55 protein-coding genes and 1 pseudogene are annotated in these 54,944 nt (G+C 70.5%); 35 read left to right on the forward strand and 21 right to left on the reverse strand.

The window, feature by feature from the left end; genetic code table 11:
- The 3 genes and pseudogenes from AAFN86_RS14220 to rfbD form a co-directional block, all read left to right on the forward strand.
- Positions 1-196: pseudogene (locus AAFN86_RS14220) on the forward strand (glucose-1-phosphate thymidylyltransferase); the annotation flags it as partial.
- Positions 193-753, forward strand: a complete 561-nt coding sequence (gene rfbC / locus AAFN86_RS14225) for a dTDP-4-dehydrorhamnose 3,5-epimerase (RefSeq protein ID WP_347544011.1) — start codon at positions 193-195, stop codon at positions 751-753. The pseudogene AAFN86_RS14220 and the gene rfbC, both read left to right, overlap by 4 nt.
- Complete coding sequence (rfbD, locus tag AAFN86_RS14230; RefSeq protein ID WP_347544012.1) at positions 753-1,625, forward strand: dTDP-4-dehydrorhamnose reductase; 873 nt, start codon at positions 753-755, stop codon at positions 1,623-1,625. Before rfbC ends, rfbD begins: the two co-directional genes overlap by 1 nt.
- Positions 1,626-2,285: 660 nt before the next feature.
- Here the strand turns inward: rfbD and gshB are convergent.
- The gene (gene gshB / locus AAFN86_RS14235; RefSeq protein ID WP_347544013.1) at positions 2,286-3,233 is read right to left on the reverse strand and encodes a glutathione synthase; all 948 of its coding nucleotides are present in this window, start codon (positions 3,231-3,233) and stop codon (positions 2,286-2,288) included.
- A 275-nt stretch (positions 3,234-3,508) separates the two neighbouring features.
- On the opposite strand from gshB, the gene AAFN86_RS14240 reads away from it, so the two are divergent.
- Positions 3,509-4,000, forward strand: a complete 492-nt coding sequence (locus tag AAFN86_RS14240) for a hypothetical protein (protein WP_347544014.1) — start codon at positions 3,509-3,511, stop codon at positions 3,998-4,000.
- Positions 4,001-4,217: 217 nt separating this feature from the next.
- Here AAFN86_RS14240 and AAFN86_RS14245 read toward each other — a convergent pair whose 3' ends face one another.
- Positions 4,218-5,210 carry an FUSC family protein gene (locus AAFN86_RS14245; RefSeq protein ID WP_347544015.1) on the reverse strand — a complete coding sequence of 331 codons (993 nt, stop codon included), beginning with the start codon at positions 5,208-5,210 and terminating at the stop codon, positions 4,218-4,220.
- 4 nt (positions 5,211-5,214) lie between these two features.
- Positions 5,215-6,201, reverse strand: a complete 987-nt coding sequence (locus tag AAFN86_RS14250) for an HlyD family efflux transporter periplasmic adaptor subunit (RefSeq protein ID WP_347544016.1) — start codon at positions 6,199-6,201, stop codon at positions 5,215-5,217.
- A gap of 215 nt (positions 6,202-6,416) precedes the next feature.
- On the opposite strand from AAFN86_RS14250, the gene AAFN86_RS14255 reads away from it, so the two are divergent.
- On the forward strand, positions 6,417-7,085 hold the full coding sequence (locus tag AAFN86_RS14255; RefSeq protein WP_347544017.1) for an SDR family NAD(P)-dependent oxidoreductase: 669 nt from the start codon (positions 6,417-6,419) through the stop codon (positions 7,083-7,085).
- Here the strand turns inward: AAFN86_RS14255 and AAFN86_RS14260 are convergent, their stop codons facing one another.
- On the reverse strand, positions 7,086-8,471 hold the full coding sequence (locus AAFN86_RS14260; RefSeq protein ID WP_347544018.1) for a vWA domain-containing protein: 1,386 nt from the start codon (positions 8,469-8,471) through the stop codon (positions 7,086-7,088).
- A gap of 158 nt (positions 8,472-8,629) precedes the next feature.
- Here AAFN86_RS14260 and AAFN86_RS14265 point away from each other — a divergent pair, with 158 nt between their 5' ends.
- Together AAFN86_RS14265 and AAFN86_RS14270 are read left to right on the forward strand one after the other, a co-directional pair.
- Positions 8,630-10,003: an MBOAT family protein gene (locus AAFN86_RS14265; protein WP_347544019.1), complete on the forward strand. Its 1,374-nt coding sequence runs from the start codon at positions 8,630-8,632 to the stop codon at positions 10,001-10,003.
- The gene (locus AAFN86_RS14270; protein WP_347544020.1) at positions 9,978-11,090 is read left to right on the forward strand and encodes a hypothetical protein; all 1,113 of its coding nucleotides are present in this window, start codon (positions 9,978-9,980) and stop codon (positions 11,088-11,090) included. The genes AAFN86_RS14265 and AAFN86_RS14270 overlap by 26 nt, the downstream gene beginning before the upstream one ends.
- Here AAFN86_RS14270 and AAFN86_RS14275 read toward each other — a convergent pair.
- The 4 genes from AAFN86_RS14275 to aceA all read right to left on the reverse strand — a co-directional run bounded on the left by AAFN86_RS14275 (position 11,080) and on the right by aceA (position 13,677).
- A complete protein-coding gene (locus AAFN86_RS14275; RefSeq protein WP_347544021.1) occupies positions 11,080-11,637 on the reverse strand; it encodes a cytochrome b/b6 domain-containing protein in 558 nt (185 codons plus the stop codon). The genes AAFN86_RS14270 and AAFN86_RS14275 overlap by 11 nt on opposite strands.
- Before the next feature lie 89 nt (positions 11,638-11,726).
- Positions 11,727-11,954 (reverse strand): hypothetical protein, encoded by a 228-nt coding sequence (locus AAFN86_RS14280; protein ID WP_347544022.1) that lies wholly within the window; start codon positions 11,952-11,954, stop codon positions 11,727-11,729.
- A gap of 177 nt (positions 11,955-12,131) precedes the next feature.
- Complete coding sequence (locus tag AAFN86_RS14285) at positions 12,132-12,308, reverse strand: hypothetical protein (RefSeq protein ID WP_347544023.1); 177 nt, start codon at positions 12,306-12,308, stop codon at positions 12,132-12,134.
- A gap of 25 nt (positions 12,309-12,333) precedes the next feature.
- Positions 12,334-13,677, reverse strand: coding sequence for an isocitrate lyase (gene aceA / locus AAFN86_RS14290; protein ID WP_347544024.1), 1,344 nt, complete (start codon positions 13,675-13,677; stop codon positions 12,334-12,336).
- 155 nt (positions 13,678-13,832) lie between these two features.
- Here aceA and AAFN86_RS14295 point away from each other — a divergent pair, with 155 nt between their 5' ends.
- Complete coding sequence (locus AAFN86_RS14295) at positions 13,833-15,287, forward strand: short-chain fatty acyl-CoA regulator family protein (RefSeq protein ID WP_347544025.1); 1,455 nt, start codon at positions 13,833-13,835, stop codon at positions 15,285-15,287.
- Positions 15,288-15,575: 288 nt separating this feature from the next.
- Here the strand turns inward: AAFN86_RS14295 and AAFN86_RS14300 are convergent, their stop codons facing one another.
- Positions 15,576-15,902: a YnfA family protein gene (locus AAFN86_RS14300; RefSeq protein WP_347544244.1), complete on the reverse strand. Its 327-nt coding sequence runs from the start codon at positions 15,900-15,902 to the stop codon at positions 15,576-15,578.
- 7 nt (positions 15,903-15,909) lie between these two features.
- Entirely contained in the window at positions 15,910-17,040 is a 1,131-nt protein-coding gene (locus AAFN86_RS14305; RefSeq protein ID WP_347544026.1) for a M20 family metallopeptidase, read from the reverse strand.
- 117 nt (positions 17,041-17,157) lie between these two features.
- On the opposite strand from AAFN86_RS14305, the gene AAFN86_RS14310 reads away from it, so the two are divergent.
- The 10 genes from AAFN86_RS14310 (at position 17,158) to AAFN86_RS14355 (ending at position 28,084) form a co-directional block, all read left to right on the forward strand.
- Positions 17,158-17,601, forward strand: coding sequence for a MaoC family dehydratase (locus tag AAFN86_RS14310; protein WP_347544027.1), 444 nt, complete (start codon positions 17,158-17,160; stop codon positions 17,599-17,601).
- A gap of 4 nt (positions 17,602-17,605) precedes the next feature.
- Positions 17,606-18,187 (forward strand): TIGR00730 family Rossman fold protein, encoded by a 582-nt coding sequence (locus AAFN86_RS14315; protein WP_347544028.1) that lies wholly within the window; start codon positions 17,606-17,608, stop codon positions 18,185-18,187.
- Positions 18,188-18,192: 5 nt separating this feature from the next.
- Positions 18,193-19,116 (forward strand): bifunctional riboflavin kinase/FAD synthetase, encoded by a 924-nt coding sequence (locus tag AAFN86_RS14320; protein WP_347544029.1) that lies wholly within the window; start codon positions 18,193-18,195, stop codon positions 19,114-19,116.
- A gap of 86 nt (positions 19,117-19,202) precedes the next feature.
- Positions 19,203-19,895: a hypothetical protein gene (locus tag AAFN86_RS14325; RefSeq protein WP_347544030.1), complete on the forward strand. Its 693-nt coding sequence runs from the start codon at positions 19,203-19,205 to the stop codon at positions 19,893-19,895.
- Between the two features lie 661 nt (positions 19,896-20,556).
- Complete coding sequence (gene ileS, locus AAFN86_RS14330; protein ID WP_347544032.1) at positions 20,557-23,439, forward strand: isoleucine--tRNA ligase; 2,883 nt, start codon at positions 20,557-20,559, stop codon at positions 23,437-23,439.
- The gene (locus AAFN86_RS14335; protein WP_347544033.1) at positions 23,436-23,921 is read left to right on the forward strand and encodes a signal peptidase II; all 486 of its coding nucleotides are present in this window, start codon (positions 23,436-23,438) and stop codon (positions 23,919-23,921) included. The genes ileS and AAFN86_RS14335 overlap by 4 nt, the downstream gene beginning before the upstream one ends.
- Positions 23,918-24,415 (forward strand): signal peptidase II, encoded by a 498-nt coding sequence (gene lspA, locus AAFN86_RS14340; RefSeq protein ID WP_347544034.1) that lies wholly within the window; start codon positions 23,918-23,920, stop codon positions 24,413-24,415. Before AAFN86_RS14335 ends, lspA begins: the two co-directional genes overlap by 4 nt.
- On the forward strand, positions 24,412-24,987 hold the full coding sequence (locus AAFN86_RS14345; protein ID WP_347544035.1) for a DUF3035 domain-containing protein: 576 nt from the start codon (positions 24,412-24,414) through the stop codon (positions 24,985-24,987). The genes lspA and AAFN86_RS14345 overlap by 4 nt, the downstream gene beginning before the upstream one ends.
- A gap of 405 nt (positions 24,988-25,392) precedes the next feature.
- Entirely contained in the window at positions 25,393-26,826 is a 1,434-nt protein-coding gene (locus AAFN86_RS14350) for a pitrilysin family protein (protein ID WP_347544036.1), read from the forward strand.
- Between the two features lie 4 nt (positions 26,827-26,830).
- Entirely contained in the window at positions 26,831-28,084 is a 1,254-nt protein-coding gene (locus AAFN86_RS14355; RefSeq protein WP_347544037.1) for a pitrilysin family protein, read from the forward strand.
- 274 nt (positions 28,085-28,358) lie between these two features.
- On the opposite strand, the gene AAFN86_RS14360 is transcribed toward AAFN86_RS14355, so the two are convergent.
- Positions 28,359-29,171, reverse strand: a complete 813-nt coding sequence (locus AAFN86_RS14360; RefSeq protein WP_347544038.1) for a hypothetical protein — start codon at positions 29,169-29,171, stop codon at positions 28,359-28,361.
- 331 nt (positions 29,172-29,502) lie between these two features.
- Between AAFN86_RS14360 and pgi the strand changes: the two genes are divergently transcribed.
- Together pgi and AAFN86_RS14370 are read left to right on the forward strand one after the other, a co-directional pair.
- Entirely contained in the window at positions 29,503-31,140 is a 1,638-nt protein-coding gene (gene pgi, locus AAFN86_RS14365; RefSeq protein ID WP_347544039.1) for a glucose-6-phosphate isomerase, read from the forward strand.
- Positions 31,141-31,456: 316 nt separating this feature from the next.
- Positions 31,457-32,707: a glycosyl hydrolase 108 family protein gene (locus AAFN86_RS14370; RefSeq protein ID WP_347544040.1), complete on the forward strand. Its 1,251-nt coding sequence runs from the start codon at positions 31,457-31,459 to the stop codon at positions 32,705-32,707.
- Here AAFN86_RS14370 and AAFN86_RS14375 read toward each other — a convergent pair.
- From AAFN86_RS14375 to AAFN86_RS14385, 3 genes are read right to left on the reverse strand one after another with little or no spacing between them, the layout of a single operon-like run.
- Positions 32,702-33,436, reverse strand: coding sequence for a lysophospholipid acyltransferase family protein (locus tag AAFN86_RS14375; RefSeq protein ID WP_347544041.1), 735 nt, complete (start codon positions 33,434-33,436; stop codon positions 32,702-32,704). The genes AAFN86_RS14370 and AAFN86_RS14375 overlap by 6 nt on opposite strands.
- Positions 33,436-34,413 carry a phosphatidate cytidylyltransferase gene (locus AAFN86_RS14380; protein WP_347544042.1) on the reverse strand — a complete coding sequence of 326 codons (978 nt, stop codon included), beginning with the start codon at positions 34,411-34,413 and terminating at the stop codon, positions 33,436-33,438. Before AAFN86_RS14380 ends, AAFN86_RS14375 begins: the two co-directional genes overlap by 1 nt.
- Positions 34,410-35,051 (reverse strand): CDP-alcohol phosphatidyltransferase family protein, encoded by a 642-nt coding sequence (locus AAFN86_RS14385; protein ID WP_347544043.1) that lies wholly within the window; start codon positions 35,049-35,051, stop codon positions 34,410-34,412. The genes AAFN86_RS14380 and AAFN86_RS14385 overlap by 4 nt, the downstream gene beginning before the upstream one ends.
- A 90-nt stretch (positions 35,052-35,141) precedes the next feature.
- Between AAFN86_RS14385 and mutL the strand changes: the two genes are divergently transcribed.
- Complete coding sequence (mutL, locus tag AAFN86_RS14390) at positions 35,142-36,971, forward strand: DNA mismatch repair endonuclease MutL (protein ID WP_347544044.1); 1,830 nt, start codon at positions 35,142-35,144, stop codon at positions 36,969-36,971.
- A 391-nt stretch (positions 36,972-37,362) separates the two neighbouring features.
- On the opposite strand, the gene rsmD is transcribed toward mutL, so the two are convergent.
- From rsmD to AAFN86_RS14415, 5 genes are all read right to left on the reverse strand, one after another.
- The gene (rsmD, locus tag AAFN86_RS14395; RefSeq protein WP_347544045.1) at positions 37,363-37,929 is read right to left on the reverse strand and encodes a 16S rRNA (guanine(966)-N(2))-methyltransferase RsmD; all 567 of its coding nucleotides are present in this window, start codon (positions 37,927-37,929) and stop codon (positions 37,363-37,365) included.
- Positions 37,926-38,525: a TetR/AcrR family transcriptional regulator gene (locus AAFN86_RS14400; RefSeq protein WP_347544046.1), complete on the reverse strand. Its 600-nt coding sequence runs from the start codon at positions 38,523-38,525 to the stop codon at positions 37,926-37,928. The genes rsmD and AAFN86_RS14400 overlap by 4 nt, the downstream gene beginning before the upstream one ends.
- A 7-nt stretch (positions 38,526-38,532) precedes the next feature.
- Positions 38,533-39,531 carry an aldo/keto reductase gene (locus AAFN86_RS14405; RefSeq protein ID WP_347544047.1) on the reverse strand — a complete coding sequence of 333 codons (999 nt, stop codon included), beginning with the start codon at positions 39,529-39,531 and terminating at the stop codon, positions 38,533-38,535.
- Positions 39,532-39,615: 84 nt separating this feature from the next.
- On the reverse strand, positions 39,616-40,506 hold the full coding sequence (locus tag AAFN86_RS14410) for a pseudouridine synthase (RefSeq protein ID WP_347544048.1): 891 nt from the start codon (positions 40,504-40,506) through the stop codon (positions 39,616-39,618).
- Complete coding sequence (locus AAFN86_RS14415) at positions 40,503-41,213, reverse strand: gamma-glutamyl-gamma-aminobutyrate hydrolase family protein (protein ID WP_347544245.1); 711 nt, start codon at positions 41,211-41,213, stop codon at positions 40,503-40,505. Before AAFN86_RS14415 ends, AAFN86_RS14410 begins: the two co-directional genes overlap by 4 nt.
- Positions 41,214-41,494: 281 nt before the next feature.
- On the opposite strand from AAFN86_RS14415, the gene AAFN86_RS14420 reads away from it, so the two are divergent.
- The 5 genes from AAFN86_RS14420 to AAFN86_RS14440 all read left to right on the forward strand — a co-directional run bounded on the left by AAFN86_RS14420 (position 41,495) and on the right by AAFN86_RS14440 (position 44,703).
- On the forward strand, positions 41,495-42,124 hold the full coding sequence (locus tag AAFN86_RS14420) for a TetR/AcrR family transcriptional regulator (RefSeq protein WP_347544049.1): 630 nt from the start codon (positions 41,495-41,497) through the stop codon (positions 42,122-42,124).
- A gap of 104 nt (positions 42,125-42,228) precedes the next feature.
- Positions 42,229-42,729, forward strand: coding sequence for a DUF2852 domain-containing protein (locus AAFN86_RS14425; protein ID WP_347544050.1), 501 nt, complete (start codon positions 42,229-42,231; stop codon positions 42,727-42,729).
- Positions 42,730-42,791: 62 nt separating this feature from the next.
- Entirely contained in the window at positions 42,792-43,232 is a 441-nt protein-coding gene (locus tag AAFN86_RS14430; protein ID WP_347544051.1) for a nucleoside deaminase, read from the forward strand.
- A 55-nt stretch (positions 43,233-43,287) separates the two neighbouring features.
- The gene (locus AAFN86_RS14435; RefSeq protein ID WP_347544052.1) at positions 43,288-43,734 is read left to right on the forward strand and encodes a DUF4214 domain-containing protein; all 447 of its coding nucleotides are present in this window, start codon (positions 43,288-43,290) and stop codon (positions 43,732-43,734) included.
- A 750-nt stretch (positions 43,735-44,484) separates the two neighbouring features.
- Complete coding sequence (locus AAFN86_RS14440; RefSeq protein WP_347544053.1) at positions 44,485-44,703, forward strand: DUF3126 family protein; 219 nt, start codon at positions 44,485-44,487, stop codon at positions 44,701-44,703.
- A gap of 43 nt (positions 44,704-44,746) precedes the next feature.
- On the opposite strand, the gene AAFN86_RS14445 is transcribed toward AAFN86_RS14440, so the two are convergent.
- A complete protein-coding gene (locus AAFN86_RS14445; RefSeq protein ID WP_347544054.1) occupies positions 44,747-45,196 on the reverse strand; it encodes a DUF3592 domain-containing protein in 450 nt (149 codons plus the stop codon).
- 138 nt (positions 45,197-45,334) lie between these two features.
- Entirely contained in the window at positions 45,335-45,787 is a 453-nt protein-coding gene (locus AAFN86_RS14450; RefSeq protein ID WP_347544055.1) for a GatB/YqeY domain-containing protein, read from the reverse strand.
- A 212-nt stretch (positions 45,788-45,999) separates the two neighbouring features.
- On the opposite strand from AAFN86_RS14450, the gene carA reads away from it, so the two are divergent.
- The 9 genes from carA (at position 46,000) to AAFN86_RS14495 (ending at position 54,887) form a co-directional block, all read left to right on the forward strand.
- Positions 46,000-47,385, forward strand: a complete 1,386-nt coding sequence (carA, locus tag AAFN86_RS14455) for a glutamine-hydrolyzing carbamoyl-phosphate synthase small subunit (RefSeq protein ID WP_347544246.1) — start codon at positions 46,000-46,002, stop codon at positions 47,383-47,385.
- Positions 47,386-47,506: 121 nt separating this feature from the next.
- Positions 47,507-48,265 (forward strand): SDR family oxidoreductase, encoded by a 759-nt coding sequence (locus tag AAFN86_RS14460; protein ID WP_347544056.1) that lies wholly within the window; start codon positions 47,507-47,509, stop codon positions 48,263-48,265.
- The gene (locus tag AAFN86_RS14465; RefSeq protein ID WP_347544057.1) at positions 48,265-48,897 is read left to right on the forward strand and encodes a LysE family translocator; all 633 of its coding nucleotides are present in this window, start codon (positions 48,265-48,267) and stop codon (positions 48,895-48,897) included. Before AAFN86_RS14460 ends, AAFN86_RS14465 begins: the two co-directional genes overlap by 1 nt.
- Positions 48,897-49,196 (forward strand): hypothetical protein, encoded by a 300-nt coding sequence (locus AAFN86_RS14470; RefSeq protein WP_347544058.1) that lies wholly within the window; start codon positions 48,897-48,899, stop codon positions 49,194-49,196. Before AAFN86_RS14465 ends, AAFN86_RS14470 begins: the two co-directional genes overlap by 1 nt.
- Positions 49,197-49,199: 3 nt before the next feature.
- Positions 49,200-49,394, forward strand: a complete 195-nt coding sequence (locus tag AAFN86_RS14475; RefSeq protein ID WP_347544059.1) for a hypothetical protein — start codon at positions 49,200-49,202, stop codon at positions 49,392-49,394.
- Positions 49,394-49,711 (forward strand): hypothetical protein, encoded by a 318-nt coding sequence (locus AAFN86_RS14480; protein ID WP_347544060.1) that lies wholly within the window; start codon positions 49,394-49,396, stop codon positions 49,709-49,711. The genes AAFN86_RS14475 and AAFN86_RS14480 overlap by 1 nt, the downstream gene beginning before the upstream one ends.
- A gap of 4 nt (positions 49,712-49,715) precedes the next feature.
- Positions 49,716-52,961, forward strand: a complete 3,246-nt coding sequence (carB, locus tag AAFN86_RS14485) for a carbamoyl-phosphate synthase large subunit (protein WP_347544061.1) — start codon at positions 49,716-49,718, stop codon at positions 52,959-52,961.
- Positions 52,962-53,077: 116 nt separating this feature from the next.
- On the forward strand, positions 53,078-53,551 hold the full coding sequence (gene greA, locus AAFN86_RS14490; RefSeq protein ID WP_347544062.1) for a transcription elongation factor GreA: 474 nt from the start codon (positions 53,078-53,080) through the stop codon (positions 53,549-53,551).
- Positions 53,552-53,639: 88 nt separating this feature from the next.
- Entirely contained in the window at positions 53,640-54,887 is a 1,248-nt protein-coding gene (locus AAFN86_RS14495) for a threonine ammonia-lyase (protein WP_347544063.1), read from the forward strand.
- Positions 54,888-54,944: the final 57 nt, after the last annotated feature.

Raw genomic sequence — 54,944 nt, forward strand, 5'->3', positions numbered from 1 at the left:
GGGGTCGCTGCTGCAGGCGGCACTGTTCGTCCAGACCGTGCAGGAACGACAGGGCCTGCAGGTCGGCTGCCCCGAGGAAATCGCATTCCGCATGGGCTTCATCAACGCCGAAGCCCTGGCGCGACAGGCCGCAGCGCTCGGTAAGACGGCTTATGGCGTCTATCTGCGCGATTTGGCGGCGGGAGAACTCGCATGAATGTCCTGACGTACCAAATCGCCGACGTGTTGATGATCGAACCGGCGCGACATGGCGACGCCCGCGGCTTCTTCAGCGAGGTCTGGTCGTCGCGCGGCCTGGCCAATAAAGGCATCGACATCCACTTCGTGCAGGACAACCACGCCTTCTCGGCCATGCCGGGGGTCTTGCGCGGCCTGCACTTCCAGCGCCCGCCCTCGGCCCAGGGCAAGCTGATCCGCGTCGCGCGGGGCGCCATCCTCGATGTCGCGGTCGATATCCGGCGCGGCTCACCAACCTATGGCCGGTATGTCTCGGAAGTGCTGAGTGCAGCCAACTGGCGTCAGCTGTGGGTGCCGCGCGGTTTCGCGCATGGATATGTGACGCTCGAACCCGATACCGAGGTGCTCTACAAGACCGATGCCTACTACGATCGGGACGCCGATGGCGGGATCGCCTGGGATGATCCCGACCTTGGAATCGACTGGTCGATCGGCGCGCCCATCCTGTCCGACAAGGATCGATCGGCACCGCGCCTCGCCGACATTGCGCCGCCCTTCCCGGCCGGGTCCTGGTGATGCGTCGGGTCCTTGTCACCGGGCGCGGTGGTCAACTGGCGACAGGTCTCGAAGCCGCGCTTCCGGCACAGGGCTTCGAGGCGATCCTTGTCGGTCAGCCGGAATTCGAGTTCGACGCGCCCGCGACGATCGCCGCTGCCTTTGATGCCGCCGCACCGGATGTTGTCGTCAACTGCGCCGCCTGGACCGCCGTTGACGCGGCGGAGGACAATGAGGCGGCTGCCTTCAGGGCCAATGCGCTGGGGCCCGCGATGGTGGCGGCGCAGTGCGCGGCCCGTGATATTCCGCTGCTTCAGATCTCCACCGACTACGTCTTCGACGGGCGCAAGGGTGCGCCCTATCTCGAGACGGATGCGCCCAATCCGCTCGGCGTCTATGGGCGATCCAAGCTGGCGGGGGAATGGGCGGCGCTGGCGCTTCATCAGAAAGCGATGGTACTGCGCACCGCCTGGGTTTTCGCGCCAATGGGCGGCAATTTCCTGCGCACCATGCTGCGGCTCGGTGCCGAAAGGCCGGAGCTCAGCATCGTCGCCGACCAGCAGGGCAGCCCCACTGCGGCACCCGACCTGGCGGATGCGATCGCCGCCGTCCTCCTTCGCATCCGCGATGATGGCTGGCAGGACCGCTATCGTGGTGTCTTCCACGCGACCGGTACCGGCTTCACGACCTGGCACGGCTTCGCCGAGGCGATATTCGCCGCGGCCACTGGCCCCCGCCCGGTGCTGCGTGCCATCGCGACGGCCGACTATCCGACCAAGGCTGTGCGCCCCGCGGATGCGAGACTCGACTGCACCAGATTGGAGAGAACCTTCGGCGTCCGCTTGCCGGCGTGGCAGGAGGGCCTGGCGCGCGTCATGCGGGCCATAGCCTAGAACCGCTCCGGATCGCCTTGGCTCACGGCAGCGGCTCCAGCCTTTGTGGTTCGAGCACCTTTACCCGATCAGGTGATTCCACCCGGTCGGGATCTGCTCCGGCGTCGGAGCGGGAGTTCGTGCCTGACGTACTCTGGGAAGCGGCCTGAACCATCTGCGTGCAGCCATCGGCGCACCATCTGAGGACGGCCATGGCGACCGGCTGTTGCTGGTCGCCGTACCGCCCGCGCCATGTCGCTGGCCTGACCAGTCCTGGCGAACACTACAGCGTCCATCCAATCATCGAGCAGTTCAGCCACGTCGCACATGATCGCCGCCTCCAGGCCGGCAGCAGGCCAATCCGCCCCGCCGAGGCGGAACATGGCCGGGCGTTCAACAATGCATCTTGGCCCTTGAGGGCGGCCATGGCGCCGGCAGGTCCACCGCCTGCCGCACTCACCGCGGCGAATGGTTCTCGACGCTGGCTGGTGGAGATTGCCGCGATGGTGGCGGCCGACAGGTCGGAAGCCGCGGCACTGAAGGCATTCGCTCCGATGCCCGGATCCGGCCCCCATGCCCAAGGCATGTCGGCCTTTGGCGGGGAAGGTCCGGAGGGTGCAAAGCCCTCTCCGGTCCTGCCCTATCCCCCCGCCCCACGAAGGCAGGGCGTCGCCCTCATCCTCAGCGCTTCGCCTCGATGGCGTCCCAGATCGCCTTTTCCAGATACACCCCGTCGAAGCGCCCGATTTCCTGGAGCCCGGTCGGTGAGGTCACGTTGATCTCGGTGAGGAAGCCGCCGATCACGTCGATGCCGACGAAGATCATGCCGCGCTTCTTCAGTTCCGGCCCGATGGCGGCGCAGATCTCCTTCTCGCGCTCGGTGAGTTTCGTCGGTTCCGGGCGGCCGCCGACATGCATGTTGGACCGCGCCTCGCCGGCGGCGGGAACGCGGTTGATCGCCCCCATCGCGACACCGTCCACCAGGATGATGCGCTTGTCGCCCTGGCGCACGGCCGGGACGTATTTCTGGATCATCAGCGGTTCGCGGGAGCGTTCGGTGAACATCTCGACCAGCGAGTTCATGTTGGGGTCGTCGGGACGCAGGTGGAACACGCCGGCGCCGCCATTGCCGAACAGCGGCTTGATGATGATGTCGCCGTGCTCCTCGCGGAAGGCGGCGATGCGGCGCCGGTCGGCGGTCACCAGCGTGATCGGCATCAGCTCGGGGAAATGCGTGACGAACAGCTTTTCCGGCGCATTGCGAACCTCGGCCGGGTCGTTCACCACCAGCGTCTTCGGATGGATGTGCTCAAGGATGTGGGTGGCCGTGATGTAGCCCATGTCGAAGGGCGGATCCTGGCGCATCAGCACCACATCGGCGTCGCGGCCGAGGTCGAGTTCGACCTCCGCGCCGAAGGTGAAGTGGTTGGCCTTCTCGCGCCGCACCTCGACGGGTCGCGCCCAGGCGGTGACACGCCCGCCGCGCAAGGCGAGGTCGCGCACATGATAGTGCCACAGCGCATGGCCGCGGGCCTGCGCTTCCAGCATCAGGGCGAAGGTCGAATCGGCTTCGATGTTGATGGTCTCGATCGGGTCCATCTGGACCGCGACGCGAAGGCTGCGGGTCATGGGCGCGCTTCCTGATCATGGTCCCGGTGGGACCCTTCGAGGGATTGGTCCGGGACGGACCACTTGGTCCTGTCGTGCCACCCCCGGGCGAAATCCGCCAGAGGCCGTGACAATGCGCCGAAACACAACTTCAGGTTGTTTTAAGTTAATGCCACACGATTGTGGGTTAAGTCCTGCCGCGTCTGTGGCATAGATTGATGCATCGTTAAGGCCGGCACTGCCCGGGCCCCAAACGCGGCAGGAGGCCGCAACCACCCCTCGGTCCGAGTTGTCTCATGCCCCTCCTGCCTCCGTCCGACCTGTTCATCCTGCTGGAAGACCCCTCCTTCGCCACGCCGGAGGATATCCTGGTGATCGGCCCCGTGCCGGCTGCGGCGCCGGCGCCCGACGCCGTGCCGCCCGCGCCGGCGCAGCCCCAGGATGCCCCGGCCGTCGCCATCGTCACCGCGGAGGCCGAGACCCCGGCCTCCGCGCCCGTTTTCGACCTGCCGGCCGAGGACGCCTTCCCGACCCTGGCCGAACTCGACGCCATCCTTGCCGCCCATGCAGGCACGCCCGATGGCGCGGATGCCGCGGAACGCGCCGAAGCCGCCGCGCTGCTCGGCCTCGACCCCGCGATCGCCGCCGATCCCGACCTCTACGCCGCGGCGCTTGCCGCGTTGCAGGACCCGGATGGCGACCAGGTGCTCACGCAGTGGCTCAGCGACGAAGTCGGCGCGCCGCCCTCTGAATGGCCGGAAGCGGCCGGGGATTGGCAGGTCGGCTGACCCGCCCGGCTGAAGGCGTCTCCGTTCGCCCCGGCCCATGGCGACGCCTCCACCCGAATGTTTTCGCGGGCATCGTCACCCGGTCAGCTATCGTCAGCCGATCGGGATCCGCTCCAACGCCGATTACATCCGGCCGGCCTCACGCGCGCCGCCCCCATCCTTTGATTGAACGCGGATCTCCACGCGCCCGACCGCTGCCGATCAGATGCGATCCGCTCTACGGCGCCGCGACCGCGCGGCCGGATCCGGCCCGCATCCGCAGCACCAGCATCGCCACCAGCGTCAGCACCACGACCCCGAGCGTCGCGCCGGCAAGCCGCTCCGCCACAGGCAGGATCGACGCCGGCGGTGCCCGGCCCGAGACGAGGGTGATGATCACCGCCAGCCCGCCTTGCGTGCCGACATAGGCCGATGGCCCACCGCCATGGTGCAGCACCGAGAACAGGAACAGCCCCAGCCCCAGCACGCCGAGCCACAACAGCAGCGACGCACCCCCCAGCGTCATCGCGACCAACCCGAAGCCGCCGCCCAGCACGCAACCCAGCACGCGCTGCCGCCCACGATGGCGCAGCGAGCCGAGGTCGCGATCGAGCACCACCAGCGCCGAGATGGCCATCTGCATCGGCTGCGGCAGGTCGAAGCGCTGCCACAGCAAAAGAACCGCCACCAGCACCAGGCCACCGGACAGCGTCACCACCGCGAGTTCGTCCGGGCTGGGCGCGACCGGCGCAGCGGCCGGCGGGGCGCTGGCCGCCGGCATGATCAGCAGCGCGACCAACGTGGCGCAGAGCACCCCGGTGACGATTTCCGCCGTGCGGTTCGCCGCGAATTCGAACAGCCCGGACGGCGAGACCGCCGCCTGCACCAGCACCATCGTCGCGGTCACGGCGCCAAGCACCCAGGCATAGGGCGTCGGCGCCACCTGGCGGGCCCACGACCCCGTCGCACCGACGCAGAACAGTGCCAGCAGCAACAGCGCCGGCTGTCCGTTCGACGCCGCCGCCAGCACCAGGCCCGTGGCCAGGCCGACCAGCGTCGCCAGCACCCGCTGCGTCGCCTTGGCCAGCAGCTGGTGCCGGTCCGGCGCCGCGACCACCCAGGCCGAGATCGCCGACCACCACGGGTCCTGCAGCCCCAGCAGCAGCGAAGCCAGCACCGCCACCACCACGCCCGTCGCGGTGGTCAGGCCCTGCCGCGCGCTCCAGCCCATCGGGTCAGAACCACACCAGCACGCGCGCCGTCGCGCCATGGAACAGCACGACATCGGGCGGCAGGTCGGGCAGCGTGATCTCCACCGGGAAATGCTGCGGCAGGCGGATCCAGTCGGTGTCCGGCGGCACCACCGGCACCACGGCGTCCGACGCATTGGCCGGCGCGCTCAACACCGCCGGGGCGATGCTGCGCACCCGACCACGATGCAGCCGCCACGGGTCGCTGCCCAGCAGCACCCAGGCCACCTGCCCCGGACGCAGCCGGCCCAGATGCCGTTCCCCCACATTGGCGACCAGCCGCCAATCGGCATCGGTGACCAGCGTCAGCACCGCCTGGCCCACCGCGACCTGGTCGCCGGGCCGCGCCTCGAAGGGTGCCAGCCGCCCGGCGGCCGGCGCGGGGATGCGCGTGCGCGACAGGTCATAAGCGGCGCGGTCGAATGCGGCGGACGCCGCCGCCAGTTCGGCCTGGCGCACCTCGACCAGGCGGCGGGCCACGCTGGCCGCTGCCTCGGCACGGCGGATCTCGGCCTGCGCCACCGCCGCGTCGCGTTCCGCATCCTGCACGCGTTCCTGCGGCATGTAGCCGCTGCGCCCCAGCGCCTGGTCGCGCGCCAGCACCTGCTGCGCATCGGTCAGACGCGCCCGTGCCTGGTCCAACGACGCATCGGCCTCGGCCACCGCCTGTTCCGCCAGGCCGCGCTGGCGGTCGGCCACGTCGCGCGCGGCGGTGGCGCTTTCGACCGCGAGGGCGAAGGGGCGCGGCTCGATGGCCAGCAGGGGCTGGCCGGCCTCCACCCGCTGGTCCGGGCGCACCGGCAATTCGGCGACGGGGCCGGCAACCTGCGGCGCGATCGCCACCAGCGCGGCCGTCACCCGTACATCGCCGGCATAGGCGACGACCAGGCCGGTCAGCTCATAGGCCAGCCACAGAAACAGCGCGCCGCCCAGCACGACGCGCAGCACATGGTCCTCGATCCATTTCAGCATGAGGTCATTGCATCTCCGGAGACAGCCTATCGGGCGGCGCAGGGGGCGAGAAGGGCGGCGGCGACGCAGGGGCCTCGCCCCTCCCGGACTACCCCGCCAGGGGCCAGGGGGTCCCTGGACCGCGGATTCCCGGCGCCCGGCCGGGGAAGCGTCATGCCATGGTGCACCCTGGCGGAACGCACCCAATATCCTGTTCGAAGCAGAAGGATCGGCATATGGCCAAGGCACTGATCATCGGCGCTGGAGATGGGCTTTCCGCGTCCCTGGCGCGGCTGTTGGCGCGGGAAGGCTATGCGATCGCCCTCGCGGCACGCGACACGGCCAAGCTCGATGCGCTGGTCGCCGAGACCGGCGCCGTGGCCCATGCCTGCGACGCCGCGTCAGAAGCCGATGTCGCCGCCCTGTTCGCGCAGGAGGGCGATGCGGACGTCGTCGTCTACAACCCATCCTTCCGCACCCGAGGGCCGTTCATCGACCTGGTGCCGGCCGATGTGCAGCGCACGCTCCAGGTCTGCGCCTTCGGCGCCTTCCTGGCCGCCCAGCAGGCGGCGCGGCGGATGCTCGCCCGCGGGTCCGGCACCATCCTGTTGACCGGCGCCTCGGCCGGGGTGAAGGGCTATGCGCAATCCGCCCCCTTCGCGATGGGCAAGTTCGCGCTGCGCGGGCTGGCGCAATCCATGGCGCGCGAGTTGCACCCGCAGGGCGTCCACGTCGCCCACATCGTCATCGATGGCGGCATCCGCAGCGCGAAGCGCCCGGAAGCAGGGAAGGATTCGCTGCTCGACCCCGACGCGATCGCCGAATCCTACCTGCACCTGATCCGCCAGCCGCGCTCGTCGTGGTCCTGGGAGATCGAGGTCAGGCCCTGGGTCGAACGCTTCTGATCACGGTGCCAGCGTCAGGGTTGCGGTGCTGCCCGCCGCGATCTCGACCTCGCTCGCCTGTTCCTGCCCATCGTGCTCGACCGTGATGCGATACGCGCCGGGGGCGAGCGCGACCTCGGCCGGCGCGCCGTCCAGCCGGGCCTCGAAGACCGGGGGGCCGCCGGCCAGCGCGGTGACCACCACGCGCAGGCCCGCATCGCCGAAGCGCTCCGGCCGCAGCGCCAGCGTGCCGAGCCGCACCGGCACGGGCCGCAGCACGACGTCTCCGGCGGTGACCGCGACTTCGGCCGCGCCCTCGGCGCCGCCGATCCGCGCGGCCACCCGGTAGATGCCGGTGGGCAGCAGGAAGGCGGCGCTGCCACCCTGCGAGCGCCCATGGCGGGCCGCGTCCTCGGGCATGTCGGACAACGCCTGCCAGGTCACCTCCACCTCGCCCGCGACATCGCGCCCCGGCGGCGCGGCGACCGCCGTGCCGACCAGCCAGCCGGCATCCAGCATGATCGTGGCCCGTCCGATCCCGCTGGCCGGCACGGTCGCCACGACGGGGCCGCGGATGAATTGCGCGGTGGCGACGCTGACGGCGTAGGGACCGGGCGGCAGGTCGGCGAAGCGGCCGAAGGGCTCCCCATCGGTGGCAACCAGCTCGCCGTCCCGGCGCAGCAGGATGGTGGCGTCGCCGGTCATGGCCTCGCAGGTGGCGCACAGGCGCAGGGTGACGATCAGCCGCGGCTGGGGCACCGGCTCGGCGCGCGGTGCGGCGGCGCGCGGCCCGGGCGTGGGGGATGCCGCGGCGCGGTGCAGCGCGGCGGCGAGCTCGATGCCGTCGGCCGCGGTCATGGCCAGGCCGCCGGTCGCCTCCGCCATGCAGCGCAGCTGGGCGATCGCCGCCGGGTCGCTGATCGCGAAGCCGATCGTGTGGACCACGATCCGCCCACCCGACCGAGCGATCTGCTGCGCCACGGCGCAGGGGTCGGGGTGGCAGCCGTCGATGCCGTCCGACACCAGGATGACGCTGCCGCCGGCGCCGCCAAGCGCCTCGGCGGCCTGGCGCAGCGCCTCGGCGGTCGCGGTGCGGCCGCGCGGCATGATGCCCCGGGCCAGCCGCGCCACGGCGGCGGCGTCCGGGCCCGGTGCGGCGAGCAGCTCGACATCCGCGCAATCCTGGCTGCGCCGGTGGCCGAAGGCGACCAGCCCGACCGGCCGTGCGGTATCCCAGCGCGCCATCAGCCCCGCCAGCGCATCGCGCGCCGCGTCGATCCGGCTGCGGCCGCCCTGCCGTTCCCACATGGATGCGGAGGCGTCGAGCACCAGCACGGCCGGCTGCGCGGCGAGGCCGCCGGCGAGCATGCAGAAGTACAGCGCAAGCATGGCGGTGCGCAGGCGCATCGATGGTCCCGTCCCTGGCGCCGACGCTAGAACAGATCACGCCCGTCTGGAATCGGGCGGCGGCACGCGGCCGGCCGCCAGGATGGCGCAATCCCGCGGGCGCCGACCGGCGCAGACCGCTATAGGACGGTCCCCCGGGGCTGTGCTAGGCCGGCGCCGTGCTGTTCCAGAGCCAGACCTTCATCCTGCTGTTCCTGCCGGTGACGCTCGCGCTGTACTACGCGACCGCCGGTAGCCGGACCCTGCGGCAGATCCTCGTGGTGGCGGCCTCGCTGCTGTTCTACGCGGCATGGGATGTGCGCTTCGTGCCGCTGCTGGTCGGGCTGACGTTGGCCAACTGGCTGATCGGCCAGTTGCACGAGGCCGACCCGAAGCGCGACTGGCCGGTGATCGGCGTGATGCTGAACCTGCTGGTGCTCGGCATCTGCAAGTTCACCAATTTCTTCGCCGGCACCTTCGCCGCACTGCTCGGGATGACCTTCAGCCCCTGGGACATCATCCTGCCGCTCGGCATCAGCTTCTTCGTCTTCCAGAAGATCTCCTACCTGGTCGATCTGCGGCGCGGTCAGGCGCATGCCTATCCGCTGCTCGACTTCTTCATGTTCGTGACCTTCTTCCCGCAGTTGATCGCCGGGCCGATCGTCCGCCACAACGAGATCATCGACCAATTCGCCGCCGATCCGCGCCGGCCGGAGATGTGGGAGAACCTGTCGCGCGGGATGGTACTGTTCGCCATCGGGGCGGCGAAGAAGCTCGCCATCGCCGACTATGTCTCGGAAGTCGCCGACCGGCTGTTCACCGCGGCGATGACGGCGCCCGCTTCGGCCGCCGAGGCCTGGACTGCCGCCGCAGCCTTCACGCTGCAGATCTACTTCGATTTCTCGGGTTACTCCGACATGGCGATCGGGCTGGCACTGATGTTCGGGCTGCGCATGCCGTATAATTTCGATGCGCCGTATCGAGCCACATCGATCCGCGATTTCTGGCGCCGGTGGCACATGACGCTGTCGCGCTTCCTGCGCGACTACCTCTACATCCCGATGGGCGGCAATCGGGGCGGCGGCGCCATGCAGGCGCGCAACGCGATCGTGACCATGCTGCTCGCCGGGCTGTGGCATGGGGCGAACTGGACCTTCGTGGTCTGGGGCGGGCTGCACGGGGTGGCGTTGGCGATCAACGGCGCCTGGGCGCGGTTGGGGTGGCGCATGCCGGTGCTGGTCGGCTGGGCGTTGACGCTGCTGTTCGTGATGGCCGGCTGGGTGCTGTTCCGTGCGCCGGATTTCGCCACCGCCTGGACGCTGCTGCGTGGCATGGCGGGGCTGGAGGGCATCGGCCAGGTGAAGGTCGATCACGCCGTCGCCTTCATCGCCGGTGCGGCCATCGCCCTGATCGGGCCGACCAGCCAGCAGGTCGCGCTGCTGAAGCTGCGGCCGATCCATTGGCTGGCAGTGCCGATCGGCATCGTGCTGCTGCTGCTTCTCCTGCAATCCGGCTCCAGGACGCCCAGTGAGTTCATCTACTTCCAGTTCTGATCCTGCCGACGCGCAGCGGCGGCAGGACCGCGCGCAGGGCTGGCGTGCCGGCTGCGCACCGGACCAGGGCGCGTGGCGCCGGTTCTTCACGCGCGCCGTCGCGACGGCGGCAATCAGTTGCGCCGTGGTCTATGCCTTCGTGGCGGCGGTCGATCCCTGGGGCGTGCTGCGGCTGCATATCCCGGCCGAACGTCCGCCGATCTCAACCAATGCACGCTTCGCCTTTGCCGGCCTGGCGCGGTCGGACCGCTTCGATGCGGCGATCTTCGGCACATCGACCATGCGCATGCTGCGGCCGGCGGCGTTGAACGAGGCCTTCGGCGCGCGCTTCGCCAACCTCGCAATGAACGCCGCGACAGCCTACGAGCAATCGCGCCTGTTCGACGTGTTCCTGCGCGCGCATCCGAATCCGCGCGCCATGGTCATCGGCCTGGATCACGTCTGGTGCGATGCCGGGCCGCTGCAGCGCTACACCCCGCGCGCCTTCCCCGAAGCCTTCTACGAATCCAGCCCGTGGCCGGCGTATCGCGAGATGCTGTCCTTCTATGCGGTGCAGGAGGCGGGCCGGCAATTCGCCGTGCTGACCGGCATGATGCGCCCGCGCTACGGCCACGACGGCTATACGCGGTTCCTGCCGCCGGAGGACCGCTACGACGCCGCCCGCGCCGCCGCCAACCTGCCGGCGCTGCCGCCGCCCGAGACGCCGCGCCAGGTCGACACGCCGCCCTCCGACCTGCCGATGCCGCCCTTGGCGTTGCTGGACAGGATGGTGAGGGCGACGCCGGCCGACACGCGGCTGGTGCTGGTGTTCATGCCGCTCTACCTCGGTGCGCAGGGCGCGCCGGGCACCGGCAGCGCCGCGATCACCGAGGCCTGCAAGCGCCAGGTCGTCGCCATGGCGCAGGCACGGCCCGGCACGGTGGTGCTGGATTTCTGGCGCGCCAGCCCGATCACGCGCGAACCCACCAACTACTGGGACCCGATGCACTATCGCGACGCCATCGCCGAGCGCATCGAGGCCGCGCTGTCGCGTGCCGCGCGCGGCAGCGCCGGGCCAAGCGAGGACTACGCCGACCTCACCCCATAGGCTTCGCGTCGTCGCGGGCAAGCCGGGGGATCATCCGCGCCGCGACGTCGTCGCGACGGATGAAGGCATGGAACAGCGTCGCTGCCACATGCAGCGCGACCACGGCGAGAAGTCCGTTCGCCAGCAGCTCATGCGTACCCTTCGCCGCGCCACGCAGCCCCGTCTCGGCCAGCAGGTTGGGGATAGCGCCAAGCCCGGCCAGATCGAAGGGCCGACGCCCGGTCAGGGCGGTGACGAGGCCGCTCAGCGGCAGCGCCAGCATCAGCGCATAGAGCAGCAGGTGCATCGCCGCCGCGAGTCGCGCCTCCCATGCCGGTGCGCCCGCCGGCGGCCCCGGCGCATGGCCGAGCAGCCGGACCAGGATACGCGGCAGCAACAGCGCCAGCACGCCGAGGCCGAGCAGCGCGTGGCCGCCTTCCACCAGCGTCTTGGCCGGTCCGCGGCTCAGCACCTCGGCGAGTTGCATGCCGCCCCAGGCGAGCAGGATGGCCAGCGCCATGGTCCAATGCAGCAGGATGCTGGTCACGGAGTAGCGGGTCGCAGCCATGTGATCCTTCCAAAGCGGATGCCATCGAGGATCGCACCCTCCCATGGCCGCACCCGGCGGTCCTTGATCCAGCGCAGTCTGCGGCCGGGTCAGAAGTATCCGAGCAGCCGCATGACCAGGACCATGGCGAGGATGCCGTATCCGATCACCCACAGGATGACGTCGCCAAGGTCGGGCTTCCAGTTCCCGGTCGGTACCCAGCGGGGCGCATAGGCGTATTCGGGGTTCGACGCCTTGTTGCGTTCCATCATGGCCCGGAAGCGCTGGTTCTCGTAGCGGCTCCGTGCATCGCCCAACGTGTCGGGATCCTCGGCCATACCGATGTCCTCCCTTGGATGCGAGGCGGCATCCATGGGGCATGTTGCGCCGGCATCGCCACAGCATCCACAACAAGATGCAGCACGGCCCATCAACGCGCGATGCCGCCGCCCTTGCAGGACGACGGCATCGGCCGTGGGCGCAGCGGGAGGGGGCTCGTCCCGCGCGCCGCAGCCTCAGTGGGACGGGCGGCCCCGCTGCCCGCAGGCCCAGCCATGGCCATGCACCAGGCCGTCGTCGCGATCCTCGACCGGGGCCGGGGTCACGCGGGGCTTCGGCTGCGCCGGGCGGGACGGTTCCGTGGCCCAGCGGTGGGAATGCACGAGGCCGTCATCGTGGCGATCGTTGGTCATGGTCGTGGTCTCCTCTCGATTGGGTTCAATGCGCCGGTTGCGGCTGCTTGCTGTCGTGGAACTGCGCGGTCTCGGTGGAATGTTCCATCGCCGTGGTGGAGGACCGGCCACCCGAGGCCGCCATCGCCACCGCGTCGAAATATCCGACGCCCACTTCGCGCTGGTGCCGCACCGCGGTGAAGCCGTTGGCTTCCTCGGCGAATTCGGCCTGCTGCAGCTCCGAGTAGGCGCCCATGCCGCGCTCGGCGTAGCCGCGTGCCAGCTTGAACATCGACAGGTTCAGGCTGTGGAAGCCGGCGAGCGTCACGAACTGGAACTTGTAGCCCATGGCGCCGATCTCGCGCTGGAACTGCGCCGCGGCCTCGACACCCATCTTCCGCTGCCAGTTGAAGGACGGGCTGCAGTTGTAGGCGAGCATCTTGCCGGGGAATTCGCGGTGGATGGCTTCGGCGAATTCACGCGCGTCGTTCAGGTCAGGGTCCGAGGTCTCCCACCACAGCAGATCGGCATAGGGCGCATAGGCCAGGGAGCGGGCGATCGCATACTGCTTGCCCATGCCCGGGCGGATGCGGAAGAAGCCTTCCGGCGTGCGCTCATTGCCTATGAAGGGGCGGTCGCGCTCGTCGACATCCGCCGTCAGCAGCTGCGCGGATTCCGCATCCGTGCGGCACAGCAGCACGGTCGACACACCTTCCACATCAGCGGCCAGCCGCGCGGCGTTCAGCGTGCGGATATGCTGGCTGATCGGCACCAGCACCTTGCCGCCGAGATGGCCGCACTTCTTCTCGCTCGCCAGCTGGTCCTCGAAATGCACGCCGGCGGCACCGGCCTCGATCATCGCGCGCATCAGCTCATAGGCGTTGAGCGCGCCACCGAAGCCGGCTTCAGCATCGGCGATGATCGGCGCCATGTAGTGGATGCGGTCATCGGCCTTGCCGTCGAGCCGCTCCATCGTCGCGATCTGGTCCGCGCGGCGGAGCGAGCCGTTGATGCGGCTGATCACCTTCGGCACGGAGTCCACGGGATACAGCGACTGGTCCGGGTACATCTGCCCGGCACTGTTCGCATCGGCGGCCACCTGCCAGCCCGACAGGTAGATCGCCTTCAGCCCAGCCTTCACCTGCTGCAACGCCTGCATGCCGGTCAACGCGCCGAGCGTATTCACGAAGGGCTCGTTGCGCAGCAAGTCCCACAGACGACGCGCGCCGTTCTCGGCCAGCGTGTGACGGACGGTGAAGGATCCGGCCAGGCGGGCGACATCAGCGGCAGTGTAGTCGCGACGGATACCGGCGAAGCGGTTCGGGTCCTGCGGCGGAGTGGCACCGCCGGAACCATCGGGAGCGAAGCAGGGCGTGCTGGTCGGGCGCATTGTGATCCTCAGGGACTGCATTCGGCCGGAGCATCCGGCGCCCGTGAATAATTCACATTGCACTGCCCAAAATCACCAGCAATCCTGGGTGCGGCGCAGCAAGAACGTGGTGTTTTTCACAGGCGCGGCGCCGATTTTGTGAAGGGTGTAAATTCATGGCGCGCCCCCTGATCGGTCGTACCGTCCGCCGACTGCGCGCCGAGCGCGGCCTGACGCAGCAATCGCTCGCCACCCGTCTCGGCATTTCCGCGAGCTACCTGAACCTGATCGAGCACGACCAGCGCGCGGTCACCGCCTCGCTGCTGATCAAGCTGACGGAGGTGCTCGGCGTCGAACTCGCGGCGTTGTCGGGCAGCGCCGAACGGCAGTTGGAATCCGGCCTGCGCGAGGTGCTGTCCGACCCGATGCTCGGCCTTGAGGAAGTACCGGAGAACGAAGTCGCGACGCTGGCTGCATCGGCGCCGAATGCGGCGCGCGCCGTACTCGCGCTGTATCGCGCCTGGCGTGTCGCGCGGGAGGATTCCTCCGGCCTCGCGCTGCCGACCGGCCGGCGCATCCTGCTGCCCAATGAGGAAGCGCGCGACTTCTTCCATGACCGCGCCAACCACTTCCCGGCACTGGAATCCGCCGCCGAGGCGATCGGCCGCGAGATCGGCACGCGCCCGTCCGAGATGAACCACGCCATCGCCGAACGCCTGCGTCGCGTCCATGGCCTGGCGGTGCATGTCGGCCCGCTGGATGGCGCGCTGCGACGCCACGATGCGGCGGCGCGGGTGCTGTATCTGTCGGAATCCCTGCCGCGCGAATCCCGCGGCTTCCAGATGGCCTTCACCTTGATGCTGCTGGAAGCGCGCGAGGCTGTGGACGCCGCCATGGCTGGCGCCGAACCGTCCACGCCGGAGGCCGCGCAGCTGATCCGCATCGGATTGCTGAACTACGCCGCCGCCGCGCTCCTGATGCCTTACGCCGCCTATCTCGCCGCCGCGCGGGAACTGCGCCATGACATCGAGGCGCTGGCGGCGCGCTTCGGCGTGTCCTTCGAGCAGGCGGCGCAGCGCCTGTCCACGATGCAGCGCGACGGCGCGCGCGGCGTGCCCTTCTTCTTCCTGCGCGTCGATCCCGCCGGCAATGTCGGCAAGCGGTTTTCTGCCGCCGGCTTCCCCTTTGCGCGCTTCGGCGGATCCTGCCCGCGCTGGGTGGTGCATGAAGCCTTCACCACGCCCGGGCGCATCCGCGTGCAGGTGTCTCGCCTGCCGGATGGCGCGACCTTCCTGACCATCGCGCAGACGGTGCAGGGCGCACCCGCGCATTGGGGCGAACCGCCGCCGGTGCATGTCGTCGCCATGGGCTGCGATATCACCCGCGCGCCGGAACTGGTCTACGCGGAAGGGATCGACCTGGAGGCCGCCGCGGTGGGCATCGGCCTGTCATGCCGGCTGTGCGACCGCGCGGATTGCCGCAGCCGAGCCTTCCCGCCGCTGGAACACCGGCTGGTGCTGGACCCGGCGGAGGAAGGGGCGGCGCCCTATCGGTTCGAGACGGCCGCGCGGGCGGCGTCGGTCGCGCCGGCCGCGCTGCCCGTCCGATCTCGCCGGCCGCGAGCAGGGTGACGCGGGGCAACCGAGGGGGCATTGCCGCAGACGCGCGTCGATATCGTGGCGCGGCGCCTCGGAGAGGGGCTTTGCCCCTCTCCGGACCTCACCCCACCAAAGGCATAAGGCCTTTGGAAACCTCAGTTTTGGCGCTGAATGAGAGCCGTGGTGCCATCCATGGCACCGATCCAGCCGAGCACCGTGCCTGGTGCAAAGCACCAAAATCCGCGGTCCAAGGGCCCGCTGGCCCCTGGCAGGGTGGTTTGGAGGGGCAGCGCCCCTCCAACCTTTCAACACCCAGCGCGGTCACGCGCCCCGCGGCGCCGCCAGGATCACCCCCGCCCCCACCAGGCACAGCGCCGCGCCCACCGCATCCCAGCGATCCGGCCGCAGCCCTTCCACACTCCACATCCAGGCCAGCGACGCCGCGATGTAGACCCCGCCATAGGCCGCGAAGGCGCGCCCGGCCGCCGCCGTTTCCACCCGCGTCAGCAGCCACGCGAAGGTGACCAGCAGCACCACGCCGGGGACCAGCCAGAGCGTGCTGCGCCCAAGGCGCAGCACCGCCCAGACGGCGAAGCAGCCGCCGATCTCGGCGGCGGCGGCAAGGGCGTAGATCCCGCCCGCCTTCAGCACCGGCTCAGTCGATCGTCTCGAGCAGCGTGCACAGCGTTGCGCAACGCGCCGCCAGGTCCTGCCACAGGATGTGCTCGAAGGGCGCATGCGCCCCGGCGCCCGTGCAGCCGAGCCCGTCCAGGGTTGGCGTACCGATCGCCGCGGTGAAATTGCCGTCCGACCCGCCGCCGCGATGCTGGTTCGGCAGGTCGTAGCCATGCGTCGCAGCGATCCCCCGCGCCATCTCGTACAGCGCGGTGATCTCGGGCGTCTCGACCATCGGCGGGCGGTTCATCCCGCCCTCGACCTCGATGCGGATGCCGTCGGCCTCGCCGGCCATGGCGTGGATCAGGCGCTCGATGCGCTCGCCCTCGGGGATCGAGGTGACGCGGCAATCGATCTCGCAGCCGGCCTCGGGCGGCACGACGTTGGGCCGGGTGCCGCCCCAGATCGGCGCGACATTGGTCGTGGTGCCGCCGGCGAGGTCGGTGAGCGCATGGACCTCCAGGATCTTGCGCGCGAGCGCCACCACGGCGGAACGCCCATCCTGCCAATTGCCGCCGGCATGGGCGGACACGCCATGCACCTTCATCACGAAGCGCCCGACGCCCTTGCGCGCCGTCACACAGCACCCGTTCGGCCCACCCGCCGGCTCGGGGATCAGCACGGCGCGCGCGCCGGTCGCGGCGCGTTCGATCGGCGCGCGGCTGGTCGGGCTGCCGACCTCCTCATCGGGTGTGAGCAGCAGGATGATCGGGCGCCTGGTCTTCACCTTCTGGCGCAGGATCTCGCGCACCGAATGGAACGCGAAGAAGGACCCCGCCTTCATGTCGTAGATGCCAGGGCCGTGGGCCTTCGGCCCATCCACCTTCCAGGGCATGGAACTCGCCAGCGTGCCATGGTCCCACACCGTATCGAGATGGCCGGCGACGACGACCGGCGCGCCCTCGCCCGGCGTGCGGGCGATCAGCGTGTCGCCATAGCCGTCGGTGCCGGGGATCCGTTCCAGCGCCGCGCCGACCGCGGCCAGTTCGGCCTGCGCCTTGTCGATCAGGCCGTTCACGGCCGCCGCGTCGGTGGTCGGCGTCTCATGAAGCACCCAGCCCTTGAGTTCCTCAAGCAGGCGTTCGGAGGAACCGATCTCGGTCTGCGGCATGGCGGAAATCCTTGTGCGGGGAAGGCCGGGTTTCTGGCAGTGGGGTTTTCCCTTGTCCATCCGGGGCGGGGGGGCTACCGACCCTTCCGCACCGCACAACGGGGACCTAAGCCTCCCATGCCAGACGCCTATGCCTTCGAGGACCTGTCGGTCGGCCTGACCGCGAAATTCTCCAAGACCGTCACGGAAGCGGACATCGTGCTGTTCGCCGCGGTCACCGGCGACACCAACCCGATGCACCTGGATGCCGAATACGCCGCGACATCCATCTTCAAGGAACGCATCGCGCACGGCATGCTGGCGGCGGGGCTGATCACCAAGGTGCTGGGCACGCAGCTGCCGGGCCCTGGCACCATCTACATGTCGCAGACGCTGAAGTTCCGCGCCCCGGTGAAGATCGGCGAGACGGTGACCGCCACGGTCGAGGTGATGGCCCTGCACCCCGACAAGCACCGCGCCACGCTGCGCACCGTCTGCACGGTGAAGGGCGAACCGGTGCTGGAAGGCGAGGCCTATGTCTCCGTCCCGTCGCGCGCCAGCATGACCAGGGCGGCGGAGTAGACCCATGCGTCGTGTCTGTGTGTTCTGCGCGTCGGCTGTCGGTGCGCGGCCGGATTATGCGCGCGATGCCGAGGCATTGGGCCGCGCCATCGCCAGGCGCGGCCTTGGCCTCGTGTATGGCGGCGGCGCCGTCGGGCTAATGGGCGTCGTCTCGCGCGCCGTGCTGGCCGCTGGCGGGGACGTCACCGGCATCATCCCGCATGGCCTGGTGAAGCGTGAAGCCGGCAACGGCGAACTCAAGGACCTGCGCATCGTCGCCTCCATGCATGAACGCAAGGCGATGATGGCCGAGATGTCGGACGGCTTCCTGGTGCTGCCCGGCGGCTTCGGCACGCTGGAGGAAGTGGTCGAGGCCCTGACCTGGCTGCAACTCGGCATCCACAGCAAGCCGGTCGTCTTCATCGATACGCTGGGCTTCTGGCAGAAGCAGATGGCGATGTTCGACCACATGGTCGCCGAGGGCCTGCTGAAGCCTGAGATGCGCCCCATGGCGCGCATCGCTGCGAATCCGGAGGCGGCGCTCGACGCCCTCTCGACCTTCACCCCGCCGGCCGTGCCCCGCTGGCTGCTGCCGGGCGAGGGCTGACCATCATGGCGACCATCATCAACGGCTGGCGCGACGTGCCGGCGGCCGCGCGCGGTGCGACCATCGCGCTCGGCAACCTCGACGGCGTGCATCTCGGCCACGCCGCGGTGCTGCGCGCGGCCCATGCGGCACGGCCCGACCTGCCGCTCGCCGCGCTGACCTTCGAACCCCACCCGCGCGAGCATTTCCGCCCCGACGACCCGCCCTTCCGGCTGACCCTGCTGCCCGCCAAGGCGGCCGCGCTCGCCGCCGCCGGGGCGTCCTTCGTCTACGCCCTGCCCTTCGACGACGCCTTCGCCGCCATGACCGCCGAGGCGTTCGTGGAGGAGGTGCTGCACCAGGGCCTGGGTGCGAGGCACCTGGCCTGCGGGCCGGATTTCGCCTTCGGCCACCGCCGCGGCGGCGACATCGCCTTCCTGGCGCGCGAAGCCGAGAAGCGCGGCATGGGCCTGTCCATCGTCCCGCCCGTGCAGCATGACGGGGAGGCGATCTCCTCCACCCGCATCCGCCGCCTGCTGCAGGATGGTTATCCCGAACGCGCCGCCGAGAAACTCGGCCGCCCTTGGGAGATCCGCGGGCCGGTGGTGCATGGCGACAAGCTCGGCCGGGTGCTCGGCTGGCCGACGGCGAATATCTGGATCGGCCGCCACCTGGAACCGGCCCGCGGCGTCTATGCCGTGACCGTCGCCCTGCCGGACAGCACGCAGGCCAAGGGTGTCGCCAATGTCGGCCGCCGCCCGACGCTGGGCGGCGACCCGGAAACGCGGCTCGAGACCTTCATCTTCGACTACAGCGGCGATCTCTACGACCAGGAAATCGGCGTGCGGCTGGTCCGCTTCCTGCGGCCCGACGCGAAATTCGCCGGGCTCGAGGAGCTGAAGGTGGCGATCGCGCAGGATGTGGTGGACGCCCGCGCCGCGCTGGGCTGATTCGCTCGCCCGCCGTGCGAAATGACACAGATTGGCGGCGCGTTCGGGCGTAATCTCCCGGAACCTCACGAGTTCGGGAGGCTCCGATGCGCTGCATCCCCAGGCCGGTCGCCGCAGGGCTGGCCATCATTCTCGCCGCTCTGGCCCCGGCCGCGGCAGATGAACCCTTCGCCAGCGTGGACCTCGTCTGGGCGCGGCCGGCAACCGAAGACGGTGCGCCGCGCCCCTGCGCCCGGCTGCTGGTGCTGAACCTGCCGCGGGACTGGATGGTCGGCGACGCCGCCGTGGCCGTCTTTGCCGCGGCCGATGCCGAGGCAGCGATCCGCACGATCGTCAGGGCGCTGGTCCCCGAGCTTGCCGCCGTGCTGGAAGTGCCGTCGCGCGTGGTGGACGAATGCCGGACACCGCCAGCCGGACCGGTGGCGGAGGTGCTGGGCGTGGTCCGCGCGCTGCAGGTGGATGCCGGCGCCGGGCTCATCGTGGCGATTGGTATCGGCGCTGCCGGTCCGGCCGTGCTGGCGGCAACGCGGGAGGAGGTCGCGCGCCGCTACCTCGGCCCGGATGGCCCGCGGCTGGCCGCCGCCATCGCGCTCGGCGGCGACGGCCCGGCGGCCTATGCGATCGGCGCCCTGCCCGGTGCCCTGGGGTGGGAGATGCGGGCCCCGCTGCTGTGCGCGGCGTTGGCCTCGGCGACCAGCGAGGTGCGGCCGGGCGCCTGCCTCACCGGGCTTGGGATCGACCAGCCGATGGCGCGATCCGACCAGCGGATGCGGCGGTAGAGCATGTGATTTCGACGTCCGGTGCATGCGCACCGACGTGCCATCACGCTCCCGAGCAGATCCCACCGGGCTCGGATCAGTCGTGTGCATGAAGATGCCCGATGAAACAAGGGCAGAGAGCGGGCTTCGCGAGGACGGGCGAGCGAAACCTGATCTGGGCCGTTCTCAATCGGACAGGTCCAGCGGCTACCTGCCCATCCAACGACGATGCCCTGCATGGGTGGCCGGCATGGCTGCGGGCCGGTGCCGGTCCGGCGTGAGCGAAGGCTAGTGGGATCGCCGCCAGCCAGGGCGAGCGGGAACCGCGCTGCCGCCCGCCTCTGCCCTGGGGGACGGCCGGCCGCGCCCGCCAACGCACAGGCGGCGGCGCCTGGGGGAGCCGGGAGGCGTGCCCGGCCTCGCGCATCCGCAGCCCGTGCCGCGCCGGCCGCCTCGTCGCGGCACCGGCCGGCGCGGGGGCCCGGCCCGCGGCCCCGGAAACCGAGGCCGCGGCGGCTTGACGCCCGGCGGTCCCCCTCCCCATAAGCCTGTCATGCTCCGGGTCGCGCAGCGGCGAATTACCGTCCCGGCCCTCCGCTGAGGGCCGGGTTCCAGCGCGCGCTTTCCCCCGACACGACGCCCGCCCGACTGACCGGTGCCGGGCGCACCGAGACAGGCACCCATGACCGACAGCCCCGCCGAGGCCCGCGACTATCGCGGCACCGTCTTCCTGCCCAAGACCCCCTTCCCGATGCGCGGCGACCTGCCGAAGCGCGAGCCCGCCATGCTGGAACGCTGGGCCAGGCTCGGCCTGTGGGAGAAGTTGCGCGCGCAGTCCAAGGGCCGCGACACCTTCGTGCTGCATGACGGCCCGCCCTATGCGAACGGCAACCTCCATATCGGGCATGCGCTGAACAAGATCCTGAAGGACGTGGTCAACCGCGCCGCGCAGATGGCCGGATACGATGCCAACTACGTGCCGGGCTGGGACTGCCACGGCCTGCCGATCGAATGGAAGGTCGAGGAGGAATACCGGTCCAAGGGCCGCGACAAGGACGCGGTGCCGGTGCTGGATTTCCGCGCCGAGTGCCGCGCCTATGCCACGCATTGGCTCGGCGTGCAGTCGGCCGAATTCCAGCGCCTGGGCGTCGCCGGCGACTGGTCCGACCGCTACGCGACGATGGATTTCGAATCCGAGGCGAAGATCGCCGGGGAGATCGGCAAGTTCCTGCTGAACGGGTCGCTCTATCGCGGCCTGCGTCCGGTGATGTGGTCGCCGGTGGAAAAGACCGCGCTGGCGGAAGCCGAGATCGAATACCACGACCATGTCTCGCCGACGCTGCACGCGAAGTTCCGCGTGCTGAAGGCGAAGGCCGAGGATCTGATCGGCACCGATGTGGTGATCTGGACCACCACGCCCTGGACCATGCCGGGCAATCGCGCCGTCGCCTATGGCCCCGAGATCGACTACGCGCTGGTGCATGTCGAGGGCGTGACGGAGACCTCGTTGATCAAGGTCGGCGACCGGCTCCTGGTCGCGCTGCCGCTACTGCCCGGCTTCGAGAAGGACGCCGGCATCGGCGCGCATTCCATCAAGCGCGTTCTGAAAGGTGCGGAGCTTGAAGGTGCGATAGCGGCCCATCCGCTGCGTGGCACCGGATACGATTTCGACGTGCCGCTGCTGCCAGGCGACTTCGTCACCACCGAAGCCGGCACCGGCTTCGTCCATATCGCGCCGGGCCATGGCGAGGACGACTTCAACCTCGGCCGTGTCCACGGCCTGCCGATCCCCGAGACGGTCAACGACGACGGCACCTTCACCCAGCACGCGCCGGGCTTCGAGGGGCTGCACGTCTTCAAGGCGCATACCGCCGTCTATGACGCGATGCGCGCCGCCGGCACGCTGGCGGCGATCGGCAAGCTGACGCACAGCTACCCGCATTCCTGGCGATCCAAGAAGCCGGTGATCTTCCGCGCCACGCCGCAATGGTTCATCGCGATGGACGACGCCAACGCGATCCGTACCAAGGCGCTGGCGGCGATCGACGCGACCTATTTCGTCCCCGACGCCGGGCGTAACCGCATCGGTTCGATGATCGCCGCGCGGCCAGACTGGTGCATCAGCCGCCAGCGCGCCTGGGGCGTGCCGATCCCGATCTTCGTGTCCAAGCAATCCGGCGAGCCGCTGCGCGACCCCGCGATCATCGAGCGCGTCGTCGAGGCCTTCCGCGTCGAAGGTGCCGATGCCTGGTACAAGCCGGGTGCCGCCGCGCGCTTCCTCGGCCCCGACCGCGATCCGGCGCTGTACGAACAGGTCATGGACATCGTCGATGTGTGGTTCGAGAGCGGGAGCACCCACGCCTTCGTGCTGCCGCCGCGCGGGCTGCCTTTCCCGGCGGATTTGTACCTCGAAGGATCGGACCAGCATCGCGGCTGGTTCCATTCGTCCCTGCTGGAATCGGTCGGCACCAACGGCGTCGCCCCCTTCAAGGCGGTGCTGACGCATGGCTTCGTGCTCGACGAGCAGGGCCGCAAGATGTCGAAATCCATGGGCAACGTCACCGCGCCCCAGGATGTGATGAAGCAGTACGGTGCGGACATCCTGCGCCTGTGGGTGATGAATTCCGACACCGCGCTCGACCTGCGCATCGGGCCGGAGATCCTCAAGCAACAGGCGGAACTGTATCGCCGCATCCGCAATACGCTGCGCTGGCTGCTCGGCAGCCTCGAGGATTTCTCGGAGGCCGAGACGGTTCCCTATGCCGAGTTGCCGGAACTCGAACGCTGGGTGCTGCATCGGGTGACGGAACTCGATGCGAAGATCCGCGCCGCGTCGGACCCGCATTCAGCGGACCGCTTCGCCTGGACCGGCGTCTATCCCGAGATCCACAATTTCTGCGCGACGGACCTGTCCGCCTTCTACTTCGATATCCGCAAGGACGCGCTGTACTGCGACCGGCCGGACAGCCTGCGCCGGCGCGCCGCGCGCACGGTGCTGGACATCCTGCATCGCAGCCTTTGCGCCTGGTTCGCGCCGGTGCTGGTGTTCACGGCGGAAGAAGCCTGGCAGGCGCGCTGGGGGGCCGGGGCGGCGGAAGGTGAGGAAGGGAGCGTGCATCTGCTCGACTTCCCCTTCGTGCCCGAGGGCTGGAAGGATGCGGCGCTGGCCGCGAAGTGGATGCGGGTGCGCGAGATCCGCCGCACGATCACCGGGCAGATCGAGAATGCGCGGACCAGCGGCATGGTCGGATCGTCGCTCCAGGCTGCCGTTCGGCTGCTCCTGGAGCAGGAGACGGATCGTTCCCTGCTGACGCCCGAAGCCTGGGCCGAACTGTGCATCGTCAGCGCGCTCGACCTCACCGGCGACGTCCTGACCATGCCCGACGGCCTGACGGGACGCGAATTGAACGCCCTGGCCAGCGTCACGCCCGCCCCCGGCACCAAATGCGCGCGCTGCTGGCGCGTCCTGCCCGAGGTCGGCCGTTCCTCGAAGCACCCCACGCTCTGCCTGCGCTGCGAGGACGCCGTGGAGGCGCAAGACGCCCTGGCAGACAAGCCCGCATGACGCTGCGCGCCGGCCTTGTCACGGCATTGCTGGTCCTTGTGCTGGACCAGGCGCTGAAGTCCTGGGCGCTGGCCGCGCTCGCGCCAGGCGCCGCGGTGCCGCTGATCGGGCACGCCGAGGCAGGCCTCAGCGCGATGCGGGTGCTCAACCCCGGCATCTTCTTCGGCACGCTGCTGCCGGCCGACGGCTGGCCCCGCTTCATGGTGCTGACGCTCGTCGTGCTGGTGGCCGTCTTCATGCTGCTGCGGATGCTCCGTTCGCGCTGGCTGGTGCTGAACATCGGCCGCGGCGCGGTGGTCGGTGGCGCGGCGAGCAACCTCGCGGATCGCATGGGCCGCGGTGCCGTCGTCGACTATCTGGTCGTCCGCCGCGGCGATGTCGGCTTCGCCTTCAACCTCGCCGACATCGCGGTGGTGGCCGGTGGTGTTCTGATGATGGGCTGGGCCCTGTCCTATGCCCTTTCGACCAGGAGAGCGGCATGAGCCTGCGCCTCGGCCTGCCCATCGCCGCGGGCATCCTTCTCGCCGACCAGGCCAGCAAATGGTGGATCCTGGATGTCGCCCGCCTGCCCGAGGTTGGCAGCATTCCCGTTCTGCAAGCCGGTCCCTTCGCGCTCGACCTCACCATGGTGTGGAACCGCGGCGTCACCTTCGGGCTGCTGTCGGGCAACGGGTCCTGGCACCACCTGGCGCTGGCGCTGCTGGCCGCGGCCATCGCCGCCTTCCTGCTGCGCTGGATGGCACGGGCCGAGAACCGGCTGACCGCCGCGGCGCTGGGCGCCGTGGTCGGCGGGGCGATCGGCAACGTGATCGACCGGGTCCGTTTCGGCGCCGTGGTGGATTTCGTGGACGCCTCGGCCTGGGACTGGCACTGGTATGTCTTCAACATCGCCGATGCGGCCATCGTATGCGGCGTCATCGCCCTGGTCGCCGATGCCTTGTTCCGGCCCAAGCCCGGGCTTAAGGAAGGGACATGAGGAAGCGCCTCCCCCCCGCCCTTGCCACTCTCGCCCTGGCCGCGCTGCTGCCGGCCTGCGGCGACAGCACCGCGCGTACGCTTGGCCTGGTGCGCGACGCACCCGACGAGTTCCAGGTCACCACCCGCGCGCCGTTGTCCATGCCGCCGGACATGACCACGCTGCCCAGCCCGACGCCGGGTTCGGCCCGGCCGCAGGAACGCACCTCCAGCCAGCAGGCGGAAGCGCTGCTGTCGCCCGGGCTGGCGTTGCAGGACCCGCGCCGCACGCCCGCCGCGGCACGCCCCAGCGTCGGCGAGGCCGCCCTGCTGCAGCGCGCCGGCCCCGACGCCCCCGGGGGCATCCGCCGCCGCGTGGATGAGGAGAGCCTTCGGCTGGACCAGCCGGACCGCAGCCTGACCGACCGACTGATCTTCTGGCGCGACCCGCCGCCGCCGGGCACGCCGGTCGATCCGGCCCGCGAATCGCAGCGCATCCGGGAAAACGCCGCCCTCGGCCGCGATGTCGAGATCGGCGAGACCCCCGTGGTGCAGCCGCGCCGGAAGTCATTCTGGGAATGGCTGGGCTTCTGATCGCGGCGACCCTGTAGCCTCGGCTGTGGAACCGGGACGGGCGTGGCCTCGCTCAGGCCTACTCCGCCGAAGGCTTGAAGCCTTTGATCGCTTGGCTTGGAAGGGCGAGCCCCATCCGGGCGCATGTCGCGCGACCCGCCTGCGATCCCGCGCCGCAGCTCCCCCGGCAGGCCGGCAACCTGCGGTCCTGTGAGCCCGAACGGCAGGTGGCCGGCATCCCCTGGTCTTGCCTTCGCGCCACGGGCTGTCACTCTTGAAATGGCGGCAGGCCTGGGCGCGGCAGCACTTCGCGGTCGCGACCGGATGCAGGGCGTCGGGCCGAAGGACGACGGGCCAGCACTGGGGAAACGGGGCATGCCGGCGGGTGATCCCGGCCGACGGCATACACTTCCGTAAGACCGCATCGTGACGCTTCACCTGGCGCCGGGCCGGGGCCATCTTGCGGATATGCCCGACATCACCCGCCGCCACACTCTCTGCGCCGCCGCCGCGACACTCGCCGCCGCGCCCTTGGCCCGCGCCGCCGCGCAGGCCACGCCGTCCGTCGCCGCCGCGCCACCCGCCGCCGAGGCCCCGCTGTTCGGCGCCAGGATCTGGACCCTGCCCAACGGCCTGACCGTCGCGCTGGTGGAAAGCCGCCGCGCCCCGGTGGTCGCCCAGTACCTCTACTACGCCGCCGGCGGCGCCGAAGACCCGGCCGGCCGCTCGGGTGTCGCGCATTTCCTCGAACACATGATGTTCAAGGGCAGCCCGAACGTGCCCTCGGGGACGCTGTCGCGCCGGGTGGCGCGCGAAGGCGGCAACGACAACGCCTTCACCTCCCGCGACGTCACCGCCTATTACCAGCAGGTCGAGGCGTCCCGCCTGCCGATGATCATGGCGATGGAGGCCGACCGCCTCGCCGCCGCCCTGATCCCGGCCGACGAACTGGAAAGCGAGCGCCGCGTCGTGCTCGAGGAACGCAACCAGCGCACCGACAGCAATCCCCGCGCCCGCTTCCAGGAGGCCTTCCGCGCCGCGCTGTGGGGCCCGCAGGCCTGGCCCGGCCGGCCGATCATCGGCTGGGCGGACGAGATCCGCGCCATCAGCCGCGACAACCTCACCGACTTCCACGGGCACTTCTACGCACCGGCCAATGCGACCCTTGTGATCGCCGGCGCGGTCAGCGAGGCCGAGGCCCGCGCCCTGGTGGACGAGCATTACGGCCCCGTCCCGGCCCGCGAGGTCCGCCGCCGCGACCGTGCCCCGGCCCCCGCCACGGCCCATGAGCCTCGCCTGACCGTCCGCGAGCCCCAGGCCCGCGAGGCGCTGATGCTGCGCGCCTGGATGGCGCCCTCGCTGACCACCGCCAGGGCCGAGCAATCCCTGCCGCTGGAAGTGCTGGCGCATCTGCTGGGCAGCGGCCAGGGCTCGCGCCTGCATGCCGCGCTGGTCGAAACCGGCCTCGCCGTGCAGGCCGGTGCCTCCTACGACAGCGAGGCCGCCGGGGTGACCGAGTTCATGGTCTATGGCGTGCCGCGCCGCGGCGTGACCCCCGAACGGCTGGAGGAAGCCGCCAACGCGGTGATCGCCACCCTGCTGCAGGACGGCCCGACCGAGGCCGAGGTGGCCCGCGCCATCCGCCAGATGTCCTCGGGCTCGCTGCTCGCACTCGACAGCTTCGGCGCGGCGCCGCGCATGCTGGGCGGCGTGCTCGCCATCGGCCTGTCGGCCGACGTGGTCGAATACTGGCCCGCCCGGCTGCGCGCCGTGACGCAGGCGCAGGTGGCGGAGGCGGCGCGCGCCGTGCTCGGCGCCGCGCCGAACACGACCGCCTGGCTGCTGCCGGAAGGGGCGTGATCCGATGACTGACGCTTTCACCCTGCCGATCCAGGTCGTCGAGTCCGGTCCGTTTTCCGCCTGGCTGGTCGAGGATCATTCCGTCCCGGTCGTCTCCGTGTCCTGGTCCTGGCCCGGGGGGGCTTCGACGGACGCGCCGGGCCGCGAGGGCACCGCCGCCATGGCCGCGGCGATGCTGACCGAAGGTGCCGGCGACCTCCGCTCCCTGGCCTTTGCCGATGCGCTGCGCGATTCGGCGATCGGGCTGAGCTTCTCCGCCGGGCGCGATACCTTCGAGGGCAGCTTCCGGTGCCTCGCCGATGCGCTGCCCGAAACGCTGCGCCTCGCCAGGCTGGCGATGACCGCGCCGCGGATGGATGCCGATGCTCTGGAACGCGTCCGCGCCCGGGCGATCGCCGGCGCGCGGACCCAGCTTGAAACACCGCGCGGCCAGGCCGGGCGCGCCTTCTGGGCCTCGGCCTTCCCCGACCATCCGGCCGGGCGGCCGGCGACCGGCACGGCGGAAAGCCTCGCCGCCATTCCGCCCGAGGCGCTGCGCGCCAGCCTCGACGCGCAATTGCGCGGCGGCGGGCTGTTGATCGGCGTGGCCGGTGCGATCCGACCGGCCCGGCTGGCGGCGCTGATGGCGGATCTGTTCGGCGCCCTGCCCGCCGGCGCGCCGGCCACCCCGCCGCCGCTGCCTCGCTTCACCGCCTTCGGCCGCCAGGTCGTCACGGTGCCCGGCCCGCAGTCGCAGATCGTGTTCGGCCAGCCCGGCATCGCGCCGCAGGACCCGGATTGGGAAGTGGCGCAGGTGGTGCTGCGCGTGCTGGGCGGCGGTGGCTTCTCCTCCCGCCTCATGGAAGCGGTGCGGGTGCAGCGCGGGCTGACCTATGGCATCGGCGTCGGGCTCGACACGCTGTTCGGCGGCGGCGTCGTCACCGGCGGCTTCGCCACCGAGAACGGCCGCGTCGCCGAGGCGCTGGAGGTGACGCGCAGCGTCTGGTCCGACCTTGCCCAGTCCGGCCCGACCGATGCCGAGCTGGAGGAGGCCGTGGCCTATCTGACCGGGTCCCTGCCGCTGCAATTCACCGACAGCCGGCGCATTGCGGGCACGCTGCTGGCGATGCGGCGCAACGACCGGCCGATCGGCTGGCTGGCCGGGCGCAACGACCGGCTGCGGGCTATCACCCGGACGGATGCGGTGCGCTTCGCGGGCTCGCTGCTGAAGCCGGATTCGCTGGCGGTGACGGTGGCGGGGCAGCCGGTCGGATTGTAGGCCCGCCGGATCAGCCCCCAAGGGGCCCATGGACGCGGCGCGCACCGGCGATGGAAGCCCCCATCCGGTGCGCGGCGTGACAATTGGGATCCACGCCGAAGGTCGATCGCGTGCCCGGCGTGGCATGCCCCGATCGTCCCGGGACCAGGCGCCCGCACCAGGTCAAGACTTCCAAGGGCCTCAAGCCTTTGTTGGGGGCGGATGGGGCAAGGCCCCCTCCGCCCCTATCGGCGTCACCGGCGCAACGCCGCCTTCCAGCCGTACCGGCACCGGGTCACCGGCAGGTCACATCGTATCCCGCCACGGTCGGCATCGGTCCGTCGCCCGCCGTCGTGACGCTCAGCGACGCGGCCGCGCCGCGGTAGTTGAAGCCGCAGAAGCCGAAGCCGGTGCCGGAACAATCCTCGACTTCCGGCACGCCGTGGCGCACCAGGTCGGCGACGCGGGTGTCGGCGTCATTGCGCGGGCCGGCGGGCGGTTCGGGTTTCCAGCCATGCCGGAACAGCGTCGCGCGCGCCTGGTCGATCGGGCGGCCATAGATGTTGGGCACCACGGCGGCCCCGGCGCAGGCACGGTCCTCGGCGGCGACCGGCACGATGGCGACGGTGCCATCGGCGCCGAGCCGCAGGTCGGCGACCGGCTGGCTCAGGACGTCGCCATCCCAGATGCGCAGCGCATCGGGGCCGACCGGACGAATGCTGCCGATCGCCGCGCTGCCGGCCGCCGGGGCATAGGCGATGGCGACAAGGTCGGCGCCGCGGAACAGCCCGACATTGCCCTCGCCCAGCCGGCAGGACCCGCTGGTGCCGGCCTCGGCCGAGCCGACGAAACTGACCGCCATATAGGGGCCGATCGCGGCTTCCCGCGTCACGCCCCAGCCCGCGGCGGCAACGCGGCGGGCGGCTTCGCTCCGCGGCGTGGCGAACAGGTGGCGGCAGTATTCGGCCCGGGCGGCGCCGGTTGCGTTCGGCAGGCGTTGCAGGGCCACCAGCCGCAGCGCCGCAACCTCCGAACGCACCGCCGGCGGCCGGGCGGGGCCCTGCGCGCCGGCGGGACCGGCGGCGAACAGGCTTGCGATCAGGGCCAAGCGCTTCATCATCGTGTCACCCCTTGAATCCGGGCCTGGAGCCGGGTTCGTTCGCCTTCGCTCACGCCTCCTGCTCCATGCCTGCAACACCGCCACGCCTCACTCCGCCCTCAAGGGAATGCCACCTCTCAGCCGCATCAGCAGAGACAATGTCCTTGGCAATGACATCCAGTTGCGTCACGCGACCTGGCCGGTCGAGGAACCCTTTCAGACCCTGGCAATCCTGCCGCGCCATGCTGCCCGGCGCCATGCGGGTGCCATAACCGGCGGTTTCAATGCAGGATGCAGGGATCGCGGGGTATCCGGGCCCGCTCGCGCACAGGAACGATGCATGACGCCCGACGCCGCCTGGTCCGCCCTCGACGCCCTTGCCGGACGACCCGGGGGGGCGGCCATCCGCCCGCTATTCGCCGCAGATCCGGACCGTCCGGCGCGGATGACGCATCGCGCGGGCGACGTACTGCTGGACCTGTCCCGCACCGCGATCGGGCCGGCGGTGCTCGATGCGCTGCTCGACCTGGCGCGTGCCACCGACGTGGCGGGTTTTCGCGATGCCCTGCTGCGCGGCGATGCCGTGAACGTGACCGAGGGACGCAGCGCGCTGCACACCGCCCTCCGCGTGCCCGATGGCGCGCCGCCCGCCGGCGCCGGCCCGTCGATGGACCGTGCTCTGGCCCTGGCCCGGCAGACGCGCGCGCGCATGCAGACCTTCACCGAGGCGGTGCATGACGGCAGCATCCGGGGTGCGACCGGCCAGCGCTTCACCGATGTGGTCAATATCGGCATCGGCGGCTCCGACCTTGGCCCCTTCATGGCGGCGCGCGCGCTTTGGACGCCGGGCTGCCCGATGCGCGCGCACCACCTCGCCAATGTCGATGCCCATGCGTGGGATGCGCTGCGGCCGCGGCTGGATCCCGCACGCACGCTGGTGCTGGTCGCGTCGAAGACCTTCACGACGCAGGAGACGATGACCAATGCCGCGCTGGTGCGCGGCTGGCTCGCCGAATCGCTGGGCGATGCGGGGGCCGCGACGCATCTCGTCGCGCTGTCGACGAACCTGAAGGCGGCCGCGGCCTTCGGCATCCCGGCCGAACGCGTCTTCGGCTTCTCCGACACGGTCGGCGGGCGCTTCAGCGTCTGGAGCGCGATCGGCCTGTCGCTCGCGCTCGCGCTGGGCTGGCCGGAATTCGAACGCTTCCTCGCCGGCGCGCGGGCGATGGATGAGCATTTCCTGTCGGCCCCGCTCGAGGCCAACCTGCCGGTGCTTCTGGCGCTGGCCGAGGTGTGGCACGTCAACGGCCTCGGTTATCCCGCCCGCGCCGTGCTGCCCTATGATGAGCGGCTGGCGCGCTTCCCCGCCCATCTCCAGCAATTGGAGATGGAAAGCCTCGGCAAGGCGGTGCGCATCGACGGCTCGCCGGTCCCGCGCGGCACCGGGCCAGTGGTGTTCGGCGAACCCGGCACCAATGCGCAGCATTCCTTCATGCAGCTGATCCACCAGTCACCGACGCCCGTGCCGGTCGATTTCATCCTGGTCGCCAATCCCGGCCATGCGCATCCGGACAGCCACCGCAAGCTGCTCGCCAACGGCCTGGCCCAGGCCGAGGCGCTTCTGGTCGGGCGCAGCGAGGAGGCCGTGCGGGCGGAGATGGCGGCGGCCGGCGCGCCGGCGGCGAGGATCGACCAGGTCGCGCCGCACCGCGTCTTCACCGGCGACCGGCCCAGCACGGTGATCCTGCTGCCGCACCTCGACCCCTTCACGCTCGGCCAGCTGGTCGCGCTGTATGAGCACAAGGTCGCCTGCCTCGGTGCGCTGTGGGGGATCAACCCTTTCGACCAATGGGGGGTGGAACTCGGCAAGCAGCTCGCTGCGCATATCCTGCCGGCGCTGGAGGGCCTCGACGCCGAGCAGGATCCGACGACGGCGCCGCTGATCGCCCGGATCAGGCAGCTGCAGGGCATCGGCTGATTCCGGCCCTGACGCCATCGGGGCGCGGCCCGCGCGACGTGATCCGGCGCACGGCAACCCCGTGCGGGCGCCGCCATGCTGGGAACTGTCCCGTAGCGTTTATCGCCCTCGGCGACGAACGATTGGGATAGGCTCCGAATACCAGGGACAGTTGCCCGCGGAAGAACGGTGCCGCAGCGCGGCGGAGGTCAGGAAGCGGGTACGCGGTCCCAGCGCTTCTGCACGCATACCGGTGCGACCGGCGGTTGGCCGTTGCGTCTGGCCAGGCGGCGGACGTCCCCGGGGCAACAGCCTGCCCCTTCGGGAGGACCAAGCGATGTCGCTTCCCCTCGTCGCCCTTGCCGCCGCACTGGTGCCGGACGTGGTCCGCATCATTGCCGGCGACCGCGCCGGCACCTCGGCCGGCCATGTTGCCGAGGCCGTTCGAAGCGTCACCGGCTCCGACGACCCGGTCGAGGCGCAGCGGCAGCTCGACGCCAATCCTGCGGCCGTCACCCAGCTCAAGATCCGGCTTGCCGAGATCGCATTGGAACAGGAGAAGGCCCAGCGCGATGCCGCTGATGCCGCCCGCAAGGCCGAGTTCGAAGACCTCAAGAGCCGCATCGCCGATACCCAGGGCGCCCGGAGCACGATGGTCGAACTGGCACGCAGCGGCAGCGTCACGGTGTGGGGCGCGCCGCTCATTTCGGCGGTCGTCACGGTCGGTTTCTTCGGCGTCCTGATCACGCTGGTGTTGGGGAAGACCGAGCCGGGCCCGAGCGAGTTCGTGAAGTCGGTCCTCAACATCACCGTCGGCGCGCTGGTCGCCGCCTTCACCGCGGTCGTGAATTTCTGGATCGGTTCCTCGGAGGGCTCGCGCAGCAAGGATGCCACGGTCCAGACCCTGCAGGCGGCGCAGACGGAACAGACCAACCGCGCCATCCAGAGCGTGCAGGAAATCGCCCAGACGGCCGCGCGGGCGCCCGCCGCGGCTGCACAGCCCCTCGCACCGCCAGCCGCGCAGCCTGTCCGGCCTGCCGCGGCAGAGCGCCCCGCCGGACGCGGCAACTTCGCCGCCTGCCTCGTCCAGGTGCTGCAGCAGGAGGGCGGCTTCGTGAACAATCCCGCCGATCCCGGCGGCGCGACCAATCTCGGCATCACCAGGAAGACGCTGGAAGCCTTCCGCGAGAAGACCGTGACCGAGGACGACGTGCGCAACCTCACCAAGGAGGAGGCGCAGGAGATCTACCGCGCCAACTACTGGAACCCGATGCGGTGCGACGACCTGCCGCCGGGCATCGACCTGATGGTGTTCGATTTCGGCACGAATGCCGGTCCGCAGCGCAGCGTGAAGCTGCTGCAGCGTGTTGCCGGTGTGACCGATGACGGCTCGGTCGGGCCGATCACCGTCGCCGCCGTGCGCGCCGCCGATCCCGCCGAGCTGATTGCTCGATTCGCCCAGGGGCGCATGGAGCATTACCGGTCGCTGCCGACCTTCGAGGTGTTCGGCCGCGGCTGGACCAGCCGCACCGATGCGGTGAAGCAGGCGGCGCTGCGCATGGCGCTGGCGGCGGCGCCAGCCTCATAGGCCGGGCGTGCGGCCTGTCGCTTCGGCGGCGAGGGCACGGACCGCCGCCTCGCATCGTGCGGCGGCAGCCTCCCATCCCGCCCGTGCCGCCGGCAGGTCGCCGAAGCGCAGCGGCGCGCCGATGGTCAGCCGCAGCTTGCGTGGTGCCGGATAGCTGCGATCCGGCGGCCAGGCCGTGTGGCAGCCATCGAGGAAGGCCGGCACCACCGGCACCGTGGTGCCCGCGACCAGCACGCCGATGCCTGGCTGGAAGGCCGCCATGGTGCCGTCCCGCGCCCGCGTCCCTTCGGGGAACAGGATGTAGACCAGCCGGTCCTCGACCAGCCTTTCGCGCAGCGTCGCCAGTTCCCCCGCCTTGGTCCGCTTGCGCCACACCGGCAGCGCGTTCACGGCATAGGCCGCGAAAACCGAGGACACGGTCGAACTGAAGAAGGTGTCGCCCGCGGCCAGCGCATGGGCGCGCCGCGCCGCCTGCCCGCGCAGCACGCCCGAAAGCGTCAGTGCATCGAGATGGCTGGTGTGGTTGGCGATCAGCACAAAGGGTGGCTCCGGCAGGTTCTCCCGCCCTGTCACCTCCAGCCGGTGATACGCCGCCAGATATACCCGCAGCCCCGCGCGCCAGACACGCCCCAGCATGACGCTGCCCAGGCCGCGTTCACGCGACAGGCTGCGCAGACGATCGGCCGTCTCAAGCCCATGGTCGCGCGCGGGGCGGAGGTTGAACTCCATCAGCCCCCCGTGATCAGCCGCGCCGGCTGGCCCATGCCGAAGCCGACGAAGAACTGGATGAAGTGGAAGGCGGCGGGGGCGACCAGCAGCAGCGAATTGAACCGGTCCAGCACGCCGCCATGGCCGGGCAGGATGGTGCCCATGTCCTTGATGCCGATGTCGCGCTTGATCGACGACAGCATCAGGTCGCCCGCCTGCGCGCCGATGCCGACGATGAAGCCGAAGATCAGCAGCCAGTGCGGCTGCGCCATCGGCGTGCCGCGGAAGATGAAGAAGGCCAGCGTCGCCACCAGCAGCGTGGTGACGGTCAGCGCGCCGACCGCACCCGCGATCGACTTGTTCGGGCTGGTCGCCGGCAGCAGCTTCGGCCCGCCGATCAGCTTGCCGAAGGTGAAGGCCGCGACATCCGACAACGCCACGGTGGTCAGCAGCATCAGCAGGATAGGCCGGTAGCCGGGCTCATTCGCCATGAAGGACAGATGCGCGAGCCCGGCGCCGAACAGCATGTAGGCAAGGATGCCGAGGGCGACGCGCTGCACATACCCCGCCGGCCGATCGAGCGGGAGGGTACCGATGACGATGACGCCCACCGTCAGCGGCCAGAGTGCCACGAAGAACCCGTACCAGTGATCGAGCGCCGCGAAATTCGCCACCAGGATGCCAACCACCACGATCCCGGCGATCAGCGTCTCCCGGAACAGCCCTGTCGCCCGATCGAATTCGCGCAGGCAGGCGAGGCCGAGCAGCGTCACCGCCCCGATCACCCATTCGCGCCCGAGCAGCACCGGCCCCATCATCAGCGGCAGCAGCAGGCACCACGACCCGGTGCGCAGCCACAATTCCCGCCGCAGCTCCGGCGTGCCGCGACCGGTGATGGTCATGACGCCAATCACCGCGAAGGCGACCAGCACGACGGCGACGGTGGCCGCAACGATGCCGATGGTCACCGGATGGGCGAAGACAGCCTCGCGGATCATGCCTTCGCCCTCAACGCCGCGGCGGCGCGGGACAGCCGCAGCCAGGTGGTGACGAGCGAGCCGAGCAGGATCACCACCAGCACCACCCACGGCGTCCAGGCGTCTCCGCGCCAGGAGGGCGGGATGACGGCGCACCACAGCGCCATCGCCGTCACTACCGCCATGCGGTGCTGCTTGGCCATCGGTCCGCCGAAATCCGAGGGCGCGCCAGCCGCCCGCGCGGTGGTCCGCACATAGGCCGTCGCCATCGCCGCCAGTGCGGCCGCCAGTCCGAGCGCCACCGACCCCGCCGCGACACCCAGCCCGACCAGCACCGCGGTGTCGGACACCCGGTCCGGCACCTCGTTGAACAATTCCCCGACCGGCGAGGCGACACCGCGCCCGATCGCCACCATCCCGTCCAGCAGGTTCGCCATCAGGCGCCCCTGCACCAGCAACGCGCCAAGCAACCAGAACAGCCAGGCCATGCCCGGCAGCCAGACCACCGCCGCGAAGGCCACCCCCGCCGCCAGCCCGGCCAACATCCCCGCCACCGAAATGCCGTTGGGCGAGGCGCCGCGCGCCACCAGCGCCGCCGCCATGCGCTGCGTCACGGCCATATTGCGCGCCGCGATCGGCCGCCGATCCGATGCTTCCACCCCGCCCCCGCTCACGCTGTCGCGCGCAGCATGACGTGCCGCCGCACCGACCGGAAGGAAAGCCTTCGCAGCACATGCTATCTTCGTCACATGTCCGCCGCCGCGGCCGAGTCGACCTCCCGGCCCCTGATCCGCCGCCTCTCCGAGACCACTGCCAACCGCATCGCCGCCGGCGAGGTGGTCGAACGCCCGGCCGCCGCGGTGAAGGAGATCGTCGAGAACGCGCTCGATGCCGGCGCGACCCGCATCGCCGTCACGCTGGAAGGCGGTGGGGTGGACCGGATCCTGGTGGAAGACGACGGCATCGGCATGGATGCCGACGACCTTGCGCTGGCCATCGAACGCCACGCCACCTCCAAGCTGCCCGAGGAAGCGACGCTGTTCCGCATCGCCACGCTGGGTTTTCGCGGCGAGGCGCTGCCCTCGATCGGCGCCGTCGCGCGGCTGTCCATCACCTCCCGCCCGGCTGGCGGTGCGGCGCATCGCATCGCGGTCGAAGGTGGCCATGTCGGCCCTGTCACGCCGGCGGCCGGTGCCCCCGGCACGCGGGTCGAGGTGCGCGACCTGTTCTTCGCCACCCCGGCGCGGCGGAAGTTCCTCCGTCACCCGCGCAGCGAGGCCGACCACGCCATCGAGGCCGTGCGCCGCCTGGCGCTGGCCTGGCCCGCCGTCACCTTCCGCGTCGAGAGCGACGGGCGCGAGGTGCTGACCCTTTCGGCGACGGATTGGGAGGGGCGCATCCGCCAGGTGCTCGGCCCGGGTTTCGCCGCCGCCGCGGTGCCGGTGGAATCCGTGGGGATCGCGCTCGACCTGCGCGGCCTCGCCGCCCTGCCCTCCTTCACCAGGCCCACCACGATGGGCCAGCATTTGGTGGTCAACCGTCGCCCGGTGCGCGACCCGCTGCTGCGCGTCGCCCTGCGCGTCGCCTATCGCGACCTGATCCCGCAGGGGCGGCACCCGGCGGCCGCGCTGTTCCTCGACATCCCGCCCGAGAGCGTGGATGTGAACGTGCATCCGATGAAGACCGAGTTGCGCTTCCGCGAGGGCGAGCAGGTGCGCGGCGCGGTGATCTCGGCGCTGCGCCGGGCGCTGGCGGTGGGGGCCGGCACGGCGGTGGCGATGCCATCCTTCACGCCTGCCTCAGCGCCCGGCGCGGTTGCCGGGTTTGCGCCTGAGCCGGGTCCTGCGCCCCCGGATGCCCAAAGGCCGGGCTTCGCCGAGAGCCACGCATTGCTCGCCCCCCCGCTGTCCATGCCGCCGCCGATGCAACGCGCGCTGGGCCTCGCCCCCGCCGCACAGCCGGTCGCCTCATGGCAGCGCGAACGGGCGCCGGAGCAGCACCCGCTCGGCCGCGCCGTGGCTCAGATCCTGGAAACCTACGTCGTCGCCGAGGCACCCGACGGCGCGCTGGTGCTGGTGGACCAGCACGCGGCCCATGAACGGCTGACGCATGAGGCGCTGAACAACCAGTTGGTCGAAGGCGGGGTGCGCGCCCAGCCGCTGCTGCTGCCCGCGGTGGTCGACCTGCCCGCCGCCGATTCGGCGCGGTTGATCGACCACGCGGAGACCTTGGCGCGGCTCGGCCTGGAGATCGAAGGCTTCGGCGGAGGCGCGGTGCTGGTGCGCGCCCTGCCCGCGCTGCTCGGCAATCCCGACCCCGCGCCGCTGCTGCGCGACCTTGCCGAGGAACTGGCCGACCTTGGCGAGGCGGCATCGCTGCAACGGCGGCTGGATGCCGCAGTGGCGCGGCTCGCCTGCCATGGCAGCGTGCGCGCGGGGCGGCGGCTCAACGCCGCGGAGATGGATGCGCTGCTGCGGTCGATGGAGGCCACGCCGCGCGCGGCGACGTGCAGCCATGGAAGGCCGACGGTGCTGCGGCTGGATGCGGCGACGCTCGAGCGCATGTTCGGACGGCGGTAGCCTGCGCCGCCACACAGCCAACCACGCCGCGGACTTCCCGGGTCTTGCGGCATCGAGCCCGAATGATCGGCAAGGTCGCCAGGCGTCGTGGCCACACCAACGCGCATGGCGAGGCGGCGGCCTGTCCAGGGCGTCCAGCAAATGTGCGATTGCAGGAGCAGCTCTCGGCGCGTCAGCCACCACCGCGCGGCGTCTCTCGGCGGACGTTCGCGTCGCCTCGAGCCGGGTTGCGGTGCCGCACCACCACTTCGACGTCCCCAGCCCGTAGCCACCATGAAGCGACCTGAAGACCTGTACAGGTGAGCGACCCCGACCAGGGTGACCGGATCGGTGCATGGACCGCCAGTTGAAGATCAGGATTCAGCAGCGCCTTGCGTGGCCGGGCAGCCGGTCAGCACGCCACTCCCGGCGCGCGCAGCACATGGACCGTCGCCGCGCCATGGCTGCGAACCGCCACCGGCTCGAAGCCGGGAAGGTCGATCGCCTCCTCCAGCCCCGCCTCCGCCACCAGCAGAGCGCCCGGCGCGATCCAGCCGGCGGCGTCCAGCCGGCCCACCGCCTTTTCCACCAGCCCCTGGCCATAGGGCGGGTCGAGGAATACCAGCCCACAGGGCACCCGCGCGCGCGGCGGGCGCGTCGCATCGGCGGCGAGCACGGCGCTGCGCGGTTCCTCCTTGCAGGCGGCGATGTTGGCGCGCAGGGCGGACAGCGCGGCGCGATCGATCTCGAAGAAGGTCGCGTGATCGGCACCGCGCGACAGCGCTTCCAACCCCAGCGCGCCGGTACCGGCGAAGGCGTCCAGCACCAGTTGGTCCTGCACCACTGTCCGCCCGCCCCAGGGCGCGTGCCACAGCATGTCGAACAGCGCCTGCCGCACGCGGTCGGCGGTCGGGCGCGTCGCCGCCCCCTCTGGCGCGCGCAGCACCCGGCCACGGTGGCGCCCGGCGATGATCCTCATCGCGCCACCGCGCCGAAGCCGGCCAGCAGCAGGTCGGTGACGCGGGTGAGCAAGGCCGTCGCCGCCGCCTCCTCGCCGCTGGATGCGACCAGGTCGGGGTGGTGGAAGCGCATCGTCGCGGTCAGCACGACCTGGGCATCCGCCTCGGGCGCCGTGACGGAGGGCAGCGACCCATCGGCGCGGCCATCGGCCAGGATGCGCGCGACCTGCGCCACCAGCCCGCCGACATGCGCGGCGATGACCTCCGGGCTTTCCACCACGACACGATGGAAGCCGGCGAACATCTCCGGGTCCTCCAGCACCTTGCGACGCTTGATCGCGGCCAGCGTGGACAGCCAGGCGCGCAGCCGGGCCGGCGGCGGCGCATCGCCGGCGGCGATCACCGCGAGCGGCGCCGTCACCTCCGCCAGCCAATCCTCCGCCACCGCCGCGCGCAGCGCCTGCTTGCTCGGGAAGTGGCGATAGACATTGCCGTGGCTCATGCCGAGCCGCTTGGCGACATCGAGCACGGTGAGCTTGTCCGGCCCGTGCCGCCGCAGCAGCGCCGCGGCGGCTTCCAGGATGCGGGTACGGGTATCGGCCGCCGGAACGTCCATCCCGTTCCTATGCAGCGGCGGAGCGTTCGCTGTCGAGGGACGCCATGTGGTCGGCGTCGTAGCGCGTGCCCGCCACGGCGCCGTCGGGCACCGCCGCCTCGAAGGCCGGGATGGCATCGGCCGGCAGGTCGAGTGCCAGGGTGCCGAGCGCTTCGGCCAGCCGGTCGGGCCGCCGGGCGCCGATCAGCGGCAGGATATCGTCGCCGCGCGCGGCCACCCAGGCGATCGCCGCCTGCGCCGGGGTCGCGCCGAAGCGCGCGGCAGCGGCGGCCAGCGCCTCGGCGAGTGCGGTGTTGCGGGCGAGGTTGGCGGCCTCGAAGCGCGGCGAATGGGCGCGGTAGTCGCCAGGTCCATTCGGCCGGCTGCCGCCGATCAGCCCGCGGCCGAGAACGCCATAGGCGGTGATGGGAATGCCGTGCGCGCGGCAGGCATCGAGCACGCCATTCGCCTCGATGCTGCGCGACAGCAGCCCGTATTCGATCTGCAGCGCCGCCACCGGGGTGACGGCATGGGCGCGGGCGATGGACGCACCGCTCGCCTCCGACAAGCCGAAATGTCGCACCCAGCCGGCGCGGATGAGATCACCGACGGTCCCCGCCACATCCTCGATCGGCACATCGGCCGGGATGCGCGCGGGCATGTAGAGATCGACATGGTCGGTGCCGAGCCGCTTCAGCGTCATGGCGAGGAAGTTGCGGATCGAGGCCGGCCGGGCGTCGAAGCCGACGAAGCCGCCGGCCGGGTCGCGCAGCGCGCCGAACTTCACCGCGACGAAGGCGCGGTCGCGATGGTCGGCCAGCGCCCGGCCGAGCAGCATCTCATTGTGGCCGGAGCCGTAGAAATCGCCGGTGTCGAAATACGTCACGCCGGCATCGAGCGCGGCGTGGATGGTGGCGACCGAGGTCGCCGCATCGGCCGGGCCGTAGAAATCGCTCATGCCCATGCAGCCGAGGCCGATGGGGTAATGGTCGAGGCCGCCGAGGCGGCGCGGGGTGGAGATGGACATGGTGCGGCACTCCGGTTGCGATGACCGGACGCTACCGCCGCACGGATGAAATGACAATATCTGTTTTTTGTTATCGCACTTTTGTCAGTCGCCGCGAGGCTTGTGTCCCTCCCGCCCGCGCACCGGCCGCCGCGACCCCATGGACGCGCTGCGCGCCCGCGGCGGGCGGCGCGGGCCTTCCGGCGGCGGGTCGGCCAGCAGGGGGGATTGGGCGATCTCGCGCAGCCGCTTCGGCGCTTCCAGTCCGAGCTGGTCGCGCAGCACCTTGGCGTTCACTTCCTCGACCGCGCCACGCGGCAGCACGCCGAGCTGGAACGGGCCATAGGCGGTGCGGATCAGCCGCGTCACCTCCAGCCCGAGATGCGTCATCACGCGCCGCACCTCGCGGTTCTTGCCTTCCTTGATGGACACGGTCAGCCAGGAATTGGTCCCCTGCCGCGCATCGAGCCCGGCCTCGATCGGGCCATAGATCACGCCCTCGATGACGATGCCGCGGATCAGGGCGGCCAGCGCCTTCTCATCCACCCGCCCATGCACGCGCACCCGATAGCGCCGCAGCCAGCCATTGGATGGCAGTTCCAGCTTGCGGGCGAGTTCGCCGTCATTGGTCAGCAGCAGCAGCCCCTCGCTGGTCAGGTCCAGGCGTCCGACGCTGACCAGCCGCGGCAGGCCCGGCGGCAGGCGTTCGAACACCGTCGCACGGCCTTCCGGGTCGCGATGCGTCGTCACCAGCCCATCGGGCTTGTGGTAGCGGAACAGGCGGGTGCGTTCGGGGGCGGCGACCTGCTTGCCATCGACGGCGACATGGTCGCCCGGCGTGATGAAGGTAGCCGGCGTTTCCACCACCTTGCCGCCGAGCTTCACCCGGCCCTCGGCGATCATCTTCTCCGCATCGCGGCGGGAGGCGACGCCGGCGCGCGCCAGCCACTTGGCGATGCGCTCGCCGCGCTTCGGGTCGTCGGCATCCTCGGTCATCGGGCAGCCTCGACGAAGGCGGTGAAGATCGACGGATCGCGCGGATCCACCGCATATTCGGGGTGCCATTGGACACCGAGCGCGAAGCGATGGCCGGGATGCTCCACGCCTTCCACCACGCCATCGGGAGCCACCGCATTGACGATGCCGGAACCCGCCGTCGCCACCGCCTGGTGATGTGCCGAATTCACCGCCATGCGCGGGGCGCCCACGATGCGCGACAGCAGCGTGCCAGCGGCGATGCGCACCTCATGCCCCGCCTCGGTGCGCGGGTTCGGCTGTTCATGGGCGAGCGCGCCGGCGACCTCGTCCGGGATGTGCTGGACCAGCGTGCCGCCGAAGGCCACGGCGAGCAGTTGCTGCCCGCCGCAGATGCCCAGCACCGGCTTGTCGCGCGCCAGCGCCACCCGCGTCGCGGCCAGTTCGAAATCCGTGCGGCCAGGCTTGAGCGTCACTTTCGGATGCGGTGCGCCACCACCCCACAAGGCAGGATCGACATCGAAGGCGCCGCCGGTCACCAGCAGGCCGTCGACTTCGTCCATGTAGGCTTCCGCCAATGCCGGGTTGTGCGGCAGGGCGACCGGGAGGCCGCCGGCCGCGATCACCGCATCGAAGTAGTTCTGCCGCAGGGCATACCAAGGCAGTTTCGACCAGCCGCCGGCCGGTTCCGAATCCAGGGTGACGCCGATCAGGGGACGGTTGCGCATGGCGCCAGATAGCGAGTGCGCCGGCATGGCGTCCAGCGCGACAGTGGTGATCACTGGCCCGTCGCATGGCGGCGCCGACGTTTGAATCTTCCAGCCCTCCTCCTGCGGATCGCTCGGCGCGACCGCGCCCGGACCAATCTTTGCGCCCGGTGCGTCAGTGCAAGGCGCGCAAGCCAGGCCGCCGCATGGCGGCGCCGGCGCCTGAGGCAGGACAAGGACTCCAGCGGCCCATCCCATGGGCCGCTGGACGCGGCGCGGCGGGCAATGCAAATGATCCTCACATGTCCCGGTTCGGTGAGCGACGCGGCTACCATCACGGCAATCTGCGCGAGGCGCTGGTCGCCGCCGCCGTCGATCTGATCAGCCAGCACGGCCCCGCCGGCTTCACGGTGGCCGAGGCCGCGCGTCTCGCCGGCGTATCCCCCGGCGCGCCGTATCGCCATTTCCGCGATGCCGAGGCGCTGCTCGCCGAGGTCGCGCTGCGCGGCTTCGAACGCTTCGCCGAGGCGTTGTCGGCCGCCTGGGCCGGCGGCAGGCCGGACCCGCTGCGCGCTTATGAAGCCCTCGGCCGCGCCTATCTCGACTTCGCGCGGCGCGAACCGGCCTATTACGCCGCGATGTTCGAGACGCGTATCGTCCAGGACGCCCATCCGGGCCTGGCCGCCGCCGGCGACCGCGCCTTCGGCGTGCTGCGGGAGGCGACGGACGTGCTGGTCGCGCGGCTGCCCGAAGGCCGGCGCCCGCCGGTGCTGATGGTGGCGCTGCATATCTGGTCGATGTCGCACGGCATCGCCTCCCTGTTCTGCGGGCCGGCCGGGACGAGACGGAAACTGCCCATGCCGGCCGAGGACCTGCTGGAAGCCGGCCTGCTGATCTACCTGCAGAGCCTGGGCCTGGCGGGCGGCCCGTAACGAAGCGTCACGCGTATCGAATCTGCTTGACCAGGCTCATGCTGACCCCCAATGTAAATGTCGCTTGCATTTACATCCCGCAGGCCGAACCCGTGAGGAGCACCATGTCCGCCTCCGCCTATCCCGCTTCCGACGACTATCCGAGCCGCCGCGAGCGCCGCTGGCGGGACCCCCGCTTCGAAGGCGGCCCATCCTGCGCCGGCTGGAGCCCCTGGACGCTGCCCAAGCCGGTGATGATCGCCGCGATGGTCCTGGGCTTCATCGCCTTCTGGCCGATCGGCCTGGCCGTGCTGTTCTTCATGATCGGGTCGGGACGCATCGGCCGCCGCTGGGGGCAGCGCTACGGCATGGTGCCCGGCGGCGCCGCGCCGATGGGTCCGACCGCCTGGCCGGCCTGGTGCGGAGGCGGGCAGTCCTCATCCGGCAATACTGCCTTCGACGAATACCGCGTCGAGACGCTGCGCCGGCTGGAGGAGGAGCAGAAGGACTTCGCCGCCTATCTGGAGCGCCTGCGCTTCGCCAAGGACCGCGCGGAGTTCGAGCAGTTCATGACGGACCGGCGGCCGCGGCCGCCGGCACCGCCGGAACCGCCCGCGCAGGGCTGACGCAGGGGTCTTCACCGCCCGGCTGGTTCCCAGCCGGGCGGTTTCCGTTCTACGCCTTCCCCATGACCCCCATCGACATCGCCCTCGCCGAAGCCGCCGCCGCCGCCGCGCGCGGGGAGGTCCCGGTCGGCGCCGTGGTCACCGATGCGTCGGGCGCCGTCCTCGCCCAGGCCGGCAACGAGGTCGAGGCCCGCTGCGACCCCACCGCCCATGCCGAGATCCTCGCCCTCCGCGCCGCCACCGCCCGGATCGGGTCCCCACGCCTGCCGGACTGCACCCTGACCGTCACGCTCGAACCCTGCCCCATGTGCGCCCAGGCGGCGTCGTTCTTCCGGGTGAAGCGCATAGCCTTCGGCGCCTATGACCCCAAGGGCGGCGGCGTCGAACATGGCGCCCGGATCTTCGCCGCATCCTCTTGCCACCATGTGCCCGAGGTCGTCGGCGGCCTCCGCGAAACCGCCTGCGCGGCGCTGCTGCGGGACTTCTTCGCCGCCCGGCGTTGACCGGTCGCGCGCGGCCCGCCATTCATCGCGGCGGCATCAGGTGAAGCGGAACGCCATGCGCGAACTGAACGGCAGCGACCTGCTCAACGGCAGCGACCACGAATTCGTCGTGAACCTCTACACGGTCATCCTGAATCGTTGGCCGGACGAGGATGGCTATCGACACTACCTGCAGCGGGCGGAAAACCGGCCCGAGCTCCGCCAGCCCCTGATCGACGAAGTGGCGGCCAGCCAGGAGGCCCGCAACCTGGGCGTCGTCGTGCGCTGGCCGGACGCACCAGCCCCGGCGCAGGCCATGGCCGCGGCGGCACCGGCCATCGCGCCGGCACCGGGCGACCTGTCCGGCGCCCTCACCCAACTGCGCGACGGCCTGGCGACGATGGAAGCCGCCGCGCTGGTCGAGGCCCAGCGGCTGCTCGCCGAAACGCTCGCCGCAGTCGCGGCCCACCAGGCAGCGCAGCTCGAGGCCCGCATCGCGCGACTGGAACGGCTGGGCGGCTGATCGGAGCGCCGCCTGAAGGCGCTGGCGGTCCCTCGCCCGCACAGGCCAGTGGATGGTCCTGCTGCGCGGCGGCCGGACCCGATGGGGGAAGCGGCCGGCCAATCGGTTGGCGAGGTGCTCGTCGAGCACCGCCACGATCAGCGGCGCCGGCTACCGTGAGCGAGCGAGATTGGGTTCGGCGGCGCGCACCCCGGGCACGGCGACCGGATCTCGATCGTCACGCCTGGGCTGCCCGCTTCCATCGCCTTCACCGACGTCATACCAACGGCAGAAGTCATTCACTCGTGCCGAGGCCGCGAAGTTGGGCCGGCGAAAGCCAAGCAAACCGGAGCCAAGCAAACCGGAGGTTTGCGCCTCACGCCATGGGCGTGCCTTCGGCACGACGCGTCCGGGGGCAGGCTGAAGCCGATACCGACGGTCGAAGAATTCGGCCGTTGGTATCAGTGGCGATGACAGCAAGGACGGCCTGGTCACGCGGCACGGCGACCTGGGGACCGCCGGGGCAGGCGACGAGGACCTGGTCGGCACCATCGCCATGTTCGCGCAACAGGTGACGATGGCGCATGCCGGGGCGCTGCCCAGGCCTGGGGCTGCCCGGGCGACGCGCCCAAGGGGCTGGACTCGCCGCTCTGCACCCTGCCGGGCTGGCCCGATTTCGGCTGGCCGCAGGCCCTGCGCGCCGGTCGGGCGATTTGCACCGGCCGGCCGGCAGGGCTATCCACCCGGCCTTCCGAGTATAGGGACCCCGCCATGACCCCGGCTGAACGCGCCGCCGTGCAAGCCCATCTCCGCCGTCTGTTCGGCAACAACCGGATCGCCGTGATGGCACCGGAGCGCAAGGGCGCGAGCGTCGAACTGCGCGTCGGCGACGAGTTCATCGGCACCATCCACCGCGATGCCGAGGATGGCGAAGTGTCCTACGCCGTCCAGATCGTGGTGCTGTCGGAAGACCTCGAAGTGCCGAACTGAGGTTGACCGCCGGAGTGCTCGCCTGGCGAGTTCTCCGGCGCCGTCAGCCCGTGGCCTTCGGCTTCCGCGGCAGCAGGAAGACCGAGGCCAGAGCGAACATCAGCAGCGCCATCGCGCCCAGGATCCAGGGCGTCACGCCCGGCCCGGCTTCCAGCGCCGATGCCTGCTGCACCGTCGCAGGATGCGCGGGATCATAGACGACCGTCACGCGGCTGCCGGCCGGCGACTGCGCAGGTTCGGCCGAGGCGCCGGACGCGGCTCGCACGCGGCGTCCATCCGCAGTGGCAAACTGGAACACGGGATACCAGGTCGTGCTGCGGCGCCCGCGCACCTCGTCATAGCCGACGATGGCGGCTTCGGTGCGCTGGCCGCGTGAGGCCAGCGTCCAATGGGCACTCGCCTGCGACCAGGCGTGCCAAGCGAACAGGGCGCCGAGGCCGAGGCAGAAGGCGCAATAGACCCATCGGCTTTGCGACGACGTGGCCGTGGCCATGCCCGGACCTCCAACAGGGGCGCGCCAGGCGCCCGATTGCGAAGGGAGCCTAGTCCACGCCGCGGCGACGCGACAGCGGGACGCCCCGTTGTCCGGACACGCCTGCCAAGAGTCTCCACGGCCGCCAGCCCCTACGCGTCAGCCGCCGAGACGCGCCTTCACCATCGGACCGGCCTTCGCCATGTCGAGCACCGCGGCATACTTGCCTTTCAGCGCCGCCATCACCTTGCCCATCTCCTTGATGCTGGTCGCCCCGGTCTCGGCGACGGCGGCGTCGACCGCGGCGGCCATCGCGGCATCGTCCATCTGCTGCGGCAGGAAGCTCTCGATCACGGCGATCTCGGCTTCCTCCTTGGCGGCGAGTTCCTCGCGGCCACCCTGGCGGTACAGGGCGACGCTCTCGGCGCGGGACTTCGCCATGCCGCGCAGCATGGCCACGATGCCGGCCTCGTCGACCGGCGGGCCGGGACGGGCGGCGATGTCGGTGTCCTTCAGCTTCGCCGTGATCATGCGCAGGGTCGAGACGCGGGCGGCATCGCGGGCCAGCATGGCCACCTTGAGTTCATCGGTGAATCGGTCGCGCAGAGACATGGTCGGCATCCTTGATCGTGTTGCGGCGGCTATAAAGCGTGATCGCCGCAGGTGGAATCGCCGAGGCGTGAATCACACCATCGAACAACGGCATGGAACAGGGGGCGTGCGCGAAGGCGAACGGATCCTGCCTTGGCGCGGGAGATGCCTGGGAGCAAATTTCCCACCCGCCGAATTCGACTTGCCTTGGGAAATCACTTCCCGGCATAACCCTGCCCATGCGCACCGTGGAAGATATCATCGCCCTGCTCGGAGGTCCCGAGGCGGCGGCGTCGCATTGCGGCGTCGGCACCGAGGCGATCCGCAAATGGCGCCAGGCCCGGGCCATCCCGGCCAAGCATTGGCCGGCGGTACTGACCGCGACCGGCCTTTCCCTGTCCGACCTGCCGGGCGCGCCCGGCGAAACCCAGAAGACGGAGCCGACCATGGCCTCTGCCGATACCCCCCCTGACGGCGCCACCGGCTGCCTGGTGCTGGCCGACGGGACGATCTTCTGGGGCCGAGGCTTCGGGGCCGAGACCGCCACGGTCGGCGAGATCTGCTTCAACACCGGGATGACCGGGTATCAGGAGACGCTGACCGACCCGTCCTATGCCGGGCAGGTCATCACCTTCACCTTCCCCCATATCGGCAATGTCGGGACCAATATCGAGGACCTGGAGAGCCTGACGCCGGCCGCGCGCGGTCTGATCGTCAAGCAGGACGTGACGGAGCCGGCGAATTACCGGTCCACCAGGCATCTGAATGGCTGGCTGGTGTCGCATGGCATTCCGGGCGTGGCGGGGATCGACACCCGCGCGCTGACGGTGCGCATCCGCGACCTCGGCGCCCCGAACGGGGTGATCTGCCACCGCGCCGATGGGAAGTTCGACATCCCTGCCCTGCGCGCCCAGGCGGCGGCCTGGCCGGGGCTGGAGGGGATGGACCTGGCGAAGGAGGTCACCTGCCGCCAGACCTTCGCCTGGAACGAGACGGAATGGGCATGGCCGGACGGCTTCGGCCAGCAGGTGGCGCCGACGCACAAGGTCGTCGCGGTCGATTACGGGGCGAAGCGCAACATCTTGCGCTGCCTGGCCTCGGCCGGATGTGACGTGGTGGTGGTGCCGGCGACGGCGACGGCCGAGGAGATCCTCGCCCACAAGCCGGATGGCGTGTTCCTGTCGAACGGCCCGGGCGACCCGGCGGCGACGGGCGAGTACGCCGTCCCGGCGATCCAGGGCGTGCTGGAGACGAAGCTGCCGGTGTTCGGCATCTGCCTGGGGCATCAGTTGCTGGCGCTGTCGCTGGGGGCCAAGACCTACAAACTGCCGCGCGGGCATCGCGGGGCGAACCAGCCGGTGAAGGACCTGACCACCGGCAAGGTCGAGATCACCAGCCAGAACCATGGCTTCGCGGTGGACCCCAAGACACTGCCGGCGCATGCCAAGGTCACGCATGTCTCGCTGTTCGACGGCACCAATGAAGGCATCGCGGCGACCGACCGCCCAGCCTTTTCCGTGCAGTACCACCCGGAAGCGAATCCGGGGCCGACCGACAGCCACTACCTCTTCCATCGTTTCGTCGAGATGATGGAGGCGTCCAAGGCGAACCGGGGCTGAACCCGGGCGCAGGATCGCGTCCGATGACCATGGCGCCGACCCGCCCGACGAAGCCCGCTTCCCGGGCGATCCTGGGGCGGCGCGCAGGTCAGGATCGGCCGCGCAAAGGAGGGGAACTCGCATGTTCGATTTGAAGGGGCGCGCGGCGCTCGTCACCGGCGGCAATGGCGGCATCGGGCTCGGCTTCGCGCGGGGGCTGGCGAAGGCCGGGGCATCCGTGATGGTGGCCGGGCGCAATGCCGCCAAGAATGCCGCCGCCGTCGCCGAGTTGAAGGCGCTGGGCGCCGCCGCCGACAGCGTCGAAGTGGACGTGACGGACGAAGCCTCGATCCGCGCCATGGTGGCGACCACGGCCGATCGGCTCGGGCGGCTCGACATCCTCGTGAACAATGCCGGGACCAATATCCGCAACCGTCCGGAGGTCTACCGGATGGAGGATTGGCACACCGTCATCGCGACCAACCTGACCTCCGGCATGATCGCCGCGCAGGCGGCGTATCCGTTCCTCAAGGCCGGCGGCGTCGGCCGCGTCATCAACAACGGGTCGATGCTGTCGATCTTCGGCCTGCCCTTCCATGCGGCCTATGGCGCATCCAAGGGCGGCGTCGTGCAGATGACGAAGAGCATGGCGGTGGCCTGGGCCGAGGACGGCATCACGGTGAACGTCATCCTGCCCGGGTGGATCGACACCGACCTGACGCGCAAGGCGCGGCAGGACATGGCGAACCTGAACGAGGACGTGCTGCGCCGCACGCCATCCAAGCGTTGGGGTGCGCCCGGCGATTTCGAGGGCGTCGCGGCGTTCCTCGCGTCGGATGCGGCAGCGTTCATCACGGGCGTGGCCATCCCGGTGGATGGCGGGTTCTCGGTGCACGGGTGATGCCCTCCGTCGAGACGCTGCTCGTCTTTGCCGCGCTCTCGCTCGGCCTCGCGGCGACGCCTGGGCCGAACATGCTGTATCTCGTCTCCCGCGCCCTAGCGCAGGGGACGGGCGCCGGCATGGTCTCGCTGGTGGGCTGCCAGGTCGGGTCATTGCTGATCATGCTGTGTGCGGCCGCGGGGCTGACCGCCGCTTTGTTCGCCGTGCCCTATGCGTGGGACGTGCTGCGGATCGGCGGGGCGGTCTACCTGGCCTTCCTCGCCTTGCAATGCCTGCGGCCGGGCGGGCAGCCGATCTTCGCGCCGCGTGCGATGCCGCGCGAACCGGCGGCACGGCTGTTCTCTGTCGGCTTCGCGACTGCGGCGCTGAACCCGAAGGTCGCGCTGTTCTACGTGGCAGTGCTGCCGCCCTTCATCGACCCGGCGCGCGGCGATGTCTTCACCCAGGGCGTGGTGCTGGGCGCGGTGCAGATCACCGTCGCCATCATCTTCGACGGCGTGCTGGTCTATGGCGCGGCGGGGGTGGCGCGGTTCCTCGGCACGCGGCCGGGCTGGATGGCGGCGCAGCGCTGGATCCTGGGCGCCGCGCTGGGGCTGATCGCCGTGCGTCTCGCAACCGATGGGCGGCGCTGATGTATCTCTATGGCCTCGATGCACTCGCGCATGGCGCGACGGCGGCGCTGATCGGCTTCCTGCCGGCGGTGCTCCTGTTCTGGCGGCTGACGCGTGGCTTGGGTGGGCCGCGGGTGCAGCGGCCCTTTGTCGCGGTCTGCGCGGCGTTTGGCATCGCCATCGCCGTGGCCGGCACCTGGGCGGTGAATTTCGAGCGCGGCGGCTTCGCCGATGAAGCCGTGGCCGGCGCGCTGATCGGCGGGGCGCTGGCCGGGTTGGTCGCCTTCCTGATCCTGCTGCTGTTTCCGCGGAGCCCCTGAACCATGCGTCGCGTGATCCTGGCGGCCCTGCCGCTGCTGGCCGGCTGCGGCATCACCGAATGGCAGGACCCGCCGCGCGGCCTGCAGAGCGTCTGCGACGATGCGGGCGCGCGGTCGAATATCGGGCGAGTGAGCGATGTCGATGCCCGCCCGCGGCCCGAATGCCGCCCGGCGCCGGCGCCACGCGGGGCACCGTGATGGACCAGATGGATCCCGATCTCGGGCTGTTCCTGCTTGGCCTGCTCGGCTTCGCCCTCCTGCTTGGCTGCGGGTTCGCCACCGCGCTGGTCTGGCCGCTGACGCGCGGGGTCGCATCCCGCGCGCGGCGTGTCGCGCTGGCCGGTATTGGCGCGCTCGGCGTTTTGCAGGCCGGGCTGTGGGCCTTCGCGCCAGCCTGGTGGCGCGCTGCGCCCGCGGACCATCTGCCCCTGCTGTTGCTCTCCCAGGCGCTCGTCTGCGGCGCCCTGTTCCTGGCAGGCGGCCCCGCCGCCGCCCCTTCTTCCCCCGAGGCCTGATCCCATGCCCAAGCGCACCGACATCAAGTCCATCCTCATCATCGGCGCCGGCCCGATCGTCATCGGCCAGGCCTGCGAGTTCGACTATTCCGGCGCCCAGGCCTGCAAGGCGCTGCGCGCCGAGGGCTATCGCGTCATCCTGGTGAATTCCAACCCGGCCACGATCATGACCGATCCGGGGCTGGCGGATGCGACCTACATCGAGCCCATCACCGTCGAGATGCTCGAGAAGATCATCGCCAAGGAGCGCCCGGACGCGCTGCTGCCGACCATGGGCGGGCAGACCGCGCTCAACACGTCCCTGAAGCTGGCGGAAGCGGGCATCCTGGCGAAATACGGCTGCGAACTGATCGGCGCCAAGGCCGAGGTGATCGACAAGGCCGAGGACCGCCAGAAGTTCCGCAACGCGATGACGAAGATCGGCATCGAGAGCCCGCGCTCCGAGATCGCCCACACCATGCCGGAAGCCTGGGATGCGCTGAAGGTCGTCGGCCTGCCTTGCGTCATCCGGCCGTCCTTCACCCTCGGCGGCACGGGCGGCGGCATCGCCTACAACAAGGAAGAATTCGACCAGATCGTCGCCGCCGGCCTCGCCGCCTCCATGACCTCCGAGGTGCTGGTCGAGGAAAGCGTGCTGGGCTGGAAGGAGTATGAGATGGAAGTCGTCCGCGACCGCGCGGACAACTGCATCATCATCTGCTCCATCGAGAACCTGGACGCGATGGGCGTGCATACCGGGGACAGCGTGACCATCGCGCCCGCGCTGACGCTGACAGACAAGGAATACCAGCGGATGCGCGACGCATCCATCGCGTGCCTGCGCGAGATCGGCGTCGATACCGGCGGGTCGAACGTGCAGTTCGGCATCAACCCCGCCGATGGCCGCATGGTGGTCATCGAGATGAACCCGCGCGTGTCGCGGTCCTCCGCGCTGGCCTCGAAGGCGACCGGCTTCCCGATCGCCAAGGTCGCGGCGAAGCTCGCCGTCGGCTACACGCTCGATGAGCTGCAGAACGACATCACCATGGTCACGCCGGCCTCCTTCGAGCCGACGATCGACTATGTCGTGGTGAAGATCCCGCGCTTCACCTTCGAGAAGTTCCCCGGCACGCCGGCGACGTTGACGACCAGCATGAAGTCGGTCGGTGAGACCATGGCGATCGGGCGTTCCTTCGCCGAAGCCTTGCAGAAGGGCCTGCGCGGGCTGGAGACGGGGCTGTCCGGCCTCGATGAGATCGCGGTGCCGGGCGATGGCAGCGCGCAGGCCTTCCACGCCGCGCTGGCCACGCCCAAGCCCGACCGCGTGGTCGTCGCCGCGCAGGCGATGCGCGCCGGCGTCTCGATCGAGGAAATCCACGAGGCATCGAAATTCGATCCCTGGTTCCTGCGTGAGATCGAGAAGATCGTCATGGCCGAGAATGAGGTGAAGGCGAAGGGCCTGCCGCAGACCGCCCACGCGATGCGGACGCTCAAGGCGCTCGGCTTTTCCGACACGCGGCTGGCGGCCATCGCGGGCGTGAAGGAGGCCGATGTGGCTGCCCTGCGCGGCAGGCTTGGCGTGCAGCCGGTCTACAAGCGCATCGACACTTGCGCGGGGGAATTCGCCTCCGAGACGCCGTACATGTATTCGACCTACGAAGGCGGCTTCGGCGTGCCGGTGTGTGAATCGCGCCCGACCGCGCGCAAGAAGGTGGTGATCCTCGGCGGCGGGCCGAACCGCATCGGCCAGGGCATCGAATTCGACTATTGCTGCGTCCATGCCTGCTACGCGCTGCGGGATGCCGGCTACGAGACCATCATGGTCAATTGCAACCCGGAGACGGTGTCCACCGACTACGACACCTCCGACCGACTGTATTTCGAGCCGCTGACGGCCGAGGACGTGATCGCCCTGATCCGCAAGGAACAGGAATCCGGCGAGGTGCTGGGTTGCATCGTCCAGTATGGCGGGCAGACGCCGCTGAAGCTTTCCCAGGCGCTGCACAAGGCGGGCATCCCGATCCTGGGCACCTCCGCCGAGGCCATCGACATCGCCGAGGATCGCGAGCGCTTTCAGCAGCTGCTGAAGGGCCTCGGCCTGAAGCAGCCGCAGAACGGCACGGCGCGTACGCTGGACGAGGCCGTGCATGAGGCCAACCGCATCGGCTATCCGGTGGTGGTGCGGCCCTCCTATGTGCTCGGCGGCCGCGCGATGGAGATCGCCTACAATGACGAACAGCTCCGCCGCTTCGGCGCGGAAGCCGTGAAGGTCTCGGGCGAGAATCCCATCCTGATCGACCAGTACCTGGCCGACGCCATCGAGGTCGATGTCGACTGCATCTGCGACGCTGCGGGCCAGGTCTATGTCGCCGGCGTGATGGAACACATCGAGGAAGCCGGCATCCATTCCGGTGACAGCGCCTGTTCCCTGCCACCCTATTCCCTGCCGCCGGCGATCGTGACGGAGCTGAAGGCCGAGACGGAAGCCATGGCCCGCGCGCTGAAGGTGCAGGGGCTGATGAACGTGCAGTACGCGGTGAAGGACGGCGACATCTACGTCCTGGAGGTGAACCCTCGTGCCTCCCGCACCGTTCCCTTCGTGGCCAAGGCGACAGGTGTCGCGGTCGCCAAGATCGGCGCGCGGGTGATGGCGGGCGAGCATCTGTCGACCTTCAATCTCGACGACGACGCCGTCTCCCGTCATGTCGCGGTCAAGGAAGCCGTCTTCCCCTTCAACCGCTTCCCGAACGTCGACGTCATCCTCGGGCCGGAGATGAAGTCGACCGGCGAGGTGATGGGCCTCGACCATTCCTTCGAGCGTGCCTTCCTCAAGGCGCAGCTCGGGGCGGGGGTGAAGCTTCCCGAAGCGGGCACGGCCTTCATCTCGGTGAAGGACAGCGACAAGGCGGCGGCGGTGACCATGGCGCGGCGGCTGGCTGATATGGGCTTCCGCATCCTGGCCACCCGCGGCACCGCGGGGCGCATCCGCGAGGCCGGGCTCGAGGTCCAGGTGATCAACAAGGTTCTGGAAGGCCGGCCCCATTGCGTGGACGCCATGAAGTCCGGCGACATCCAGCTGGTGATCAACACCACCGGCGGCGGGCAGTCGGTGGCGGACAGTTTCGACATCCGCCGGTCCGCCCTGACGCATGGCATTCCGCACTACACCACGGCGGCCGGTGCCCGTGCCGCGGTGCACGCGATTGCGGCCCTGAAGGCCGGAACCCTTGATGTGGCCCCCCTGCAAGCGTATTTTGCTGCGTCGTTCTGACCACATGGGGGCCTTTCGGGCCCCCGTGGCGTCTCTCCCCCCACCGACCGCCAGGCCTGGCTCACCCCGGACCGAGGGCCGGCCTGGGGGGCTACTATCTTTGGGAAGGGTTCGCCGTGCAGAAGTTCCCGATGACCGCCGAGGGCCTGCTGCGTCTCGAGGAGGAGCTGAAGGTCCTCAAATCCGAAGAACGCCCGGCCATCATCCGTGCGATCGCCGAAGCGCGCGCGCATGGCGACCTGTCGGAGAACGCGGAATACCACGCCGCCCGCGAACGCCAGTCCTTCATCGAGGGCCGCATCGGCGAGCTCGAATCCATCATTCCGTCGGTCGAGGTGATCGATGTCTCCCGGCTGTCGGGCGACAAGGTGCTGTTCGGCGCCAAGGTCACGATCGTCGATGAGGAAAGCGACGACGCCAAGACCTATCGCATCGTCGGCCAGTATGAGGCCGACATGAAGAATGGGTCGATCTCCGTCACCTCGCCGCTCGCCAAGGCGCTGATGGGCAAGAAGGTCGGCGATTCCGTCGAGGTCCCGGCCCCCGGCGGCGCCCGTTCGGTCGAGATTACCGCCGTTCATTACGCCTGACCGCCGGCGACATTGCCGTGCGGCCAGGGCGCTCCGGGTCACCCGGCGCGCCCTTCGTCTTTCTGGTCCACCACATCAAGGAACTCCCATGTCCGCCGTGAACGCGCTTCATCCCACCGAGGCCCCTGTCGTGCCGAGCGTCACGCTCGCCGACATTCGTGCCGCGGCGGAGCGAATTCGCGGCGCCATCCTGCGCACGCCCACCATCGACAGCCCCGCGGTCAGCCGCGCGGCGGGTACGCGCGTCTTCCTCAAGCTCGACAATCTGCAGGCGACCGGCGCCTTCAAGGAACGCGGGGCAGCGAACCGGCTCGCTCTGCTGAATGCGCGCGAACGCGCGGCCGGCGTCATCGCCATGTCGGCCGGCAACCACGCGCAGGCGGTGGCGCGCCATGCGCAGCTCGCCGGCGTCAAGGCCACCATCGTGATGCCGAAATTCACCCCGGCGACGAAGGTGGTGCGCACCGAATCCTGGGGCGCGCGCGTCGTGCTGCATGGCGAGACGCTCGCGGAGGCCGCCGCGCATGCGCATGACCTTGCACGGCGCGAAGGGCTCGTCTTCGTCCACCCCTATGACGACGCCGCGGTGATCGCCGGCCAGGGCACCATGGCGATCGAGATGCTGGAGGATGCGCCGGAGATCGAGGTGCTGGTCATCCCGATCGGCGGCGGTGGCCTTTGCGCCGGCGTCGCCAGCGCGGCGGCCGAGCTGCGCCCGGGGATGAAGGTCTATGGCGTGGAGGTGGAAGGCTATCCCGCCATGGCGCAGCGCCTGGCGGGCCAGCCCGTCTCGGTCGGCGGGCCGACCATCGCCGAGGGCATCGCCGTGCGCGATGTGGGGGAAACGCCTCTCGACATCCTGCGCCAGCTTGGCGTCGAGGTGCTGCTGGTGCCCGAACGTGCCGTGGAGCAGGCTGTCGCGCTGCTCGCCGAGGGTGCCAAGGTGGTGGCGGAAGGCGCGGGTGCGGCGGCCCTCGGCGCGATCCTGACCTACCCGGAACGCTTCGCCGGCAAGGTGGTGGGGACCACGGTGTGCGGCGGCAACATCGATGCGCGCGCGCTGTCCAACGTGCTGCTGCGCCAGCTGCTGCGCGACGGGCGCATCCTGCGCCTGCATTTCGACATTCCCGACCGGCCCGGCGTGCTGGCCGACATCGCCCAGCGCATCTCCGATGTCGGGGGCAACGTCATCGAGGTGAAGCACCAGCAGCTGTTCGGCGCACCGACCGTGCAGAGCACCGAGTTGCACCTGATGATTGAAGTGCGCGACGCGGCCCAAGGCGACGCGCTGATCGCGGCGATGGAAGCGGCGGATTACGTCGTCAGGCGCGGATGATGCGGGGCCCGCAGGGGCAGCGCCCCATGCGCGCAGGACTGCCGATCTGAAGGCCAA

This window comes from Roseomonas sp. CAU 1739, from assembly GCF_039839775.1.
In the GTDB taxonomy this organism is placed as follows: Bacteria; Pseudomonadota; Alphaproteobacteria; order Acetobacterales; family Acetobacteraceae; genus Neoroseomonas.

What these genes read in the sequence shown, in the direction of transcription:
- rfbC (WP_347544011.1), top strand. Translation starts at nt 193, where the DNA reads ATGAATGTCCTGACGTACCAAATCGCCGACGTGTTGATGATCGAACCG.
- rfbD (WP_347544012.1), top strand. Translation starts at nt 753, where the DNA reads ATGCGTCGGGTCCTTGTCACCGGGCGCGGTGGTCAACTGGCGACAGGT.
- gshB (WP_347544013.1), bottom strand. Translation starts at nt 3,233, where the DNA reads ATGACCCGCAGCCTTCGCGTCGCGGTCCAGATGGACCCGATCGAGACC.
- AAFN86_RS14240 (WP_347544014.1), top strand. Translation starts at nt 3,509, where the DNA reads ATGCCCCTCCTGCCTCCGTCCGACCTGTTCATCCTGCTGGAAGACCCC.
- AAFN86_RS14245 (WP_347544015.1), bottom strand. Translation starts at nt 5,210, where the DNA reads ATGGGCTGGAGCGCGCGGCAGGGCCTGACCACCGCGACGGGCGTGGTG.
- AAFN86_RS14250 (WP_347544016.1), bottom strand. Translation starts at nt 6,201, where the DNA reads ATGCTGAAATGGATCGAGGACCATGTGCTGCGCGTCGTGCTGGGCGGC.
- AAFN86_RS14255 (WP_347544017.1), top strand. Translation starts at nt 6,417, where the DNA reads ATGGCCAAGGCACTGATCATCGGCGCTGGAGATGGGCTTTCCGCGTCC.
- AAFN86_RS14260 (WP_347544018.1), bottom strand. Translation starts at nt 8,471, where the DNA reads ATGCGCCTGCGCACCGCCATGCTTGCGCTGTACTTCTGCATGCTCGCC.
- AAFN86_RS14275 (WP_347544021.1), bottom strand. Translation starts at nt 11,637, where the DNA reads ATGGCTGCGACCCGCTACTCCGTGACCAGCATCCTGCTGCATTGGACC.
- AAFN86_RS14280 (WP_347544022.1), bottom strand. Translation starts at nt 11,954, where the DNA reads ATGGCCGAGGATCCCGACACGTTGGGCGATGCACGGAGCCGCTACGAG.
- AAFN86_RS14285 (WP_347544023.1), bottom strand. Translation starts at nt 12,308, where the DNA reads ATGACCAACGATCGCCACGATGACGGCCTCGTGCATTCCCACCGCTGG.
- aceA (WP_347544024.1), bottom strand. Translation starts at nt 13,677, where the DNA reads ATGCGCCCGACCAGCACGCCCTGCTTCGCTCCCGATGGTTCCGGCGGT.
- AAFN86_RS14295 (WP_347544025.1), top strand. Translation starts at nt 13,833, where the DNA reads ATGGCGCGCCCCCTGATCGGTCGTACCGTCCGCCGACTGCGCGCCGAG.
- AAFN86_RS14305 (WP_347544026.1), bottom strand. Translation starts at nt 17,040, where the DNA reads ATGCCGCAGACCGAGATCGGTTCCTCCGAACGCCTGCTTGAGGAACTC.
- AAFN86_RS14310 (WP_347544027.1), top strand. Translation starts at nt 17,158, where the DNA reads ATGCCAGACGCCTATGCCTTCGAGGACCTGTCGGTCGGCCTGACCGCG.
- AAFN86_RS14315 (WP_347544028.1), top strand. Translation starts at nt 17,606, where the DNA reads ATGCGTCGTGTCTGTGTGTTCTGCGCGTCGGCTGTCGGTGCGCGGCCG.
- AAFN86_RS14320 (WP_347544029.1), top strand. Translation starts at nt 18,193, where the DNA reads ATGGCGACCATCATCAACGGCTGGCGCGACGTGCCGGCGGCCGCGCGC.
- AAFN86_RS14325 (WP_347544030.1), top strand. Translation starts at nt 19,203, where the DNA reads ATGCGCTGCATCCCCAGGCCGGTCGCCGCAGGGCTGGCCATCATTCTC.
- ileS (WP_347544032.1), top strand. Translation starts at nt 20,557, where the DNA reads ATGACCGACAGCCCCGCCGAGGCCCGCGACTATCGCGGCACCGTCTTC.
- AAFN86_RS14335 (WP_347544033.1), top strand. Translation starts at nt 23,436, where the DNA reads ATGACGCTGCGCGCCGGCCTTGTCACGGCATTGCTGGTCCTTGTGCTG.
- lspA (WP_347544034.1), top strand. Translation starts at nt 23,918, where the DNA reads ATGAGCCTGCGCCTCGGCCTGCCCATCGCCGCGGGCATCCTTCTCGCC.
- AAFN86_RS14345 (WP_347544035.1), top strand. Translation starts at nt 24,412, where the DNA reads ATGAGGAAGCGCCTCCCCCCCGCCCTTGCCACTCTCGCCCTGGCCGCG.
- AAFN86_RS14355 (WP_347544037.1), top strand. Translation starts at nt 26,831, where the DNA reads ATGACTGACGCTTTCACCCTGCCGATCCAGGTCGTCGAGTCCGGTCCG.
- pgi (WP_347544039.1), top strand. Translation starts at nt 29,503, where the DNA reads ATGACGCCCGACGCCGCCTGGTCCGCCCTCGACGCCCTTGCCGGACGA.
- AAFN86_RS14370 (WP_347544040.1), top strand. Translation starts at nt 31,457, where the DNA reads ATGTCGCTTCCCCTCGTCGCCCTTGCCGCCGCACTGGTGCCGGACGTG.
- AAFN86_RS14375 (WP_347544041.1), bottom strand. Translation starts at nt 33,436, where the DNA reads ATGGAGTTCAACCTCCGCCCCGCGCGCGACCATGGGCTTGAGACGGCC.
- AAFN86_RS14380 (WP_347544042.1), bottom strand. Translation starts at nt 34,413, where the DNA reads ATGATCCGCGAGGCTGTCTTCGCCCATCCGGTGACCATCGGCATCGTT.
- mutL (WP_347544044.1), top strand. Translation starts at nt 35,142, where the DNA reads ATGTCCGCCGCCGCGGCCGAGTCGACCTCCCGGCCCCTGATCCGCCGC.
- rsmD (WP_347544045.1), bottom strand. Translation starts at nt 37,929, where the DNA reads ATGAGGATCATCGCCGGGCGCCACCGTGGCCGGGTGCTGCGCGCGCCA.
- AAFN86_RS14400 (WP_347544046.1), bottom strand. Translation starts at nt 38,525, where the DNA reads ATGGACGTTCCGGCGGCCGATACCCGTACCCGCATCCTGGAAGCCGCC.
- AAFN86_RS14405 (WP_347544047.1), bottom strand. Translation starts at nt 39,531, where the DNA reads ATGTCCATCTCCACCCCGCGCCGCCTCGGCGGCCTCGACCATTACCCC.
- AAFN86_RS14410 (WP_347544048.1), bottom strand. Translation starts at nt 40,506, where the DNA reads ATGACCGAGGATGCCGACGACCCGAAGCGCGGCGAGCGCATCGCCAAG.
- AAFN86_RS14415 (WP_347544245.1), bottom strand. Translation starts at nt 41,213, where the DNA reads ATGCGCAACCGTCCCCTGATCGGCGTCACCCTGGATTCGGAACCGGCC.
- AAFN86_RS14420 (WP_347544049.1), top strand. Translation starts at nt 41,495, where the DNA reads ATGTCCCGGTTCGGTGAGCGACGCGGCTACCATCACGGCAATCTGCGC.
- AAFN86_RS14425 (WP_347544050.1), top strand. Translation starts at nt 42,229, where the DNA reads ATGTCCGCCTCCGCCTATCCCGCTTCCGACGACTATCCGAGCCGCCGC.
- AAFN86_RS14430 (WP_347544051.1), top strand. Translation starts at nt 42,792, where the DNA reads ATGACCCCCATCGACATCGCCCTCGCCGAAGCCGCCGCCGCCGCCGCG.
- AAFN86_RS14435 (WP_347544052.1), top strand. Translation starts at nt 43,288, where the DNA reads ATGCGCGAACTGAACGGCAGCGACCTGCTCAACGGCAGCGACCACGAA.
- AAFN86_RS14440 (WP_347544053.1), top strand. Translation starts at nt 44,485, where the DNA reads ATGACCCCGGCTGAACGCGCCGCCGTGCAAGCCCATCTCCGCCGTCTG.
- AAFN86_RS14445 (WP_347544054.1), bottom strand. Translation starts at nt 45,196, where the DNA reads ATGGCCACGGCCACGTCGTCGCAAAGCCGATGGGTCTATTGCGCCTTC.
- AAFN86_RS14450 (WP_347544055.1), bottom strand. Translation starts at nt 45,787, where the DNA reads ATGTCTCTGCGCGACCGATTCACCGATGAACTCAAGGTGGCCATGCTG.
- AAFN86_RS14460 (WP_347544056.1), top strand. Translation starts at nt 47,507, where the DNA reads ATGTTCGATTTGAAGGGGCGCGCGGCGCTCGTCACCGGCGGCAATGGC.
- AAFN86_RS14465 (WP_347544057.1), top strand. Translation starts at nt 48,265, where the DNA reads ATGCCCTCCGTCGAGACGCTGCTCGTCTTTGCCGCGCTCTCGCTCGGC.
- AAFN86_RS14470 (WP_347544058.1), top strand. Translation starts at nt 48,897, where the DNA reads ATGTATCTCTATGGCCTCGATGCACTCGCGCATGGCGCGACGGCGGCG.
- AAFN86_RS14475 (WP_347544059.1), top strand. Translation starts at nt 49,200, where the DNA reads ATGCGTCGCGTGATCCTGGCGGCCCTGCCGCTGCTGGCCGGCTGCGGC.
- AAFN86_RS14480 (WP_347544060.1), top strand. Translation starts at nt 49,394, where the DNA reads ATGGACCAGATGGATCCCGATCTCGGGCTGTTCCTGCTTGGCCTGCTC.
- carB (WP_347544061.1), top strand. Translation starts at nt 49,716, where the DNA reads ATGCCCAAGCGCACCGACATCAAGTCCATCCTCATCATCGGCGCCGGC.
- AAFN86_RS14495 (WP_347544063.1), top strand. Translation starts at nt 53,640, where the DNA reads ATGTCCGCCGTGAACGCGCTTCATCCCACCGAGGCCCCTGTCGTGCCG.